Below are 57671 nucleotides of genomic sequence, written 5' to 3' on the forward strand. Positions count from 1 at the left end.
AGTCCACATCGACGGGGAGGTTTGGCACCTCGATGTCGGCTCATCGCATCCTGGGGCTGTAGTCGGTCCCAAGGGTTGGGCTGTTCGCCCATTAAAGCGGTACGCGAGCTGGGTTCAGAACGTCGTGAGACAGTTCGGTCCCTATCCGTCGCGGGCGCAGGAAATTTGAGAGGAGCTGTCCTTAGTACGAGAGGACCGGGATGGACGCACCGCTGGTGTACCAGTTGTTCTGCCAAGGGCATCGCTGGGTAGCTATGTGCGGACGGGATAAGTGCTGAAAGCATCTAAGCATGAAGCCCCCCTCAAGATGAGATTTCCCATTCCGCAAGGAAGTAAGATCCCTGAAAGATGATCAGGTTGATAGGTCTGAGGTGGAAGTGTGGCGACACATGGAGCTGACAGATACTAATCGATCGAGGACTTAACCATTTTTGAATGTATGCTTACTGTTATCTAGTTTTGAGAGAACACTCTCAATGGTTTGGTGGCGATAGCGAAGAGGTCACACCCGTTCCCATGCCGAACACGGAAGTTAAGCTCTTCAGCGCCGATGGTAGTCGGGGGTTTCCCCCTGTGAGAGTAGGACGCCGCCAAGCAATCATACGGTAAAGGCAGCTCGTCATGAGCTGCCTTTTTTGTTTTGAATAAAAACAATACAAACACCGAAATACGGCAACGCCCATATACTAATTGCAAACTTCAAAAAGGTCCAAATTGTGTATACAATCAATGGCTTCAGGGAAGGCTATTCATACGGAGGTGGGCACAAATGAATGAAACGTCCAGCCATGAAGAAACATGTATTGTGTGTGAAACTAAAAAAAGCAGGGGTATTCATATTTATACGAAATTTATATGTTTAGAGTGTGAGAAGAAAGTAGTTTCAACTCCAACCTCTGATCCGAATTATGAATTTTTCGTTCGTAAACTGAAAAGCCTTCATACACCGACATTATATTCTTAACCCTGAAAAGGGTCTTTTTTTTGCTTAAAAATAAGGGAGTTTTTTCACTTTTTATAAAAGAACTGATACGATAAGAAGAGGAACTTGTTTAGAAATGGAATGTAATAGATAATACTGATAAAAGTGAATAAATAGGAGTCGATCCAAATATGAAACCGTTTATTCAATATATGAAATGGATGCTTTGCGGCAGCGCAGTTTTTGTATTAGCGGGGACAGCCGCTTTTACGATAGGGCATCAGCCTTTTCTGTATTCGCTTTTATACGGAGCAGCAGGCGGAACTGCCGTCAGTATGGCCGGACTGTGGAATGCGAAGCGCCTCTTTTTAAAAAAACACCGGCTGACAAGAAAAGAATATACTTATATCAAGGAAAATCTTGAGGAAGCAAGAAATAAAATCGTTCGATTGCGCAAGGCGCTTTTTCGCTCTAAAAGTATACAAATGCTGAAGCAGAATGCAGAGATACTGCGGATAACGCGGCGGATATATCTGCTCACCAAGCAGGAGCCGAAGCGTTTTTATCAGGCAGAGCGTTTCTATTATCAAACGCTTGATTCTGTTGTGGAGCTGACCGAAAAGTATGCTCTGCTCTCATCACAGCCGCGAAAAAATAAAGATTTATCAATGTCCTTGAGTCAGACAAGGATGACTCTTGCGGAGCTTGCCAGGCGGCTGGAAGAGGATCTTCATGAACTGATGAAGGAAGACATCGACGATCTGCATTTTGAATTAGATATGGCAAAGCAGTCACTGAGAAAGTAAGAAAGGGGGAAGGAAATGGCCAAAGACCGTTCCGATGATATCACGGGCGCTCAAAATGATCAGGCTAATCTAAAGCTTGCAGATACGCTGCCGGAAGAAAAAAGAGAAGCGGCACTTCAGCTCGCTGAAAAACTGGATCCCGGGAACATGCAAAGCATTGTTCTGTTTGGTTCACAGGCCCAGGCGAATCTTCTTGAGTTTTCCCACACGATGATAGAGCATGTGCAAAGAAAAGATGCAGGAGAGATGGGACAGATACTGTCTGATTTGATGAGAAAGCTTGACCAGGTAAATCCTGATGATCTGCAGATGAAGAACAAAGGATTCTTTGCCCGTTTGTTCAAAAGGGTATCCGGCTCTGTACAGGAAGTACTTTCGAAATATCAAAAGACCAGTGTACAGATTGACCGTATCAGCAGAAGGCTCGAACTTTCTAAAAATGGGCTGTTGAGTGATAATAAATGGTTAGATCAGCTGTATGCCCAAAATAAACGATACTTTTCTGACTTAAATATGTATATAGCGGCGGGTGAATTAAAGTTAGATGAGCTGAAAACAAAGCTGATTCCTGAAGCGGTAAGAAAAGCTGAATTAGGGGAACACAATCAAATGGCCGCTCAGGAAGTGAATGACCTTCGCCAGTTTGCCGACCGTCTGGATAAGAGAGTGCATGATCTGCTGCTGAGCAGGCAGATTACGCTTCAGAGTGCGCCGCAAATCCGTCTGATTCAAAACACGAATCAGGCACTGGCAGAGAAAATTCAGTCCTCCATTGTTACGGCTATTCCTTTATGGAAGAATCAAGTCGCCATCGCCCTGACACTAATGAAGCAGCGGAGTGCGGCAGATGCGCAGCAGAAGGCGGCGGATACGACGAATCAATTGCTCCTGAAAAATGCTGAGCTTTTGAAAACAAGTACAGTCGAGACCGCCAAAGCCAATGAGCGCGGACTTGTTGAGGCAGATACCTTAAAAAAAGTGCAGGAAAGCTTAGTCACCACACTGGAAGAAATCATGTCTATTCAAGAAGAAGGCAGGATGAAGCGCAGGCGGGCCGAGGAGGAGCTCATGATTATGGAAGGCGATTTGAAAAAGAAACTGCTTGATCTGAAGTCCGGCCGGGATAATGGCTAGTTGGCAAAAAGTCTTAGCTTTAAGTTGGCTCACAGGCACGATATAATAAGAAAGACAGGCAAAGGATTTGTTTAAAATATGGACACACCTTTATATACAGCGCTGCTGAAGCATGCGCACCGAAATACGTATTCTTTTCATGTTCCGGGACATCACAATGGAGATGTCTTTTTTGATGAAGCCAGATCTGTATATCAATCTCTTTTATCTATTGATATGACTGAGATCACAGGGCTTGATGACTTACATCACCCGACGGGAGTCATCAAAGAAGCACAGGATTTGCTGAGCAGGCTATACGGTTCTCAGGAAAGCTTCTTTCTCGTCAATGGAACGACTGCCGGTAATCTGGCGATGATTTTAGCTGTTTGTGAACCGGGCGAACCCATTCTGATCCAGCGTAATTGTCACAAGTCTGTTTTCCATGCGGTGGCAATGGCCGGAGCCAAGCCGGTGTATTTAGCGCCGGAAATTGATAAAAACATGCATGTGCCGGCCCATGTATCCCTTCCGGTCATTGAAAAAGCGTTAGCGTCATATCCGAATGCGAAAGGCCTTGTTCTGACTAATCCGACTTACTACGGGCATGCTGCCGACTTGACCGCGGCAGTTAACAAAGCCCATTCATACGGCGTTCCTGTACTGGTGGATGAGGCTCATGGCGCTCACTTTGTGTTAGGTGAACCGTTCCCGCCATCATCATTGGATATGGGGGCGGATGCCGTTGTTCAATCGGCTCACAAAACGCTTCCGGCTATGACGATGGGATCTTACTTTCATTTAAACAGCACCCGTATTGACAGAGATCGATTAACCTATTATTTAAGCAGTTTGCAAAGCAGCAGCCCGTCATATCCGATAATGGCCTCTTTAGATACGGCGCGCGCTTATGTTCAGGATATCGCTGAAAAAGGGACACTCCCCGGTCATATGGCGCATATTGAACAAATCAAACGAAAGTTCGCGTCAATTTCTTCTATTGAAATGATCGAACCTTCCGGATTTGGGCTCAGGGCGGACCCGTTAAAATTCATTCTTCGTTCAAAGCTCGGACATTCCGGCTATTCATTACAAAGTATGTTGGAGAGCGAAGGCATTGTTGCCGAGCTGGCTGACGAGTACCAAGTATTGCTCGTCCTGCCGATAGGCGGCCGGCGGATGATAGAACATGAAACCGTAAGAAACATCCAGCAGAAACTGGAGAATACACCGCCCGATAAATTGCCGGATACCGTGAATTGGACCTTTCCGTCCATTTCGACACTTGAATATCCGCAAAATGAGATGCGGAAGTTTCCAACAGAGCTTACGGATATAAATAAGGCGGCCGGGCGCTTGCACGCGGGGAACATTATTCCTTATCCCCCGGGAATTCCGCTGATCATGGACGGAGAACGGATAACAGAAGAGATCGTACAAAAGCTTTCCCGTTTAATCGGCATGGACGCGCATATTCAAGGCTTGTTAAACGGGGAACAACTACTTGTTTATACAGAAGAGGAGAAATCATGAGCGGTTTATTTATTACATTTGAAGGTCCTGAAGGTGCAGGGAAAACGACTGTGCTTCAGGAAGTGAAAGAGATTCTGTCGGCAAAGGGGCTTCCGGTGACCGCAACAAGAGAACCGGGCGGCATCGACATTGCGGAACAGATCAGAGAAGTGATCTTAAATAAAAACAATACACTGATGGATGCAAAAACGGAGGCGCTGCTCTACGCCGCTGCGAGAAGACAGCATTTAGCCGAAAAGGTGCAGCCTGCATTGGAAGAAGGACGCATTGTGCTGTGCGATCGTTTTATCGACAGTTCGCTGGCTTATCAAGGCTATGCGAGAGGGCTCGGCATTGATGAAGTGCTTTCTATTAACCAGTTTGCAATCGGCGATACGATGCCTGATGTCACTATCTATTTTTCTATCGATCCGGAAGAAGGGCTGAAACGGATTACGTCGAATGATTCAAGAGAAAAGAATCGTCTTGATCTTGAGGCCCTGCACTTTCACACGAAAGTTCGGGAAGGATATCAAAAGGTGATGCAGCGTTTCCCTGAAAGATTTCATACAATCGACGCATCGAAAAAGAAGGAACTCGTCATTCAGGACGTACTTCAGGTGATAAATGAAACATTGAAAAAAATTCAGTTGTGACCTGTTTCTCATAAGTTGATATAATGAATGTAACGACCATGTTCTTTCCAACCTAAAGGGGGCCTATAGAATGAAATTAATAGTGGCAGTGGTGCAGGATCAAGACAGCAACAGACTTTTGAAAGTATTAACCGACCACAACTTCAGGGTGACGAAGCTTGCGACAACAGGCGGATTTCTTAAATCAGGCAATACGACGTTTATGATCGGGGTGGAGGATATCCGTGTCGATAAAGCGCTCAGCCTCATTAAAGAAAATGGCTGTAAACGTGATCAAATGATTGCCCCGGTATCCCCGATGGGCGGGAATGCGGATTCTTACGTTCCTTATCCTGTCGAAGTGGAAGTCGGCGGAGCGACGGTCTTTGTCCTTCCGGTCGATGAATTTCATCAATTTTAAGGATTTGACGACGTGAAAATAAATTCTGACTTACGCACATTTATTGAGAAAAAGCAGCAGCCTGCTTATAAAGCGGCAGAGCTTTCCGGGACGTTTAAAAGTTCAATGGACAGCCAAAGCAGCAAGCTGAAATTTGACCAGCTGAGCAGGTTCTTAACGGATATAGAAACGTTCGGGAAAAGACTGACGAAGTCGAGGAACTTCAAAGACTTAGCGAAATTCAAAGGATTGGTAAAACGTTTTGTGAAAGAGGCCGTTGACAGCGGATTATCGCATGAAACGACGAAAAGCTTTGACCTGTACGGCAGCAGCCGGACCCTGGGGCTTGTGAAAGAAATAGATGAAAAGCTGCTCCAGCTGACGGAAGAGATGTTAGATCAGGAAAAACCGGCAATTGATTTGCTGGATCGAATCGGAGAAATAAAAGGTTTATTGATTAACCTTTACACATAGAGAGTGATACAATGGCAATATCATGGAAGGAAATGACCGGGCAGCAGCCCAGAGTGATGCGTCTTTTGCATAATAGCATTGAAAAGAAAAGGCTTTCTCACGCATATCTGTTTGAAGGCAAAAAAGGTACTGGCAAATTGGATGCCGCACTGCTTCTCGCAAAAAGCTTTTTTTGCCTTGAAGACGGGACTGAGCCTTGCGGGGAGTGCCGGAACTGCAAGCGTATTGATTCCGGAAACCACCCCGACCTGCATGTGGTTCAGCCCGACGGATTATCCATTAAAAAAGCTCAGATCCAATCGCTTCAGGAGGAGTTTTCTAAAACAGGACTGGAATCGCATAAAAAGCTGTACATTATATCCCATGCGGATCAAATGACGACAAATGCGGCAAACAGTCTGCTGAAATTTTTAGAGGAGCCGAGTCAAGACACTATCGCTATTCTGATTACTGAGCAGCTCCACAGAATATTGGATACCATCGTTTCGCGATGCCAGGTTCTTCCGTTTCAGCCGCTTCAGCCGAAAGCAATAGAAGAAAGGCTGGTTGAACAGGAAGTAAGCCCTCACATGGCCAGACTCTTAGCAAATATGACAAATAATATTGCGGAAGCAGTCGAATTAAGTCGAAATGATGAGTTTGCAGAGTCCAGAGCGAAAGTGATAAAATTGTATGAAGTCTTACATCAGCGGAAAGGACATGCCTTTTTCTTCATTCAGGATCAGTGGGTGCCCTTTTTCAAAGAAAAAACCCATCAAGAAATGGGTCTTGATATGCTCTTATTGATATACCGTGATGTATTATCCATCCAAATTGGAAATGAAGATAAACTGATTTATCAAGACTTATTCCAATCAATAAAACAGCATGCGCTGCAATTTACACAAGAAAGCGTTACGAACCAAATTCTCGCTGTTTTAGAAGCAAAAAAACGGCTTCATTCCAATGTGAATACACAGGGATTAATGGAGCACTTGGTGTTAACGTTGCAGGAGGGATAAGCTTGTACAACGTAATAGGCGTCCGCTTTAAAAAAGCGGGGAAAATTTATTATTTTGATCCGAACGGATTTGATATAGAACAGGACAGCTGCGTCATTGTTGAAACTGTAAGAGGTGTCGAATACGGGCAGGTTGTCATCGCAAATAAACAAGTGGACGAGCATGATGTTGTGCTTCCGCTTCGAAAGGTCATTCGCGTTGCTGATGAACGCGATCTTCTCATTGTAGAAGAAAATAAACAAGAGGCCCTGTCCGCCTTTGAAGTCTGTCAGAAAAAAGTGGCTGACCACGGCTTAGATATGAAACTCGTTGATGTTGAGTTTACGTTTGACCGCAATAAAGTCATTTTTTACTTCACGGCTGACGGACGGGTTGATTTCAGGGAATTGGTCAAAGACTTGGCTTCTATCTTTAAAACAAGAATCGAGTTGCGCCAAATCGGTGTGAGGGACGAGGCGAAAATGCTCGGCGGTATCGGCCCGTGCGGGAGAATGCTTTGCTGCTCCACGTTCCTCGGTGATTTTGAACCGGTATCCATCAAAATGGCAAAGGATCAAAATTTATCGTTGAACCCGACGAAAATTTCCGGTCTGTGCGGCCGTTTGATGTGCTGTTTAAAGTACGAAAATGATGAGTATGAGACGGCAAAAGAACAGCTGCCGGATTTAGGCGAAATGATTACGACGGCAAACGGCCCCGCAAAGGTTGTCGGTCTTAATATTCTGGAACGGGTGCTTCAGGTGGAACTGAAGAATCGTGAAAAAGTGATAGAATATACTTGGGAAGAGCTCTTGGAAGAGGGCGTCGTATCCGCACAAACCACAGATTAACGAGGTGTGGAACCTTGGATAAAAAAGAGTTATTTGATACTGTCATAAACCTGGAGGAACAAATCGGTTCGCTGTACCGTCAGCTGGGTGACTTAAAGCAGCATATCGGCGAAATGATTGAAGAGAATCACCATCTTCAGCTTGAAAACAAGCATTTGCGTAAGCGGCTTGATGACACGACAGAGCAAATTGAGCAATTCAAAGCCGATCAGAAAGAAACAAAAACACAGAAGGCAGAGCAAAGTGATATAGGAGAAGGCTACGACAATCTGGCCCGGCTGTATCAAGAAGGCTTTCATATTTGCAACGTCCATTATGGGAGCGTCCGCAAGGGAGATTGCCTTTTTTGTCTGTCCTTCTTAAATAAAAAATGAGGAAAAGGCTTCCGCTGATGTCGGAAGCCTTTTTCAAAGAGTGCCGAAAGGAATAAGATTATGGTTTCATTACGTGATGATGAAAGATTGGATTACTTATTAGCAGAGGATATGAAAATTGTACAGAGCCCGACGGTTTTCGCTTTTTCATTAGATGCCGTGCTGCTGTCAAAGTTTGCATACGTTCCGATTCAAAAGGGAAACATCGTTGATTTATGTACGGGGAATGGAATTGTGCCGCTTCTGCTTAGTACAAGGTCAAAGGCGGATATCACCGGGGTTGAAATTCAGGAGCGTTTGTATGATATGGCGCTCCGAAGCGTGGAATACAACGGGCTGGACGATCAGATCAGACTCATTCATGATGATCTGAAAAATATGCCGGAAAGACTCGGACATAATAAATATGATGTTGTCACCTGCAATCCGCCTTATTTTAAAACACCGAAAGAGGCTGAGCAGAACCTGAACGAACATCTCAGAATCGCAAGGCACGAAATTCTTTGCACGCTTGAAGATGTAATTTCCGTCAGCAGCAAACTGTTGAAGCAAGGCGGAAAAGCCGCGCTCGTTCATCGGCCGGGACGGCTTTTGGAAATCTTTGAATTAATGAAAGCGTACCGAATAGAACCGAAACGGGTTCAGTTTATCTATCCGAAACAAGGAAAAGAAGCAAACACTATTTTGGTTGAAGGAATTAAAGGCGGCCGCCCTGATCTCAAAATTCTTCCTCCGCTGTTTGTATATGATGAACAAAATGAATATACGAAAGAGATCCGCACGATTTTATATGGAGACAAATAGTCATTTCTTTTATGTACTGCTGTGCAATGACAACAGTCTTTACGCCGGTTATACAAATGATCTGCAAAAACGGCTGGAAACCCATAATGAGGGAAAGGGCGCGAAGTACACAAGGGCGCGGAGGCCGGTTTCGTTATGCCATGCGGAATCATTTGACACAAAACGGGAAGCCATGCAGGCGGAATACCGTTTTAAGCAGCTGACCCGAAAGAAAAAAGAACAATATATAGAAGAAAAACGAAGCAACAAGGAGGCTGTATATGTTAAGTCGCCAGATGAGTTTTAACGGAAGATCTGAAATGGGAATCCTTTATCTTGTTCCTACACCGATCGGCAACTTGGAGGACATGACCTTTCGTGCAGTGGAGACGCTGAAATCGGTCGATGTCATAGCTGCCGAAGATACGAGACAGACGAAAAAGCTGTGCCACGTCTATGACATAGAAACATCTCTTACCAGTTATCATGAACACAACAAAGAAAGCAGCGGCCATAAAATTATTGAATGGCTGAAAAACGGAAAGAATGTGGCTTTGGTCAGTGACGCCGGTATGCCGACAATTTCCGACCCGGGGGCTGAGATTGTAAGAGATTTTACCCAAATCGGCGGTTATGTCGTACCGCTTCCCGGTGCAAATGCGGCGTTAACCGCGCTGACCGCATCAGGCATCACCCCGCAGCCGTTTTTCTTCTACGGATTCTTAAACAGACAGAAGAAAGAAAAGAAGAAAGAACTCGAAATCCTGAAAAAACGCCAGGAAACGATGATTTTTTACGAAGCGCCGCACCGATTAAAAGAAACATTAACCGCCATGCATAACGTTTTGGGAAATCGAAACATCGCCGTCACGAGAGAATTAACGAAAAAGTACGAGGAATTCATCAGAGGAACCATCGCCGAGGTGCTTGAATGGGCAAATGAAGATCAAATCCGCGGTGAGTTCTGTCTCGTTGTCGAAGGCAATCAAGCCACTGAACCGGATGAAGATGACAAGCCTTGGTGGACGGAGCTTTCTGAGAAAGAGCATGTGGAGCATTACATAAACGAAGGAGCATCTTCCAAACAGGCCATAAAACAAACAGCGGTAGATCGGAACGTTCCGAAACGCGAGATTTATGACGCTTATCACATTCAATCATAAAAAAAACCGTTCTTGTATCGTAACAAGAACGGTTTTTGTATGAAATAACTTATTTTTGGTTTTGAAGCTGATTTTGAATTTCAGAGATGATTTGCTCAGCGCCTTCTTTGCTGAGTACCAATTTGCCGCCGGCAAGTTTAAGGTTATCATCAGAAACTTCACCAGTAACTTGGCAAGTCATGTTTGGTTTATATTTTTTCAGGATGATTTTTTCATCATCAACATAAATTTCAAGAGCGTCTTTTTCTGCGATGCCCAGTGTACGGCGAAGTTCGATAGGGATAACTACGCGTCCAAGTTCATCAACTTTACGTACGATACCAGTAGATTTCATTAACAGTCTCCTCCCGAGAGATAATTATTTTGTAGTTTATATTTTTCTTCGTCATTATTCGACAAAATTCCTTACATTCCTAGCATAACAAGGTTTCCAATAATCGTCAATCTTTTTGTTTACTATTGATTGTAAGAATTAGTTCTTATAGTAAGTAAAGCCTTGGAAATCCTGAAATAACAGGCTTTTTGACTGCTTTTTCGAACCTATTATCCTACTGAAAATCCTTTTAAATCAAGACTTTCGAACCAAGATGTTTTATATTAGTAGATTATATACGACAAATTTCGACATGTTAAGACTTTTTTTAATTTCAATAAAAATTTTTAATTTTATTTACTCTTTTACGCGCAGTACGTATATATCCTTGATCTTAAAGGCTAAGATGGTATCATAGATAGAGGACAAATATCAATATTGTATATCAAATAAAACCGCTCTCGTCCTTTGGGCGTGAGCTTTTCGACATTCTGAATGGGAGGTTGCAACATGCCGCAAGACAATAATACTTTTTATATTACGACCCCGATATATTATCCGAGCGGAAAATTACATATCGGCCATGCTTATACTACCGTGGCCGGCGATGCGATGGCGCGTTACAAAAGATTAAAGGGATTTGACGTACGCTACCTGACAGGAACGGATGAACACGGACAAAAAATCCAGCAGAAAGCGGAGGAAGAGAATATCACACCTCAGGCTTATGTGGATCGTGCCGTGGCTGAGATCCAAAAAACTATGGAAGCAGCTCGACATTTCTCACGATGATTTCATCCGGACGACGGAAAGCCGGCACAAAGAAATTATTGAGAAAGTGTTCCAAAAGCTTCTTGATAATGGTGATATCTATCTGGATGAGTATGAGGGCTGGTACAGCATCCCTGATGAAACATTCTATACTGAAACACAGCTGGTGGATGTGGAACGAAATGAAAAGGGTGAGGTTGTCGGCGGAAAAAGCCCGGACAGCGGCCATCCAGTCGAATTAATCAAAGAGGAGTCATACTTCTTCCGCATGAGCAAATATGCAGACCGCCTGCTGAAGTTTTATGAGGACAATCCTTCCTTCATCCAGCCTGAATCACGCAAAAATGAAATGATTAACAATTTCATTAAACCGGGGCTTGAAGATTTGGCCGTTTCCAGAACGACGTTTGACTGGGGCGTAAAAGTGCCGGGAAACCCGAAGCATGTCGTGTATGTATGGATTGACGCATTATTCAACTACATTACGGCGCTCGGTTACGATACGGAAAATGATGAGCTTTACAAAAAGTACTGGCCTGCTGACGTCCACCTTGTCGGTAAAGAAATTGTCCGTTTTCATACCATTTACTGGCCGATTATGCTAATGGCGCTTGATCTCCCGCTCCCTAAGCAAGTATTCGCGCATGGCTGGTTATTGATGAAAGACGGAAAAATGTCGAAGTCAAAAGGAAATGTCGTTGATCCGGTAACATTGATTGAACGCTACGGCTTGGATGAGCTTCGCTATTACCTGCTTCGCGAAGTGCCGTTTGGTTCAGACGGTGTCTTTACGCCGGAAGGTTTTGTAGAACGGATTAATTATGACTTGGCAAACGACTTAGGAAACCTTCTGAATCGTACAGTCGCTATGATCCAAAAGTATTTTGACGGTGAGATTGGTTCATATGAAGGAAATGTGACTGATTTTGATCAAGAGCTTTCTTCTGTAGCCGGTGAAACGGTTAAAGCATATGAAAAAGCAATGGAAAACATGGAGTTCTCAGTGGCTTTATCAACGCTATGGCAATTAATCAGCCGTACGAACAAATATATTGATGAAACTGCTCCGTGGGTGCTGGCAAAAGATCCGGAAAAACAAAAAGAATTACGCTCTGTCATGTATCATTTAGCTGAATCATTGCGTATTTCGGCCGTACTGCTTCAGCCTTTCTTAACGCAGACGCCTGAAAAAATGTTTGCTCAGCTCGGGATTGAGGATCAGTCTCTTAAAGCTTGGGACAGCATCCAGACATTCGGCCAATTAAAGAACGCGAAAGTGAAAAAAGGGGAGCCGCTTTTCCCACGTCTTGAAGCTGAAGAGGAAGTAGCTTACATCAAGCAAAAAATGCAAGGGCCTGCTCCTGTGAAAGAAGAAAAAACAGAAGAGCCGCAAGAAGCAGAGCATCTTCCGGAAATTACGTTTGATCAATTTATGGATACAGAACTTCGCGTCGCAGAAGTCTTGTCCGCAGAACCGGTAAAAAAAGCGGACCGTCTGCTGAAGCTGCAAATTGATCTGGGCTTTGAACAGCGCCAAGTCGTATCAGGTATCGCGAAGCATTACACACCGGATCAGCTTGTGGGAATGAAGATCATTTGTGTAACGAATCTAAAACCGGTAAAACTGAGAGGCGAGCTTTCTCAAGGGATGATACTGGCAGGAGAATCTGACGGCGTCCTTAAGGTTGTAGCTGTCGACCAGTCATTACCGAAAGGCACCAGAATTAAATAATAGATGCAAAAGGTGTTTCACGTGTAACATTTCGTCGAACACCTTTTGTTTTTCAACAAGAAAGGAGTTTTTATGATGCTTTTTGATACACATGCACACTTAAACGCCGAGCAATTCGACACAGACTTAGAAGAAGTCATTGCGCGTGCAAAGGCTGAAAAAGTTGAACGAATCGTCGTTGTCGGATTCGACAAACCTACCATCACGCGTGCAATGGAGCTGATTGAGGAATATGACTTTATATACGCTGCGATCGGCTGGCATCCGGTAGACGCAATTGACATGACAGAGGAAGATTTATTATGGATTAAGGAACTGTCTGCTCATGAAAAAGTCGTGGCAATCGGAGAAATGGGCCTTGACTATCACTGGGACAAATCACCGAAGGATATCCAAAAAGAGGTATTCCGGAAACAAATCGCGCTTGCCAAAGAAGTGAACCTTCCAATTATCATCCACAACCGTGATGCGACTGAGGATGTTGTCACGATTTTGAAAGAAGAGGGAGCGGAAGAAGTCGGCGGCATTATGCACTGCTTTACGGGCAGCGCGGAGGTTGCACGGCAGTGTATGGATATGAATTTCTATATCTCATTCGGAGGACCGGTTACCTTCAAAAATGCGAAGAAACCAAAAGAAGTGGCAAAGGAAATTCCGAATGACCGTTTGCTGATCGAAACTGACTGTCCTTTCCTGACACCCCATCCTTTCCGCGGCAAACGAAATGAGCCAAGCTACGTGAAATATGTTGCTGAACAGCTCGCGGAATTAAAAGGACTGACGTATGAAGAAATTGCTTCGATAACAACTGAAAACGCAAAAAGACTTTTCCGCATGAACTGACAAAATGCGCTGTCGTAACGTGTAAAGGCTTGTCCGATTCAGTGGATATGTAAAACGGTTCTACAAGCTTCCTTCTTCTCATAAGATAGGTTGTCGATATGTCTCTCTTCCTTTTTTTGCTTTGTTTTTGCATAATGAGGGATACGCTGAAGGTTTTTTATCTTCGAGATGGGAGGGTTGACAGCATTTTAGATACTCTATATAATCTCTCCGAGGAGAAGGAGGCGTTTTTCATCACACAAAAAATGAAAAAACTGTTTTCCGTAAAGCTTGGTAAAAGCAAGGTTATTCTTATTGCAGCTATTATTCTGCTGGGCGGAACCGGGACTGCATACGGGGCACATGAGCTCTCAAAACAATCAGTCTCTGTTTCTATCAACGGCAAGAAAAAGCAAATACGCACTCATGCAAAAACGGTTGGGGAACTTCTGGAAGATTTACATATAGAGACAAGAAATGAAGACCGGATTACCCCGTCTAAGCAGACAGCATTGGCTGAGAACATGAATGTCGTATATGATGCTGCAAAGCAGATCCGTGTGACAAGAGGCGGAGAAGAAAAGACTTTATGGTCAACGGCAAAAACAGTCGGCGCATTTCTGAACGAACAGCATACACCTGTGAATCAGCACGATAAAATAGATCCAGCAGCAGATACGAAAGTGACAAACGGCATGAAAGTCACGGTCGACCCGGCTTTTCAGGTCACTGTAAATGATGCGGGAAAGAAAAAGAAAATATGGACGACTTCGACTACGGTCGCTGACTTTTTAACGCAGCATAAGATGGACATGAAAGACGAAGATCAAGTAAAACCGGCATTACACGAAAAGCTCACAAAAGATCAGGCCGGCATACAAATCACTCGTATCGAAAAAGTCACCGATGTAGTTGAGGAAAAAATAGCGTATCGAGTGAAAGAAAAAGAGGATGCGTCTCTCGACAACGGGAAAGAAAAGATCGTTCAAAAAGGAAAAGAAGGCAAGCTTAAAAAGCATTTTCATGTTGTCAAAGAAAATGGAAAAGAAGTATCAAGAAAGCTTGTCAAAGAAGAAACATCTGAAAAAAGCAAAGATCAGATCATTGCGGTCGGCACAAAGCGGCACAGTCCCAAGATTGAGCAGCTCAGTGCACCGGTGAAGGCTTCTTCGGGTGAAACCGGATCTTCCGGTAAAGTGATTACCGTGTCTTCCACGGCATATACCGCAAGCTGCAGCGGCTGTTCCGGCCATACGGCTACAGGCGTTAACCTGACAAGCAATCCGAATGCCAAGGTCATTGCGGTAGACCCAAGCGTCATTCCGCTCGGCACAAGAGTCCACGTAGACGGATACGGGGATGCTGTGGCCGCAGATACGGGCTCAGCCATTAAAGGAAGACGGATTGATGTCTTTTTCCCTGAAAAATCTTCGGCATACCGCTGGGGAAAGAAACAGGTCAAAATAAAAATTTTAAATTAATTCCGATTCATTCAGAGGGTTTTGCGCCCTCTGTTTTTTTCGTTATAATAGGTAAAGTGTATTTTCAGTATATTAGACGTGACATGTAAACAAAGGTTTCGTTTTGGATATAAAAAGTTTTTTTGGAGGAAGTAATGAAAATTAAAGAAATTATTGTAGTCGAGGGACGCGATGACACTGCGCGCATAAAACTTGCCGTTGATGCGGATACGATTGAGACGAACGGTTCGGCAATCGGAGATGAAGTCATCAGGCAGATTCGGCTGGCGCAGGAAACGAGAGGAGTCATCGTGCTGACGGACCCGGATTTTCCGGGGGAAAAGATCCGGAAAACCATTTCCGAAGCAGTACCCGGCTGTAAACACGCATTTCTGCCCAAACATCTTGCCAAACCGAAGAACAAGCGCGGCATCGGCGTTGAGCACGCATCCATTGAAAGCATCAGAGCATGTCTGGAAAATGTGCATGAAGAGATGGAGGCAAAGCCGAGTGAGATTTCGGCTGAAGATTTAATACAAGCCGGTCTGATCGGCGGGCCGGCTGCCAAAAGACGCCGCGAACGATTGGGCGACCTGCTGAAGATCGGCTATACAAACGGCAAACAGCTTCAAAAACGGCTGCAGATGTTTCAAATCAAAAGAAGTGATTTTATTGATGCGCTCGATGCTATGATGCAGGAGGAACAGGATGAACAATAAAGATATCGCGACACCTATCAGAACGAAAGAAATTCTGAAAAAATACGGTTTCTCTTTTAAAAAGAGTCTGGGACAGAATTTCTTAATTGATACAAACATATTGGACAGAATTGTGGACCATGCGGAAATAACGGATCGGACCGGAGTCATTGAAATCGGACCCGGAATCGGCGCGCTGACAGAGCAGCTTGCCAAACGGGCGAAAAAGGTCGTCGCGTTTGAAATTGATCAGCGCCTCCTGCCCATTCTCAATGATACGCTGTCTCCGTATGACAATGTAACGATCATTCATCAGGATGTGCTGAAAGCAGACGTCAAATCCGTCATTGAAGAGCAGTTTCAGGATTGTGATGAAATTATGGTGACGGCGAATCTTCCGTATTATGTAACGACCCCGATCATCATGAAGCTTTTGGAAGAGCATCTTCCCTTAAAAGGAATTGTCGTCATGCTGCAAAAAGAGGTCGCTGAGCGGATGGCGGCTGATCCTTCCTCTAAGGAGTACGGATCGCTTTCCATCGCAGTTCAGTTCTACACGGAGGCCAAAACGGTCATGACCGTACCGAAAACGGTGTTTGTGCCTCAGCCTAATGTCGATTCCGCGGTCATCCGTCTCTTGCTTCGAGACGGCCCGGCGGTTGCCGTCGATAATGAACCGTTTTTCTTCCAGCTGATTAAATCAAGCTTCGCTCAGCGCCGGAAAACCTTGCTGAACAACCTTGTGAACAATCTTCCGGGCGGAAAAGAGAAGAAAGCTCAAATCGAAGAAATTCTCCAAGAAACGAATATTGACGGAAAGCGGCGCGGTGAATCCCTGTCTATAGAAGAATTCGCGCTCCTGTCCAACGGATTGTATAAAGCCCTTTTCTAAGAAGGGCTTTTTGTTTTGCGTCACCACTTGGACTGCCGCTACATAGGCTAGAGAAGAACCTTATTCATTCAACTGCAAGAAAAGCTTGAAACATCAAGCGCCGCAGCGGAAAGAGGTGCATTTGATAAGGCTTCTTTCATGATGAGGCTTAGTCTATTTGTGGAGTGGGTAACGTGCAATTTCAAATAGGAGATATGGTAGCCAGAAAATCCTATCAAATGGATGTTTTATTTCGCATTATCGGCATAGAGCAAACAAGCAAAGGAAATTCAATTGCCATCCTGCATGGTGACGAAGTCAGATTGATTGCGGATGCTGATTTTTCTGATTTGGCGCCTGTAAGAAAAGACGAACAGGCCGTGAGAAAGCAGAAAGATGAAAGCAGGATGAATGAATCTCTCGAGCTGCTCCGCCAGGATTATAAGCTGCTTCGGGAAAAACAGGAATATTATGCGACGAATCAATATCAGCATCAGGAGCACTACTTTCATATGCCCGGCAAGGTATTGCATCTGGACGGCGATGAGGCTTATTTGAAAAAGTGCCTGAACTTTTACGAAAAAATCGGTGTGCCGGTGTACGGGATTCACTGCCATGAGAAAAAAATGCCGGCATCCATTGAGGAGCTGCTCGACAAATACCGGCCGGATATTTTAGTCATCACCGGCCATGATGCATATTCCAAGCATAAGGGAGACGTGAACGATTTAAGCGCCTACAGGCATTCTAAACACTTTGTCGAAACGGTTCAAAGAGCGAGACGAAAAGTCCCCCACTTGGACCAGCTTGTCATATTCGCGGGTGCCTGCCAATCCCATTTCGAGTCTTTAATTAAAGCGGGCGCGAATTTTGCAAGTTCACCGTCACGCGTCAACATTCATGCGCTTGACCCGGTATATATTGTCGCGAAAATCAGCTTCACTCCGTTTATGGAGCGGATTAATGTGTGGGATGTCCTGAGAAATACGCTGACGAGAGAGAAAGGGCTGGGAGGAATTGAAACGAAGGGTGTGCTGCGTGTCGGTATGCCGTATAAATCAAATGGATGAGTGAAAAACCCGCATAAAATTCGCTATGCGGGTTAATTATTTTACATATTGATACATAAATTTCCGGAACTTGTGAAAAATAATGCAGAAATCAATAGAATTTTGTCAAAATAATTTTGTTGACAATGACTTATTAACGTTGATATAATTTAAATTTTGTTTGACAAAATTGGGCTCTTGTTGTACAATAAATGTAGTGAGGTGGATGCAATGGCGAAGACGTTGTCCGATATAAAAAGATCGCTTGATGGGAATTTAGGTAAACGGCTTACGTTAAAAGCAAACGGCGGCCGCCGAAAAACGATTGAGCGTTCGGGCATTTTAGCTGAGACGTACCCTTCTGTTTTTGTGATACAACTAGATCAAGACGAGAATTCGTTTGAAAGAGTTTCATACAGTTATGCTGATATTCTGACTGAGACTGTTGAATTGACATTCAATGATGATGCGGCAAGCTCAGTAGCATTTTAATGGGCAGTGAACCTTTTGTTTACTGCTTTTTGTTTTGCCTTCTAAAGCTCTTCTAATTATTCCCTCGAAAGTTTCAGCTGATTAAACGGAAGCTATAAGTGTCACATGTTTTATCGTGGCGTGCACGAATGGTGATCAATTCTATAAAAGGGGTTGTTTCGTTTGGGCAGACGTCGTGGAGTTATGTCAGATGAGTTCAAGTATGAGCTGGCAAAGGACCTTGGTTTTTACGATACGGTGAAAAACGAGGGCTGGGGCGGCATTCGGGCGCGCGATGCCGGGAATATGGTAAAGCGTGCGATTGAGATTGCCGAACAGCAGATGGCGGCTCAGAACCAAAATAACCGATAATGCAGTGGCCCGGGGGACAATCCGTTCCCCGGTTTTTTCTATCGGCTGTCAAAATCGGCGTCAATTTCGGATAAGTACCTCCGGGTCTCCAAATGTGATACAATGTTCATACTTATGTTTAGATGGAGAAGTAGGTGAAAGCTATGCGTATTTTAGAAAAAGCGCCGGCCAAAATCAATCTGTCCCTCGATGTGAGGAGTAAACGCCCGGATGGTTATCATGAAGTGGAGATGATCATGACGACAATTGATTTGGCAGATCGGATTGAACTGACAGAACTGCCCGAAAACGTGATCAGAGTGGCGTCGCATAATCGCTTTGTTCCGGATGATCAAAGAAATCTGGCTTATCAGGCAGCCAAACTGCTCAAAGAACGGTTTCAAGTCAAAAAAGGCGTTTCCATTATGATTACAAAGGTGATCCCTGTAGCGGCAGGGCTTGCCGGCGGAAGCAGCGATGCGGCTGCCACGCTAAGAGGGCTGAACAGGCTTTGGGATTTAAAGCTTTCTGTCGAAGAGCTCGCGGAGCTTGGCGCTGAAATCGGTTCAGACGTGTCCTTCTGTGTTTACGGAGGCACTGCCCTGGCAACCGGACGCGGTGAGAAGATCAGGCATATCAGTGCTCCGCCTCATTGCTGGGTCGTGCTCGCCAAACCGACGATCGGGGTATCGACCGCCGAAGTGTACCGCCGGCTGAATTTGCAGCAGGTTCGGCATCCGGATGTACAGGCGATGATTGACGCAATTGAAGAAAAAAGTTTCCAAAAGGTGTGCAGCCAACTAGGAAACGTATTAGAATCGGTTACGCTCAACCTTCATCCCGAGGTGGCGATGATTAAAAATCAAATGAAACGCTTCGGTGCCGATGCGGTGTTAATGAGCGGAAGCGGACCGACTGTATTCGGTTTGGTTCAATACGAATCAAAGGTGCAGCGGATTTATAACGGGTTAAGAGGCTTCTGTGATCAGGTGTACGCGGTGCGGATGATCGGCGAACAGAATGCTCTTGATTAAATCCGTATGTTAAGTTATATTGTTTTTAAATTATTCGGATTTTGGGGGTAAGTTCATGAAGTTTCGTCGCAGCGGCAGATTGGTGGACTTAACAAATTATTTGTTAACCCATCCGCATGAATTAATACCGTTAACGTTTTTCTCTGAACGGTATCAATCAGCAAAGTCATCAATCAGTGAAGATTTAACGATTATTAAACAGACCTTCGAACAGCAAGGCATTGGGACGCTGCTTACAGTGCCGGGAGCTGCCGGAGGCGTCAAATACATTCCGAAAGTGAAACAGGCTGAAGCAGAAGCGTTTATACAGGAGCTGGGACAGTCTTTAGTAAATCCTGAGCGTATCCTTCCGGGCGGTTATGTATATTTAACGGATATCTTAGGCAAACCATCTGTCCTCTCTCATGTAGGCAGGCTTTTTGCTTCCGTTTTTGCGGAGCGGGAGATTGATGTGGTGATGACCGTTGCGACAAAGGGAATCCCTCTCGCTTACGCAGCGGCCAGTTATCTGAACGTTCCGGTTGTCATCGTACGAAAAGACAATAAAGTGACAGAAGGCTCCACGGTGAGCATCAATTATGTATCAGGATCGTCTAACCGCATTCAAACGATGTCACTTGCGAAAAGAAGTTTGGCCACGGGGTCGAACGTTTTGATTATTGACGACTTCATGAAAGCGGGCGGCACCATAAACGGCATGATCAGCCTGCTTGATGAGTTTAATGCGAACGTCGCGGGAATAGGCGTCTTGGTTGAAGCTGAGGGAGTGAATGAACGGCTTGTCGATGAATACATGTCGCTGCTCACACTTTCAACCATCAATATGAAAGACAAAACGATTGAGATTCAAAACGGCAATTTTCTGCGATTTTTTAAAGAACAGCATTTAAAGAATGGGGAGACAGAAAAATGACAAAAGCAATCCATACAAAACACGCGCCGGCAGCAATCGGGCCATATTCACAAGGAATCATCGTAAATAACATGTTTTACAGCTCAGGCCAGATTCCTCTTACTGCTGAAGGAGAAATGGTAAACGGTGATATCACAGAACAAACGCATCAGGTGTTCAGCAATTTAAAGGCTGTGCTGAAAGAAGCGGGCGCTTCTCTCGAGACGGTTGTCAAAGCAACGGTATTTATTGCTGATATGGAGCAGTTTGCGGAAGTGAATGAAGTGTACGGACAATACTTTGATGTACATAAGCCGGCAAGGTCTTGTGTGGAAGTGGCGAGACTGCCGAAAGACGCTCTCGTGGAAATTGAAGTCATTGCGCTGGTGAAATCTTAAATCTCAGAAAAGTGGTTCCGGTCTCCGGAATCACTTTTTTTATGCAGTATATGATCCCCCGATATGGTTTATCACCTAATTGTGTATGTATATCCTATATTTTCAAAAAAACTTTTTGAAATGTGCAGGAATTTAAAAAGAATCGTGGAATTGTTAGACTAATGCTTTTATATAGGGAAAAGGTGGTGAACTACTGTGGAAGTTACTGACGTAAGATTACGCCGCGTGAATACCGATGGTCGCATGAGAGCGATTGCATCCATCACGCTGGATCACGAATTTGTCGTACATGATATTCGTGTGATTGATGGAAACAATGGTCTTTTCGTTGCGATGCCGAGTAAACGCACCCCTGATGGAGAATTCCGCGATATTGCTCATCCTATTAATTCCAGCACGCGGGGCAAGATCCAGGATGCTGTTTTAAATGAGTATCATCGTTTGGGTGATTCTGAAGCATTAGAATATGAAGAAGCTGGGGCTTCTTAAACATAACAAAATGTAAGGACTGCTGATAAAGGCTGACACAAGGCCTTTTCCGGCAGTCCTTTTTTAAATCTGATTTTTCAGTAATAAAGCGATTACATAGAAAATTCTTGCACTTTTTGATGTCTTCTTGAAATCAACAGCTATTTAGGATATATTTTTCTATGGATAAAAGGGATATTGGAGGCCATTAAATGGATAAGCGGTTTGCAGTGATTTTAGCTGCCGGAAAAGGAACGAGAATGAAATCTAAGCTTTATAAGGTCCTTCATCCGGTATGCGGAAAGCCTATGGTAGAGCACGTCGCAGACGAGGCTCTGAAATTATCTTTAGCGAAGCTTGTCACCATCGTAGGACATGGCGCCGAAGATGTGAAAAAGCAGCTCGGACAGAAAAGCGATTACGCTCTCCAAGCAGAACAGCTCGGTACGGCTCATGCAGTCAAGCAGGCAAAACCATTTCTTCACGGAGAGAAAGGTGTCACGATCGTTATTTGCGGCGATACACCGCTTCTGACGGCGGAGACGATGGAAGCCATGCTGAATGAACATACAAACAAAGGCGCAAAAGCCACGGTGTTAACGGCCGTTGCCGACGATCCCGCCGGATACGGAAGAATCATCCGGGGAGAAGACGGCGCCGTTCAAAAAATCGTGGAGCATAAGGATGCTTCGGAGCAAGAACGTCTTGTGAAAGAAATCAACACGGGAACGTACTGTTTTGATAACGAGGCTCTTTTTCGTGTCATCGAACAGGTTTCGAATGAAAATGCCCAAGGCGAGTATTACCTGCCGGATGTAATCGAAATCCTCAAAGACGAAGGCGAAACTGTTGCCGCTTACCAGACTGGTAACTTCCAAGAGACGCTCGGAGTGAATGATAGAGTCGCTCTTTCTCAGGCTGAAATGTATATGAAAGAGCGTATTAACAAACGGCATATGCAAAACGGAGTCACTTTAATCGATCCGATGAATACGTACATCTCACCTGACGCACGTATCGGACAAGATACAGTTATTTATCCCGGAACTGTGTTAAAGGGACAAGCTGAAATCGGCGATGAATGTGTCATCGGCCCTCACACTGAGATAGAGGACAGCTCGATCGGCAGCCGCACTGTGATTAAACAATCCGTTGTCAATCGGAGCAAAGTTGGGAATGATGTAAATATCGGTCCTTTTGCTCACATCAGACCTGATTCCGCAATCGGCAATGAAGTGAAGATCGGAAACTTTGTGGAAATCAAGAAAACACAATTCGGCGACCGCAGCAAAGCATCTCATTTAAGCTATATCGGTGATGCCGAAGTGGGCACGGACGTCAATCTCGGATGCGGCTCCATCACGGTCAATTATGATGGGAAGAACAAATATTTAACCAAAATTGAAGACGGCGCGTTTATTGGCTGCAACTCCAATCTGGTCGCTCCTGTCACAGTGGGAGAAGGCGCGTACGTCGCTGCGGGCTCAACCGTAACTGAAGATGTGCCGGGCGAAGCGCTTGCCATTGCCAGAGCAAGACAAGTAAATAAAGAAGATTATGTGAAAAATATTCATAAAAAATAATCCTAAAATCGGAGGTTTACCATGTCTAACGAATACGGAGATAAGAATTTAAAGATTTTTTCTTTGAATTCAAATCCAGAACTTGCAAAAGAAATCGCGGATAATGTAGGAGTTCAATTAGGAAAGTGCTCTGTTACAAGATTCAGTGACGGAGAGGTCCAGATCAACATAGAAGAAAGTATTCGCGGCTGTGATTGCTATATCATTCAGTCTACAAGTGCGCCGGTCAACGAGCACATCATGGAATTGCTGATCATGGTGGACGCTTTAAAGCGCGCTTCCGCGAAAACAATCAACATTGTGATTCCGTACTACGGTTATGCGCGCCAGGACAGAAAAGCAAGATCACGTGAACCGATCACGGCAAAACTTTTTGCAAACCTGCTTGAAACAGCGGGTGCGACACGCGTGATCGCGCTTGATTTACACGCGCCGCAAATTCAAGGTTTCTTTGATATTCCGATTGACCACTTAATGGGTGTTCCGATTTTAGGCCATTACTTTGAAGGTAAAGACTTGAAAGATATCGTCATTGTTTCTCCTGACCACGGCGGTGTGACGCGCGCCCGCAAACTTGCGGACCGTCTGAAAGCGCCGATCGCGATTATCGACAAACGCCGTCCTAGACCGAATGAGGTGGAAGTGATGAACATCGTCGGTAACGTGGAAGGAAAAACCGCGATTCTGATCGATGATATTATTGATACCGCCGGCACAATCACACTTGCAGCAAACGCGCTGGTTGAAAACGGAGCCGCGGAAGTGTATGCATGCTGTACGCACCCTGTATTGTCAGGCCCTGCGGTTGAGCGGATCAACAACTCTAAAATCAAGGAGCTTGTCGTAACGAACAGCATTAAGCTTCCTGAAGAGAAAAAAATCGAACGCTTTAAGCAGCTTTCTGTCGGACCGCTTCTGGCTGAAGCGATTATCCGTGTTCACGAGAAACAATCTGTCAGCTATTTATTCAGCTAAACCGAAACTTTAAGGTTTAAATCCCAGTTATTGTGGGTATTGTTCTAATAGGACGATAAAACGATAATTAGGATGGTGCTGAATATGGCAACTTTAAAAGCAAATGAAAGAACAGATTTTAAACGTTCGACGCTTCGGAAAATCCGTCATTCAGGACATGTTCCAGGGATTATATACGGGAAAGAAACAACGAACACGGCTGTCTCTTTAGACAGTGTCGAATTGCTTAAAACATTGCGGGACGAAGGAAAAAACACGATTATCACAATTGATGTCAACGGAAATCAGCAATCGGTTATGGTGACAGATCTTCAGACAGACCCGCTCAAAAACGAATTGACGCACGCCGATTTTCAAGTCGTGAATATGAGTGAGGAGCTGGAGGCGGAAGTGCCGATTCAGCTGACGGGAGAGGCGAAAGGAGTCAAAGACGGAGGCGTCATCCAGCAGCCGCTGCATGAGCTTTCGATCAAGGCTAAGCCGAAGGACATCCCTCAGACAATCAATGTGGATATTTCCGGGCTTGAAATGAATGATGTGCTGACCATCGCAGATCTGACTGCCGACGGCAATTATACATTTACAAACGATCCGGAAGAAGTCGTGGCTTCCATCCTTCCTCCTAAGCAGGAAGCATTCGAAGAAGATGCAGAACCATCTCCTGAGGAAGAGCCCGAAGGAGAAAATCAATAAGCGCTTTAAGACGTAACCCGCCCGAGGTTACGTCTTTTGTGCTAGAATGAGAAGAATTACAGCGATGTTGAGGGAGGATTTACGATGCTTGTGATTGCCGGTCTGGGTAACCCGGGAAAAACCTACGAGAACACGAGACATAATGTCGGCTTTATGGCCATTGACGAGCTTTCTAAAGAATGGAATATTGAATTGAATAAAACGAAATTCAACGGACTTTACGGAATCGGTTTTGTTTCCGGAAAAAAAGTTCTACTTGTTAAACCGCTTACATATATGAATTTATCAGGGGAATGTTTGCGGCCGCTATTGGATTATTATGAAGCCGATCATGAAGATTTGAAAGTCATATACGATGACCTGGACCTTCCGACGGGGAAAATCAGGCTCCGGACGAAGGGGAGCGCAGGCGGACACAACGGAATTAAATCGCTTATTCAGCACCTCGGAACCCCTGAATTTGACCGGGTCAGAATCGGAATCGGCCGTCCCGTCAACGGGATGAAAGTCGTTGATTATGTGCTGGGCGCTTTTACGAAAGATGAAGCGCCGCATATCAATGATGCCGTCTCAAAAACCGTAAAAGCCTGCGAAGCTTCCTTGACGAAACCATTTTTAGAAGTGATGAACGAATTTAATGCAAATGTATAAGATAAATAATGGGAGACCATACTAGGGAAAAATGATTTTTTCACATCAGGAGGTCCAATGTATGGCTTTGCATTATTTCTGCCGCCACTGCGGTTTTAAGGTAGGGAGCCTGGAGTATTCGTCGGTGCCGACACAGTCACTTGGATTTCAGCACTTAACAAATGAGGAAAGAAACGATATGATTTCATATAAAGACAATGGAGATGTCCATGTTCTTACAATTTGTGAAGACTGCCAAGAAGCGCTGGAACGCAATCCGCACTACCATGAACACAACACATTTATTCAATAATGAGCTTTGGTGTAGATTCTAGACCAAAGCGTTTTTCTGTTCTTGCAGAAAATAGAGAGGAGGGGCCCATATGGACAATATTCAAACCTTTATTAAAGAAAGCGATGATTTTAAATCCATTGTTAACGGTTTACATGAGGGGCTGAAGGAACAGCTGCTTGCGGGTCTGTCAGGTTCCGCGCGTTCTGTTTTTACCTCCGCCCTTGCACAGGAAACGAAAAAGCCGATTTTCTTTATCACTCATAATTTATATCAGGCCCAAAAAGTGACGGAAGATCTGACGGCGCTTCTCGGGGATCAATCTGTTTTTTTATACCCCGTAAATGAATTGATTTCTTCAGAAATTGCGGTGGCGAGTCCTGAACTGCGCGCTCAGCGGCTTGATGTCATTAATAGATTAACAAACGGAGAAGCGCCGGTCGTAGTGGCACCCGTTGCAGCACTGAGAAGAATGCTTCCGCCGAAAGAACTGTGGAAAAGCAGCCAAATCGCCATATCACTCGGAGACGATATAGAACAGGATCAGCTGTCTGCACGCCTTGTAGAGGTGGGGTATGAGCGTTCCGATATGGTTTCTGCACCCGGTGAATTCAGTATTCGCGGCGGAATAATCGACATTTATCCGCTGACGTCAGAACATCCGGTGCGAATTGAACTGTTTGATACGGAGGTCGACTCCATCAGAAGCTTCAACTCTGATGACCAGAGATCAATTGAGACGCTAAAAACGGTGGCCATCGGTCCGGCGAAAGAACTGATCATCCGGGCGGAAGAAAAAGCCCGCGCGATGGAAAGGCTCGATAAAGGGCTTGCCGACAGTCTGAAGAAGCTGAAGCAGGACAAACAAAAGGAAATGCTTCATATCAATATCTCACATGATAAAGAACGGTTATCAACGGGACAGACTGATCAGGAACTTGTGAAGTATCTCTCGTACTTTTACGAAAAGCCTGCTAGTTTGCTAGATTATACACCGTCAGACACCTTGTTATTGTTAGACGAGGTCAGCCGGATTCATGAAATGGAGGATCAGCTCCAAAAAGAAGAAGCCGAATTCATGACAAGTCTGCTGGAAGAAGGAAAAATTCTGCATGACATCAATTTATCCTTCAGCTTTCAGGAGATTATGGCCGAGAAGCGGCGTCCTGCCATTTACTTTTCATTATTTTTGCGTCATGTTCAGCATACAAGCCCTCAAAATATCGTGAATGTCACAAGCCGGCAGATGCAGAGTTTTCACGGGCAGATGAATGTGCTCGCCGGTGAAATGGAGCGCTTTAAGAAATCAAACTTCACCGTCGTCTTTTTAGGCGCAAATAAGGACAGAACCGACAGATTGGCGTCCGTGCTGGCAGATTACGAAATTGAAGCCGCCAAAACGGACAGCTCCAAAGCGCTTGTACAAGGACAGGTCTATGTCATGGAAGGCGAGCTGCAATCCGGTTTTGAATTGCCGCTGATGAAGCTGGCCGTGATTACGGAGGAAGAGCTGTTCAAAAACCGAATCAAGAAGAAGCCGAGAAAGCAGAAGCTGACAAATGCCGAACGGATCAAAAGCTACTCTGAGCTTCAAGTCGGTGACTATGTCGTCCACGTCAACCACGGGATCGGTAAGTATTTGGGGATCGAAACACTTGAAATCAAGGGCATTCATAAAGATTACCTCAACATTCATTACCAGGGCAGTGATAAGCTGTACGTCCCGGTAGAACAAATCGATCAGGTGCAGAAGTACGTCGGCTCTGAAGGAAAAGAACCGAAGCTTTATAAACTGGGCGGCAGTGAATGGAAACGGGTGAAGAAAAAAGTTGAAAACTCCGTTCAGGATATTGCCGATGATCTGATTAAGCTTTATGCGGAACGCGAAGCAAGCAAAGGCTATGCGTTCTCGCCGGATCATGAAATGCAGCGTCAGTTCGAGTCTGCTTTCCCTTATCAGGAAACAGATGATCAGCTCCGATCCATTCAGGAAATTAAAAAGGATATGGAAAGAGAACGCCCGATGGACCGTTTGCTTTGCGGTGATGTCGGTTACGGGAAGACGGAGGTAGCCATCCGTGCGGCCTTTAAAGCGATCGCCGACGGAAAACAGGTCGCGCTCCTTGTGCCGACGACCATACTCGCACAGCAGCATTATGAAACCATTACGGAGCGTTTCCAAGACTATCCGATTAACATCGGTCTTCTCAGCCGATTCAGAACGAGAAAAGAATCTAATGAAACGCTCAAAGGTCTGAAAAACGGAACAGTAGATATCGTGATCGGAACCCACAGGCTCTTATCTAAAGATGTCATCTATAAAGATCTCGGCTTGCTCATCATCGACGAAGAGCAGCGCTTCGGTGTTACGCATAAGGAAAAAATCAAACAGATCAAAGCCAATGTCGATGTGCTGACTCTGACGGCGACGCCGATTCCGCGTACGCTTCATATGTCCATGCTCGGTGTGCGGGACTTATCTGTTATTGAAACGCCGCCGGAAAACCGTTTCCCTGTCCAGACATATGTCGTGGAATACAACGGCGCGCTTGTACGAGAAGCCATCGAAAGGGAACTGGCGCGCGGAGGACAGGTATATTTCTTGTACAACCGCGTGGATGATATCGAGCGGAAGGCTGACGAAATTTCTATGCTTGTTCCCGATGCGAAAGTGGCATACGCCCACGGGAAAATGACCGAAAATGAATTGGAAAGCGTCATGCTTAATTTTCTGGAAGGGGAATCAGATGTCCTCGTCAGCACGACCATTATTGAGACAGGAGTAGATATACCGAACGTCAATACCTTGATTGTGTTTGACGGAGACAAAATGGGACTGTCTCAGCTGTATCAGCTGAGAGGACGGGTCGGCCGCTCCAATCGTGTCGCATACGCGTATTTTACGTACCGCAGAGACAAAGTGCTAACTGAGGTGGCGGAAAAACGGCTGCAGGCGATTAAAGAATTTACCGAGCTGGGATCAGGGTTTAAAATTGCCATGCGTGACTTGACGATCAGGGGAGCGGGGAACCTTCTCGGCGCCCAGCAGCACGGTTTCATCGACTCGGTCGGTTTTGACCTGTACTCGCAAATGCTCAAAGAAGCCATTGAAGAGCGTAAAGGCGATACGCCGAAAAGCGAACAGTTTGAGACAGAAATCGATATCGAGCTTGATGCATATATTCCTGAAAACTATATACAAGACGGCAAGCAAAAAATCGACATGTATAAACGTTTCAGATCAATCGCTACAATTGAGGAGAAAAATGAGCTTCAAGATGAAATCATCGACAGGTTCGGCAGCTATCCTAAAGAGGTTGAATGGCTGTTTACAGTTGCTGAGATGAAGGTGTACGGCAAATATGAACGCGTCGAACTCATCAAGCAGGATAAGGATGCGGTCAGATTCACTATTTCGGAAGAGGCCAGCGCCCAGATTGACGGCCAGAAATTGTTTGAACTCGGCAATAAATACGGCCGGCAGATCGGACTGGGAATGGAAGGGAAAAAACTGAAAATCTCAGTGCAGACGAAAGGCCGCAAAACCGAAGAGTGGCTGGAGACCGTACTCGGCATGCTGAAAGGCCTTCAAGATGTGAAGAAAGAAACAATCGCGTCCTCATAAAAATTGTTACTCTCTGGTGTATATTACATTTGATGTGACGGATACTAATTTCAAGCGAGTGGCGGAAGCTACATAAAGTAAAGAGCTTTAGTACTTTCCCTTAAATATCATCACATGAAAGAGAGGCACCAGAGAGATGAAAGCTACAGGTATTGTACGTCGTATTGATGATCTAGGACGGGTCGTCATCCCTAAGGAAATTCGGAGAACACTGCGAATCAGGGAAGGAGACCCGCTTGAAATATTCGTTGACCGCGACGGAGAAGTTATATTAAAAAAATATTCTCCTATCAGTGAGCTTGGCGATTTTGCGAAAGAATATGCGGATGCATTGTATGACAGTCTCGGTCATTCCGTTTTGATTTGCGACCGTGACGTGTATATTGCCGTTTCGGGCAGCTCCAAAAAAGAATTTCTGAATAAATCCATCAGCGATTTGCTTGAAAAAACGATGGACCAGCGCAGCTCAGTGCTGGAAAATGACGTAAAATCCGCACAGCTTGTTAATGACATTGATGAAGACATGAGCTCCTATACAATCGCTCCTATCGTGGCGAATGGCGATCCTATCGGTGCCGTGGTCATTTTTTCTAAAGAACAGGCACTTGGAGAGGTAGAACACAAAGCGGTAGAAACGGCAGCCAGCTTTTTGGCGAGACAAATGGAACAGTAGGTCTTATTACCATTATTGAAATAAGAAACGGGGAAAGAACAGCTCTTAAACAAGTGCTGTTCTTTTTCATATGTGCTCACTATCGGTTCGGCCGTTAGGATTGTGATATAATAAGCTCGTTTTATAGACGTAATTTTCTAGCGGCTGGAAGGAGCTTTTGGATGAACGATTCAGTTGGCGTCAAACGGCAATCGGCATGGAAAGGTGCTTTTGTGCTTGTTGTTGCGGGCATCGTGACAAAGATATTAAGCGCCGTGTACAGAGTTCCTTTTCAGAATATTGTCGGTGACGTCGGATTTTACATTTATCAGCAGGTGTATCCGTTTTTAGGCATCGCGGTCATGCTTTCAACATCCGGATTTCCGGTGATCATCTCAAAATTAATGAACGATTATAGCAATCATAAACAAAAAATAATGAAAATTTCCGCCCTATATGTCACGGCGGCCGGACTTATACTGTTTGTGCTCATGTATGCCGGCGCGGCGCCGTTAGCCGGCTTTATGGGTGACGCCCGCCTTGAACTGCTGATACGGGTAGCGGCGTTCGCTTTTATACTGTTTCCGTTTACGGCGGTTTTTCGGGGGTATTTCCAGGGCGTGCATGATATGATGCCGTCCGCCTTATCCCAGATCACCGAACAGCTTCTCCGTGTGGCGGTGCTTCTCGGTTTATCTTTCTGGCTTTTGAAAAGCGGCCGTTCATTATATGCGGCAGGTGCGGGGGCAGCCTCGGGATCAATTGCCGGAAGCTTGGCGGCTCTTTGCGTATTGGCCTTATTCTGGTACAAGCAGGAAGACAAGAAGACAGACATCGGACATATCGAAACAGGTATCATTGTAAAAAAGCTGCTGCTTTATTCAGTCACCATCTGTATCAGCAGTGTACTCATGCTTTTGATTCAGCTCGTAGACGCCTTAAACTTATATTCACTGCTGTCAGACGGGACAAAGAGCCATGCTGCGAAACAGCTGAAAGGCATATATGACCGCGGACAGCCGCTCCTTCAGCTGGGAACCGTGTTTGCCGTCAGTATCGCCGCATCTCTTGTTCCTTCCATTTCAAAAGCGGTGCATGGGAACAAGCCGTTTATTATAAAAGAGAAAGCGACCTCTGCCATTAAGCTCTGCCTTGCGGTAGGAATCGGCGCATCGGCCGGACTTTTTTGCATTTTAGAACCGGTGAACATCATGCTTTTCCAAAACAGTGAAGGGACGCAGCCCTTACAAATATTCAGTTTATCTATCTTTTTTGCTTCGATTGCGCTTACGGCAGCCGCGATCCTGCAAGGCGCGGGACATACCGTCTTCCCCGCCATGTCCGTCTTGGCGGGAGGGGGGCTGAAATGGGTGCTGAATGTTTGGCTGGTCCCGGGCTGGGGTATTACAGGAGCGGCGCTGGCGACCGTTTTGGCATTTGCCGCAGTTGCGTGCCTGAATCTGCAGAGAATTTGGTCGAAGGGCTGGCTGACGAATATCGGCGGCAAAATTGCCCGTTTGTGCTGGTGCACTCTGCTGATGGCTTCTTTTCTGCTCGTGTATACGAAGCTTTGGCAGTTATTCGTTCCTGTCAGCAGAACCGGAGCAGTATGTGAGAGTCTGTCTGCGTCAGTCATAGGGGGGCTTTTGTTTATTTATTGTATGATGAGAATGAAGATATTTACGGACGAAGAGCTGAGCAGCCTTCCTTTCGGCAATGCTTTAAGCAAATTGAAAAAGAGGAGAGAAAAACATGGCAGGTAACATTACGGTCGTCGGCCTCGGCGCCGGTGACATGGATCAGTTGACAGTGGGTGTACATAAGCTGCTGACTCAGGCGAAGCATCTATATATAAGAACGAAAGATCACCCTTTGATTCCGGAATTAGAGCAAGAGGCTGCAGCGGATATCCGGTATTTTGATGATGTTTATGAAAAGCACGATCAGTTTGAAGCGGTCTATGAAGAGATCACGGACATTCTGTTTGAAAAAGCGAAGCAAGAGGATGTCGTCTACGCTGTACCCGGCCATCCGTTTGTCGCTGAGAAAACCGTTCAGCTGTTATTTGAACGCCGGGAAGAACAGCAGGTGACGGTTCATACCGCCGGAGGACAAAGTTTTCTGGATGCCACCTTTAATGCATTGCGGATTGATCCGATTGAAGGGTTTCAATTTACAGATGCGCAAACAATGACGCCGGATGAGCTTGAGCTCCGCCATCACCTGATCATTTGCCAGGTTTATGACCAAATGACGGCCTCTGAGGTGAAGCTGACGCTTATGGAGAAATTGCCTGACGATCATGAAGTGGTCATCGTAACGGCAGCCGGAAGCAAGGGAGAAAAGATCACCAAAGTGCCTTTGTTTGAACTTGACCGCAATGTAGAGATAAATAACTTAACAAGTGTATATGTTCCGCCGATTAAAAAAGAAGAACTCCTTTACCAGGAATTTTCCGCATTCCGAAGAATTATTCGTGAGCTTCGCGGGCCGAACGGCTGTCCGTGGGATCAAAAGCAGACACACCAGTCATTAAAGAAATATATGATTGAGGAATGCTACGAATTGCTCGAGGCCATTGACGAAGAGGACACGGATCACATGATAGAAGAGCTCGGGGATGTCATGCTTCAGGTTATGCTTCATGCCCAGATCGGAGAAGACGAAGGGTATTTCTCAATTGATGATGTCATCAGAGACATCAGCGCCAAGATGGTCAGACGGCACCCGCACGTGTTTAAGGATGTTAAGGTTCAGGATGAACATGATGTCGTCGCCAACTGGGAAGAAATCAAAAAGGCGGAAAAGCAAACAACATCCTCTTCATTGCTGGATGACGTACCGAAAACACTGCCTTCTCTTGCAAAAGCGGCCAAACTTCAGAAAAAAGCCGCAAAAACCGGCTTTGACTGGGATGACGTTCAGGATATATGGGATAAAGTAAATGAAGAGCTGAAGGAATTTTCTGCAGAGGCTTCCGCCGAATCAGCAGATGAAATCAGCTTAAAAGCTGAATTCGGCGATGTTTTATTTGCATTGGTCAATATCGGCCGATACTATAAAATTGAGCCTGAGGAAGCGCTCGCCATGACAAATGACAAATTCCGCAGACGCTTTGCTTATATTGAGAAAGAAGCGGCGGCAAAGGGACTTGAATTGACCGCAATGTCACTTGAGGAAATGGACAAATTGTGGGATGAAGCAAAAGAAATGGAGAGGAGATTCTAAATATGAGACTTGATAAGTTTTTAAAAGTATCCAGATTAATTAAGCGCCGCACTTTGGCGAAAGAGGTCGCCGACCAGGGGAGAATCACCGTTAACGGGAATCAGGCGAAAGCCAGCTCAGACGTAAAAGCCGGCGATGAACTGACGGTTCGCTTCGGCCAAAAGCTTGTCACGGTAAAGGTAAACGAATTGAAAGAAACAACCAAAAAAGAAGAAGCCGCGGGCATGTATACAATCGTCAAAGAAGAAAAACTCGGCGAATAGGCTTGTTCTAAACAAAGCTCCCGCCTCATACAATGCAGTAATAATGCTAAAAGTATCGAGGATATGGGGGCTGAATAGATGAATTCATATTATGAGCAAAAAGGTTCTTCTTCTGTTCCGGAACAGCATGATGTGACGATGAAAGGGAGAAAGCATTTAGACATTTCGGGCGTCAAGCATGTAGAAAGTTTTGACAACGAAGAGTTTTTGCTGGAAACGGTTATGGGAATGCTTTCCGTCAGAGGCGAGAACCTGCAGATGAAAAACCTTGATGTGGAAAAAGGGATTGTATCTATAAAGGGCAGGGTGTTTGACCTTGTATATTTAGACGAGCAGCAAGGGGATAAAGCTAAAGGGTTTTTTAGCAAGTTGTTTAAATGACGCTGACGACCCAATTTTATACGATGCTGGCAATGACCGGTATGGGCGCCTGGCTCGGAGCGTCGCTTGATACATACAGGCTGTTTGTCAGCCGCGCCAAAACGGCCAGATGGCTGTTATTCATTCATGACCTTCTTTTTTGGATTGTACAAGGTCTGCTGTTTTTCTATGTGCTGCTCAACGTGAATGAAGGTGAACTCAGGATATACATTTTCTTGGCTGTCTTACTGGGAATTGCGACGTACCAAAGCCTGTTTAAACGAATGTATATAAAAATACTGAAATTCGCCATCCATCTTGCGGTATCTCTTTATCAATTCGCAAAAAAGCTCATTCAGCATGTGCTGTTCCGTCCGGTGGTTCTGCTTTTTAAGCTGCTCATCGGGCTGATCACGTTTATTTCTTTATACTCCTATCGGGTGAGCGCCTTTTTTGTGAAGTGTCTTTTTAAGATCGTAACGTTTTTGCTGCATCCGCTGTTCTTCCTGTTGAAACAATTATTGAAACTTCTTCCTGAAAAGTGGCGTCTTACTTTCAAACGATATTTTCAAAAAAGTGCAGGATTTTTACAAAAGAGCAAGAAACTAATCATAACAATCAGATCGACCATGATACGTATTTTGAAAAGATGAAAGGAGGACCGTCTGGTTTGAATCTATCTAGAGAACGTACAATAACTGAAATTCAAAACGACTATAAAGAGCAGGTTGAGCGGCAATCCCAGCTTATGAAAAGAAGGCGGAAAGGGCTTTTCAGACGGTTGATCGTATTCGGCGCCCTTGTGTTGTTGACGGCTATTGTCTTAGCGGGTTCTCTGTGGTCACAGACCTCTTCCCTTAGCGCAAACGAAGAAAAGAAAGCTCAGCTGGAAAAACAAGTGAAAGAATTGGACGCGAAACAGGCTGATTTAAAAGATGAAATTTCCAAATTAAAGGATGAGGATTACGTCACAGAGCTTGCCAGAAGAGACTTGTTTATGTCAGGAAATGGTGAGATTCTCTTTAATGTAGAAAAGAAGAGCAAGTAGCCTTGTTGACACTTAAAATTTTATTTAGGTATAATTAAACAAACGATCTTTTTATAAGCCTAAGGAGGAGCACTTTTTTTATGTCGATTGAAGTTGGCAGCAAGTTGCAAGGGAAAATAACAGGTATTACAAATTTCGGAGCATTTGTTGAATTGCCTGGAGGCTCAACCGGTCTCGTTCATATCAGTGAGGTAGCCGATAATTATGTGAAAGACATTAACGAGCATTTAAAAGTCGGCGATCAAGTTGAAGTGAAAGTCATCAACGTTGAAAAAGACGGGAAAATTGGTTTATCAATTAAAAAAGCTAAAGACCGTCCGCAAGCCAGACCTAGAAATGATTTCCGTCCGAAAGAATCTTTTGAACAGAAAATGAACAAGTTTCTTAAAGATAGCGAAGACCGCTTATCATCTTTAAAACGAAACACGGAATCAAAACGTGGAGGGCGCGGAGCAAGAAGAGGATAACTTGCTGCTTTCTATAAATACATTGGAGCATCCGTCTATCCCGCGGGTGCTTTTTTTTGTAAACATCCATGTAGTCAGAAAATTAAAACTTCAAAGTTTCTGTTGACGGAATGAAGAAACCTTTGTATTATATAACTTGTGCTTATAAGCACTTATATGGCGGTGTAGCTCAGCTGGCTAGAGCGTACGGTTCATACCCGTGAGGTCGGGGGTTCGATCCCCTCCGCCGCTACCATATATTTTTGGCCCGTTGGTCAAGCGGTTAAGACACCGCCCTTTCACGGCGGTAACACGGGTTCGAATCCCGTACGGGTCATCAAGCGAATCGGCTTCTGTTGCAGAAGCCGATTTTTTCATATTTAGACAACTTTTTGAGAAATGTCGGAGGAAATAAGAAAGGAAAGGGGAACAAGGGAGAAAGCGTCGAAGAGTTCTTTGGAATCGTTACCTTCTTTTGACAAAATCCTATCTGTGCTTTCATTTATAATGACAAGCAACGAATAAAACAGGTGGGGGATGAGAGCAATGGAAAAAGCGGAAAGAAGAGTGAACGGGCCGATGGCGGGACAAGCTCTGGAAAAACTGCAATCGTTTTTTGAAAAGGCTGCAAAGCTTGCGGTTCATCAGGCGCATTCACTTTTTTTCTATAAGGGTTTCATTTATGTCGTGATCGGTTTTCTGCTTGGACGGGCTTTTATATTATCTGAGGTTCTTCCGTTTGCGCTGCCGTTTTTCGGGGCGATGCTTTTGATCAGAAGAGATAAAGCCTTCTATGCTTGTCTGTCATTACTTGCAGGCGCGTTAACCATTTCGCCGAAACACTCTTTGCTGATTCTCACAGCTTTAGCCGTCTTTACTCTATTTTCAAAAATCGGTACATATATCATGCAGGACCGGGTGAAGATGCTGCCGATCGTGGTGTTTTTCTCTATGGCTGCCGCGAGAATCGGTTTTGTTTATTTTGATAGCGGCGCTTTTACCACTTATGACTATGTGATGGCTGTTGTCGAGGCTGGCTTGGCCTTTATTTTGACGCTGATCTTTTTGCAAAGTCTGCCGATCTTCACGATCAAAAAAGTGAAACAATCATTAAAAATAGAAGAAATCATCTGTTTTATGATCTTGATCGCATCCGTTTTAACCGGTCTTGCAGGCGTTTCGTTTCAGGGAATGCAGGCCGAGCATATACTGGCCCGTTATGTCGTTTTGAGTTTTTCCTTTGTCGGCGGAGCAAGCATCGGCTGTACTGTCGGTGTTGTGACCGGGCTGATTCTCGGGCTTGCGAATATCGGCAATCTCTATCAAATGAGTCTGCTTGCGTTTTCCGGGCTTCTTGGCGGACTGCTGAAGGAAGGCAAGAAAGCCGGCGCCGCAGTCGGATTGGTGATCGGCTCACTGCTGATTTCATTATATGGAGAAGGGTCTGCCGGGTTAATGACCACCCTTTACGAATCTTTGATTGCCGTTGCCTTGTTTTTAATTACGCCCCAGTCGATTACGAAAAAGGTGGCGCGATACATACCGGGCACTGCTGAGCACAGTCAGGAACAGCAGCAGTACGCGAGAAAAATCAGAGATGTCACTGCCCAGAAAGTAGATCAGTTCTCCAATGTGTTTCATGCCTTGTCGGAGAGCTTCGCCACCTTTCATCAGACGTCTTCCGATGAGCAGGCTGAAGAAGGGGAAGTGGATCTCTTTTTAAGCAAAATCACCGAGCATTCCTGCCAATCCTGCTATAAGAAAAGCAAATGCTGGGTTCAAAACTTTGATAAAACATATGATTTGATGAAACAAGTTATGCATGAAATAGAGGAAAAACAGTATGCCTCAAACCGCAGATTAAAAAAGGAGTTTCAGCAGCACTGTTCCAAATCCAGACAGGTGGAAGAGCTGATTGAAGACGAACTTGCCCATCATCACGCCCATCTGACCCTGAAGAGAAAAGTTCAGGACAGCAGAAGGCTTGTTGCCGAGCAGCTGTTGGGGGTTTCTGAGGTCATGGCGGACTTTTCTCGGGAAATAAAACGGGAGAGGGAGCAGCATTTTATTCAGGAAGAACAAATGATAGAGGCGCTTCAGCATTTCGGAATCGAGATTCAGCATGTCGAGATATACAGCTTGGAGCAGGGCAATATTGATATTGAAATGACAATCCCGTTCAGCGGAGGGCACGGCGAGAGTGAGAAAATTATCGCTCCGATGCTGTCTGACATTCTTGAGGAGCAGATACTTGTCAAAAGCGAACAGCACTCGGCTCATCCGAATGGCTACAGCCATGTTGCGTTCGGTTCGACCAAGTCTTACCGGGTATCGACAGGCGCGGCTCACGCGGCAAAAGGAGGGGGCCTTGTCTCCGGCGACAGCTACAGCATGATGGAACTGGGGGCGAGAAAGTATGCGGCCGCGATCAGCGACGGCATGGGCAATGGGGCGAGGGCCCATTATGAGAGCAATGAAACGATTAAACTTCTCGAAAAAATTCTCGAATCCGGTATTGATGAAAAAATCGCGATCAAAACGATCAACAGCATTCTGTCTTTACGGACGACAGATGAAATCTACTCAACTCTCGATCTTTCTATCATTGATCTTCAGGATGCAAGCTGTAAATTCTTGAAGGTCGGTTCAACGCCGAGTTTTATCAAGCGGGGAGATCAAGTCATGAAAGTTCAGGCCAGCAATCTGCCGATCGGCATCATCAATGAATTTGATGTGGAGGTCGTAAGTGAACAGCTGAAAGCGGGAGATCTGCTCGTCATGATGAGTGACGGTATTTTTGAAGGGCCGAAGCACGTAGAGAACCACGACCTGTGGATGAAACGGAAAATGAAAGGGCTGAAAACCGAAGACCCGCAGGAAATCGCTGATATATTAATGGAAGAGGTCATCAGAACACGTGCAGGCCAAATCGAAGACGATATGACGGTCGTTGTTGTCCGGATTGACCACAATACACCGAAATGGGCATCCATACCGGTGCCGGCGGTTTTCCAAAATAATAAGGAGATTTCTTAATCCTTTCGTATAAATCACATTCCTTCTGGCGAAGATGGGACTAATCGTATCACCGGGAGGAATGAATGTGAATAAGGGACATTTAAATCAAGTTCTGCTGATTACAGATGGCTGCTCCAATCATGGTGAAGACCCGATCGCAATGGCGGCTTTCGCCAAGGAGCAGGGGATTACGGTGAATGTTATAGGAATTATGGAAGAAAACGCGATTGACCAAGAGGCAATGAAGGAAGTTGAAGGGATCGCCATGGCCGGAGGCGGCGTCCATCAAGTTGTGTATGCCTCTCAATTGTCTCAAACGGTTCAAATGGTGACAAAAAAAGCAATGACCCAGACACTTCAAGGTGTCGTCAATCAAGAGCTTAAACAAATTTTAGGGAAAAACGTTGAAATGGAAGAACTTTCTCCGGAAAAACGCGGCGAAGTGATGGAAGTGGTTGATGAACTCGGCGAAACAGTTCATCTGCAAGTGCTTGTGCTGGTTGATACGAGTGCGAGTATGGCGCCGAAGCTGCCGACGGTGAAAGAAGCGCTGATTGATCTTTCCATCAGTTTAAATTCCCGGGCCGGTCACAATGAATTTGCTATGTGTATATTTCCCGGGAAAACCCAGGAAGTTGAGCTTGTGCTGAATTGGACGCCGAAGCTTGAATCGCTTTCCGCTCTCTTTGCGAAGCTGTCAACCGGCGGTATCACCCCTACGGGTCCTGCTATCCGGGAAGCGGCGCAGCAGTTTGAAAGAATCCGCTCAAGAAGGAGCATGTTGGCAGATGATGAACGACGCTTTAACGAGTTTGGCATGTAGTCTGGCACCGGGAACGGAAATCCAAGGCAAGTGGAACGGCAAATCCTACAGATTGCTCAAACAGCTTGGCAAAGGGGCTAACGGTATTGTATATCTGGCAGAAGCATCAGGCGGACATGTCGCTTTGAAAATAAGCAGCGACAGCATGTCTGTTACCTCTGAAGTGAATGTCTTAAAATCCTTTTCAAAGGCCCGGTCGCAAACGATGGGGCCTTCTTTTTTTGATGCGGATGATGCCTTTATACCGCAGCTGAATAAAAATGTCTCTTTTTACGTGATGGAGTACATAGAAGGGCCGCTTCTTCCGCAATATATCAGCAGTAAGGGAGCGGAGTGGATTCCGGTGCTGATGGTGCAGCTTCTTTCCAGTCTGTCTGTCCTTCATCAGCAAGGGTGGGTCTTTGGCGACCTCAAGCCGGAAAACCTCATTGTAACCGGACCTCCGGCTGCCATTCGCTGCATTGATGTAGGGGGAACGACAAAACAGGGGCGCGCGATTAAAGAGTATACGGAGTTTTACGACAGGGGCTATTGGGGGTATGGAACAAGAAAAGCGGAACCATCCTATGACCTGTTTGCTGCAGCCATGATCATGATCCACTGTGTTCAGAAGAAAGAGTGCAAAAAGACAGGACAGCCGAAAGAACAGCTTCGTTCTATTATTGAAGGCCACCCGTTTTTGAATAAGTATAAGAAGGTTCTGTTTTCTGCTTTAAACGGGCAATATCCGTCTGCTGAAGCGATGAAACATGACATCCTGACGGCGGGGCAGAGCGCGGGCGTCAAAAGGGGAACCGCCGCCAAGCCTAAGGCGCAGCAGGCGAAACCGCGGCAGGGCACTGTTTCTCAGACGCGGTATAAACCAAAACAAAAGCCCGCGAAACACAATGGTTTGTTTGAAACAACACTTATTCTAATCAGCGTTCTCGCCCTTTATTTCGCTTACATCGTCTTTTTTCTCATCTAATGCCGGCCGGACGCCGATGTTCATGCTTCTTCTTTGCTTGGAGGGAATGAAAGTGATAGGATATGTATATCTTTAAAAAACCTGCTCATCGTGAGGGGGACATTGTGAAAAGCGTGGAAGATTTTTTCAAAACATATCATCTTCAGGCGGAGGGAGAAACGATTATTGCCGGAGTCTCCGGGGGCCCTGATTCAATGGCGCTTCTCAGCATGCTGAATAAGCACTTCGGGCATTCCTCCGTTATCATTGCGGCGCATGTCGACCATCAGTTCAGAGGATCTGAATCTGAAGAAGATATGAAGTTTGTGCAGTCATATTGTGAGGCGGAACACATCCTTTGCGAAGCGGTACAGATTGATGTTTCCGCATATGCAAGGAAGAATAAGCTGAACAAGCAGGCTGCCGCGCGTGATTGCAGATATCAGTTTTTTAAAGAGCTGATGGCAAAACACCAAGCAAAGTTTTTAGCGCTGGCTCATCATGGCGACGACCAAGTTGAGACAATGCTCATGAGGCTTGCGAAAGGTACGCTCGGGGCGGGGCTTGCGGGAATGCAGCCTGTCCGCGAATTCGCATCCGGCCTGCTGATCAGACCTTTCCTCTATACGGCAAAAGATGAAATTCTTGAATACTGCCGTCAAGAAGGGCTGTCCTACAGAACGGATGAGAGCAACACAAAAGACGATTATACAAGAAACAGATTCAGAAAGACCGTGCTTCCTTTTTTAAAACAAGAATCACCTGACGTTCATAAAATGTTTCAAAAGGTGAGTGAAGCACTGACAGAAGACGAACAATACTTGCAGTCATTAACGAAAGAACGAATGAATAAGGTTATTACAAGCAAGTCTGACACATCAGTTGAAGTCAATTCCTCTCAATTGCTTGCCCTTCCGATACCTTTACAAAGAAGAGGAGTTCAACTAATATTAAACTATCTTTATGAAAACGTTCCATCGTCGTTTTCCGCCCGCCATATCCAGCAGTTTCTTGAATGGGCAGAAAACGGAAGCGCCTCAGGAGTGCTTGATTTTCCGAAAGGGCTGAAGGTGGTCAAATCATATCAGACATGTTTGTTTACATTTGAACAATGGCAATGTGAAAAGATTCCCTTTGAGCTGCAGCTGCAAGGAGCAGAAGGTGAGACTGCTGTTCTGCCCAACGGCTTTATGATAGAGGTGGCCGATCAAGCCGACCCTCATATCAAAAATGGGAATGCTGTTTTTATAACAAGCAGAAATAAGGTGCAATTTCCTTTAACAATCCGGACGAGAAAAATCGGCGACCGGATCAAACTTAAAGGGATGAATGGCTCGAAAAAGGTAAAAGATATATTTATTGATCATAAACTGCCTCTGCGTGATCGGGACGAATGGCCGATTGTAACGGATGCAAGCGGTGAAATTATCTGGCTGCCTGGCTTGAAAAAATCCATCTTTGACAATCTTGTGATTTCAAACAGTGACCGCATTGTATTACAATATAGACAGCATGAAAAGTGTAGGGGGCAAGCATTAACATGAAACAAGATATCGAAAAAGTGCTGATTTCAGAAGATGAGATCCAGCAGAAAGTAAAACAGCTTGGAGAACAATTAACAAGCGAGTACAGCGACACGTTTCCGTTGGCAATCGGTGTGTTAAAGGGAGCGCTCCCTTTTATGGCTGATCTTATAAAGCATATTGATACATATTTGGAAATGGACTTCATGGATGTATCAAGCTACGGAAATTCCACGGTTTCTTCCGGAGAAGTCAAAATCATCAAAGATTTGGATACATCTGTAGAAGGCCGGGACATCTTAATCATTGAAGATATTATCGACAGTGGGTTAACCTTGAGCTATCTCGTAGAACTCTTCCGATATCGTAAAGCGAAATCAATTAAGATTGTTACCCTGTTGGATAAACCAAGCGGAAGAAAAGCGGACATTAAAGCAGACTTCGTAGGCTTTGAAGTTCCTGACGCGTTTGTTGTGGGTTACGGACTTGATTATGCCGAACGCTATCGCAATCTGCCTTACATCGGAGTGTTGAAACCGGCGATTTATGAAAGCTGATCGGCTGCCTGCTTCCGAGATGGTTATCGGTTGTATTGGAATGATTTTCTATGGTACTATTGAACATAGTTGTGCTTACTGTGGGAGGAGGTAAGGAATGAATCGGGTCTTCCGTAATACCATTTTTTATTTACTTATTTTATTAGTAGTAATCGGGGTTGTGAGTTACTTCCAGACTTCAAACCCGAAAACAGAAAATATGTCGTACAGTACGTTTATCAAGAACCTCGATGAAGGGAAAGTTGATAGCGTATCGGTTCAGCCTGTCAGAGGTGTTTATGAGGTAAAAGGACAGCTGAAAAAATACGACAAAGACCAGTACTTTTTAACACATGTTCCTGAAGGAAAAGGAGCAGACCAGATATTTGACGCAATTAAAAAGACGGACGTAAAAGTTGATCCCGCACAGGAAACAAGCGGGTGGGTGACGTTCTTAACGACGATCATTCCGTTTGTCATCATCTTTATTCTGTTTTTCTTCCTGCTCAATCAGGCTCAGGGCGGCGGAAGCCGTGTCATGAACTTCGGAAAGAGCAAAGCGAAGCTGTATACGGAAGAAAAGAAACGTGTGAAGTTTAAAGATGTAGCCGGCGCGGATGAGGAGAAGCAGGAGCTTGTTGAGGTTGTTGAGTTTCTGAAAGATCCCCGCAAATTCGCCGAGCTTGGCGCCAGAATTCCTAAAGGCGTGCTGCTGGTCGGACCTCCGGGAACCGGTAAGACATTGCTTGCGAGAGCATCAGCTGGTGAAGCTGGCGTTCCTTTCTTCAGCATCAGCGGATCTGACTTCGTTGAAATGTTTGTCGGTGTCGGTGCTTCCCGTGTGCGTGATTTATTCGAAAATGCGAAAAAGAATGCGCCTTGCCTGATCTTCATTGATGAGATCGACGCGGTAGGACGTCAGCGCGGCGCCGGTCTTGGCGGCGGACATGATGAACGCGAACAGACGCTGAACCAGCTGCTTGTTGAGATGGACGGTTTCAGTGCGAATGAAGGAATCATTATTATCGCTGCGACAAACCGTGCGGACATTCTTGACCCTGCATTGCTCCGTCCGGGACGTTTTGACCGTCAGATTACGGTAGACCGTCCGGATGTCATCGGCCGTGAAGCCGTATTGCAGGTTCATGCGAGAAACAAACCGCTTGATGAGACGGTGAACTTAAAAGCAATCGCTTCAAGAACACCTGGTTTCTCAGGCGCAGATTTAGAAAACCTTCTTAACGAAGCGGCACTCGTTGCTGCCCGTCAAAACAAGAAGAAAATTGATATGCGCGATATTGATGAAGCAACGGACCGTGTCATTGCAGGTCCTGCGAAGAAGAGCCGCGTCATCTCGAAAAAAGAACGCAATATCGTGGCATACCACGAGGGCGGTCACACCGTTATCGGACTTGTGCTGGATGAAGCCGATATGGTTCATAAAGTAACGATTGTTCCGAGGGGGCAGGCAGGCGGATACGCGGTCATGCTTCCGAGAGAAGACCGCTACTTCCAGACAAAACCTGAGCTTCTCGACAAAATTGTCGGTCTTCTGGGCGGACGCGTTGCCGAAGAAATTATTTTCGGCGAAGTCAGCACCGGGGCTCACAATGACTTCCAGCGGGCAACGAACATTGCCAGAAGAATGGTGACGGAGTTCGGTATGTCAGAAAAACTCGGACCGCTCCAGTTCGGTCAATCTCAAGGCGGTCAAGTATTCCTGGGCCGGGATTTCAACAACGAGCAAAACTACAGTGATCAGATCGCTTACGAAATCGATCAGGAAATTCAGCGCATCATTAAAGAATGTTATGAGCGTGCGAAAACCATCCTGACTGAAAATCGCGATAAGCTTGAATTGATTGCTCAGACATTGCTAGATGTGGAAACATTAGATGCGGAACAAATCAAGCATCTCGTGGATCATGGAAAACTCCCAGAGCGCAATTTCTCAGATGACCATCTTCAAAAAGACGATGTGAAAGTAAACATTCTGTCTAAAACAGAAGACGAAAAGAAAGACGAACCGAAAGAATAGTTCGCTTTCCGATATGAAAACCGCCGGCTTATACCGGCGGTTTTTTTACTGGTTCCGTTTTGTTTACAAAAGAGCTGCAGATCGTGTATGGTATTGTAGAATGTTGAAAAAGTTATGATTAGAAACTATTCAAAAGTGGTGATAGAGGTTGTTACTGGTTATAGATGTGGGGAACACCAACACCGTGATTGGTGTATATCATGATGGTGAATTAGAATATCATTGGCGTGTAGAAACGAGCAGACACAAAACAGAAGACGAATTCGGCATGCTGCTCCGCTCCTTATTTGAACATTCCGGACTCATGTTTGAACAGATCGAAGGAATTATCATCTCATCCGTGGTGCCGCCGATTATGTTCTCTTTAGAAAGAATGTGCACAAAATACTTTCACATCGAGCCGCAAGTTGTCGGCCCGGGGATGAAAACAGGTTTAAATATAAAATATGACAATCCGAAAGAAGTGGGAGCAGACAGGATTGTCAATGCCGTTGCGGCGATTCATCAGTATGGCGGCCCCTTAATTGTCGTCGACTTCGGAACGGCGACGACGTATTGCTACATTGATGAAAACAAACAATATATGGGCGGCGCGATAGCTCCCGGCATTACGATTTCAACGGAAGCGCTGTACTCGCGCGCGGCCAAGCTTCCGAGAATTGAAATCGCCCGACCGGACAATATCATCGGCAAAAACACGGTAAGCGCCATGCAGTCCGGCATCCTTTTCGGCTATGTCGGACAAGTTGAAGGCATTGTCAAGCGGATGAAATGGCAGGCCAAACAAGAACCGAAAGTCATTGCGACAGGCGGTCTTGCCTCATTAATCGCAAATGAATCAGACTGTATTGATGTTGTTGACCCGTTTCTTACTTTAAAAGGGCTGGAAATCATTTATGAGCGAAATCGCGTGGGTCACGTATAGGAGGTAAACGATGGATTATTTAATTAAAGCAATTGCATATGACGGTAAAGTTCGGGCTTATGCAGCCAGAACGACTGATATGGTAAATGAAGCGCAAAGAAGGCATGACACATGGCCGACGGCATCAGCCGCAATCGGCCGGACGATGACAGCGTCTCTGATGCTCGGAGCGATGATGAAGGGTGAAGATAAGCTGACCGTCAAAATAGAAGGCGGCGGGCCGATCGGCGCCATCATCGCAGATGCGAATGCAAAGGGCGAAGTCAGAGCATACGTAACAAATCCGCACGTTCACTTTGACCTCAATGAACAGGGGAAACTGGATGTGAGACGGGCGGTAGGAACGGATGGAACACTTAGTGTCGTAAAAGATTTAGGCTTGCGTGATTATTTTACGGGACAAGTAGAAATTGTCTCAGGTGAACTCGGTGACGACTTCACATACTACCTTGTTTCTTCTGAACAAGTCCCTTCATCTGTCGGTGTAGGAGTGCTTGTGAATCCTGATAACACGATTCTCGCTGCCGGCGGGTTCATTATTCAGCTTCTTCCGGGGACTGATGAAGAAACCATTTCAACAATTGAAAAGCAATTATCTCAAATCGAACCGATTTCAAAATTGATTCAAAAAGGCCTGACACCGGAAGAAATTTTAGAAGAAGTACTGGGCCAGAAACCGGACGTACTTGAGAATATGCCGGTCAAATTTCACTGTTCTTGTTCTAAAGATCGTTTCGAAGCAGCCATTTTAGGACTAGGCAAAAAAGAAATACAAGATATGATAGAAGAAGACGGAAAAGCCGAAGCGGTTTGCCATTTTTGTAATGAGAAATATTTATTTACAAAAGAAGAACTGGAAGAGCTTCGTGACGAAACAACCCGCTAGCTCTTTAGCGGGTTGTTCTATTTTAAAAAAGGGATGGGGTAGATTTTGAAACCGAGAACACTTTTGACGATTATTGTAGCGGCGCTGTTAGTATGCAGCGTGGCAGTCGCGTATAAGTTAACAAAATCCCAAGCCGCAGGGTCATCTGAAGAATCTATCGCGACAATCGGTGATAAACATATCACGCGGCAGGACTGGATGAAAAAGATGGAAGACCAGTACGGAAAATCAACCTTGGAAGACATGATTAATACACAAGTAGTGGAAGAGCTTGCGAAAAAGAATAAACTCACAGTTTCAAACAGCGAATTGGAACGTGAATTTCTTTTAATCAAAGCGGTGAATAATTCATTTTATGAAGACGATCATATTACGGAAAACGAATGGAAAGACCAGATCCGCTACAACATTCTTCTTGAGGAACTGCTGACGAAGGACATCGATATATCGGATAAGGAAATGCAATCATTTTATAATAAAAATAAAGAACTGTATCAATTCGATGATTCTTACAGAATCCGGCACATCGTCGTCAAAAGCAAAGAAGAGGCGGACAGGGTGCTTGCTGATTTGAAAGGCGGTTCCAGCTTTGAAGCCGTCGCCGCAGAGCGTTCCACTGACAGATACACGTCTCAGTATGGCGGAGACCTCGGCTTTGTTACGGAAAACCAGGAGAATATCCCGCAGGCATATATCACAGAAGCCAAAAATCTCAAAGAAAATGAATGGTCCGCTGAACCGATTAAAGTTTCTTCAGGATACGCCGTCATTCAGCTGAAAGAAAAGCTTAAGGCGAGAACTTTCTCATATAATGAAGTGAAGAGCCAAATCAGACGCCAGATCGCGATGGATCAATTAGGTGATAAGGCGACAGTCAAAACTCTGTGGAAAGAGGCGGATGTCTCTTGGTTCTACGGGGAAAAAAGAACTAAATGATTGACAAAAAATTTTGAAATTGATAACTTATATTTATAATACCAATAAATTTAGTCGGAAATTGAGGTGTCCAACATGGTGCGTATTGCAAATTCTATTACTGAACTAATCGGAAATACTCCTATTGTGAAATTGAATCGCCTGACGGATGAAAACAGCGCAGATGTATATCTGAAGCTTGAATACATGAATCCGGGCAGCAGCGTAAAAGACCGTATCGGAGCAGCGATGATTGAAGCGGCTGAAAAAGAAGGCAAATTAAAAGCCGGCGACACAATCATTGAACCGACAAGCGGAAATACAGGAATCGGTCTTGCGATGGTGGCAGCGGCAAAAGGTCTCAGAGCCATTCTCGTTATGCCTGATACGATGAGCATGGAGCGACGCAATCTGCTGCGCGCATACGGAGCAGAGCTTGTGCTGACTCCCGGCGCAGAAGGAATGAAGGGCGCCATTAAAAAGGCGGAGGAGCTTGCAGAGGAACACGGCTATTTTGTGCCTCAGCAATTCAACAATGCGGCAAACCCGGAAATTCACCGCCAAACGACTGGGAAAGAAATTGTAGAACAGTTTGGAGACGACCAGCTTGATGCGTTCGTGGCCGGTATCGGGACGGGCGGAACCATCACGGGAGCGGGTGAAGTGCTGAAAGAAGCATATCCATCCATCAAAATCTATGCGGTAGAGCCGGCGGATTCTCCAGTTCTTTCTGGCGGAAAACCGGGTCCGCATAAAATCCAGGGTATCGGAGCGGGTTTTGTCCCTGAAACATTGAATACGGACATTTATGATCAGATCATTCCCGTCAAAAATGAGGATGCATTTGAATATGCCCGTAAAACGGCAAAAGAAGAAGGGATTCTCGGCGGTATTTCTTCCGGAGCGGCCATTTACGCGGCGCTGGAAATCGCGAAAAAACTGGGTAAAGGCAAGAAAGTGCTTGCGATCATCCCTAGTAATGGAGAACGTTACTTAAGCACCCCGCTTTATCAGTTTGAATAGAGACATACACACGGCTCCCGGCTGTATCCGGGAGTTTTTTTTGTGCCTGAAGCATCGAAAATCCAAAAAACGTTTCGAATTTTATGGTTGGAAGAGAAATTCACTTTTTTCACCAGTATGATTGCTTTAAAATAAAACTACAGAAAAACGAAGCAGAGGATTGATACGATGGCACAACGCAGACCGGCAGGAAGAAAGATACCTTTTACGAAGCAAGCATTTTTACAGCAATATGAAAACCTTTCGAAATCGAGAAAACGGCATGTTCTGCTCGAAAGCGCGAGAGGGGGAAGATTCAGTATAGCCGGTCTAGATCCGATTGCGTCCGTCAGAGGGAAAGACGGAATCACAACGATCAAGCATGAAGGGGAAACGCTGTTTAAAGAAGGTGACCCGCTGCGGGCTTTTCATGATTGGTTTGAGATGCTTGGGACGGAAACAAACGATGAGTTCCCGGATTTTCAAGGCGGTGCGATTGGATTTATCAGTTACGACTATGCCCGATACATTGAGAATTTTAAAATGCTGTCTTTAGATGATTTGGAAACACCTGATATATACTTTCTCGTTTTTGATGATGTGGCCGTTTTCGACCATGAGGCTGAGGCGTTATGGCTCATTACCCATACCGAAGCGGAAGAAGCGGAGCTTGCGGAAGCAAAGCTGTCCGGATTAGAGGATATGTGGCGCGCCCGTCAAACGCGGGACGAGCCTTTTTCTCCGCTGAGCCGGGAAGGAGACGGATCGTATGCCGCTCCGTTCACTGAAGAAGGATTTTCACAGGCCGTAGAACAAATTAAGCAATATATCGCGAGCGGCGATGTGTTTCAGGTTAATCTGTCCATCAGGCAATCCCAATCCTTATCCGTTCACCCGTATGAGGTGTATAAACATTTGAGAAACGTCAACCCGTCTCCTTACATGGCTTATCTTGAGACACCGGGTTTTCAAGTGATATGCGGGTCGCCGGAGCTATTGGTGACGAAAAAGGGGAAGAAGCTTGAAACAAGACCGATCGCGGGTACGCGTTCAAGAGGAAAAGACGATGCAGAAGACAAGGCGCTGGCTGATGAATTAATTCACAACGAGAAAGAACGTGCGGAACACGTCATGCTTGTTGATCTGGAGCGCAATGATCTCGGTCGCGTATCGCGCTACGGCTCCGTGCGGGTTAACGAGTTTATGGCGATCGAAAAATATTCGCACGTCATGCATATCGTGTCAAATGTACAGGGGGAGCTGCAGGACGGATATGACGCGACAGACATTATTCATGCGGTTTTCCCGGGTGGCACCATCACCGGAGCACCCAAAGTGAGAACGATGGAAATTATAGAAGAGCTTGAGCCGACAAGACGGGGGCTTTATACTGGATCTATAGGCTGGTTCGGATTCAACGGAGATTTGCAATTTAACATTGTGATCCGGACGATCTATGCAGCCGGCGGACATGCTTTTATGCAGTCCGGAGCAGGAGTGGTCATTGACTCGGTTCCGAAGCACGAATACAAGGAATCGTTCAAAAAAGCTTTTGCCATGAAAAAGGCGTTAGAGCTGAGCGAAGAAGAGACAAAAAATTAGATGAGGTGAGCAGAGATGATTTTAATGATTGACAATTATGATTCATTTACGTACAACTTGGTTCAATATTTGGGTGAGCTGGGGGAGGAACTGATCGTCAGACGGAATGACGGGATTACGATTGAAGAGATAGAAGAGCTGGCGCCGGATTTCTTGATGATTTCACCTGGGCCGTGCAGTCCGGATGAAGCGGGAATCAGCCTCGAGGCCATCAAACACTTTGCCGGCAGCATTCCTATTTTCGGCGTATGTCTCGGACATCAGTCGATCGCACAAGTGTTCGGAGGAGATGTCGTCAGAGCGGAGCGGCTCATGCACGGCAAAACGTCAGACATTATGCATGACGGACAGACGATTTTTAAAGGCCTGCAAAATCCGCTGGTCGCCACCCGGTACCACTCGCTTATTGTTAAAGCGGACACATTGCCGGACTGCTTTACGGTATCCGCTCAAACCAAAGAAGGAGAAATTATGGCAATCCGCCATAATGAGCTGCCTGTTGAAGGTGTTCAGTTCCATCCGGAATCCATCATGACCTCCTTCGGCAAAGAGATGCTCAGAAACTTTATTGAGACACACCGCAAGAAGGAAGTGACGGTGTGATTATATATTTGAATGGTCAATATATAGAGGAGAAAGAAGCGGCGCTTTCTCCTTTTGACCATGGTTATCTGTACGGGATCGGCGCGTTTGAGACGTTCAGGCTTTATAACGGCCGGCCGTTTTTGCCGGATGCGCATGTCGCCAGGCTCAACAGGGCGCTTCGGGATTTGCAGATTGCGTACGAGGTGAATAAACAGGAGCTGCTTGATATGCTTGCAAGCCTGTTGCTCCTCAATGACATCAAGGACGGCAGCGCGCGTGTCCGGCTTAACGTCTCGGCAGGCGTCAGCGATAAAGGATTTACTGCCCAGACTTATGACAAGCCGACCGTCCTTTGTTTCGTCAGCCGGCTTAATCCGGAAGCTTTGCCTCTTGAAAAAGAAGGCAAACTTCTCTCTGTCCGGAGAAATACGCCTGAAGGATCTTTTCGGTTAAAATCCCATCACTATTTAAACAATATGTATGCTAAACAAGAAATCGGCAATGATCCGAATCTTGAAGGGATTTTCCTGACCCGAGAAGGAGATGTCGCGGAAGGCATTGTCTCCAATGTGTTTTGGCGAAAAGGAGACAAGGTCTTTACGCCATCCTTGGATACAGGCATTCTCGACGGGGTAACGAGGCAGTTTGTCATTGATGAATTGAAACGGCAGGGGACAGAGGTTGCCGAAGGCCGATTCCGTTTTCAATCAATGCTTGAAGCGGATGAAGCGTGGATGACAAACTCCGTGCTTGAAATTATCCCGTTTTCTAAAATAGAGGAAGTGCCGCTGCCCGGAGTGAGCGGAAAAACGGTGCAATTGCTCCGTAAGCAGTATCAGCAGGAAATAAACAAAATGAATGTAAAGGAGGAGGAACAAAATGGCGCAGCAAACGATTGAACAGCCTAAACTGATTCATACAAAAAAAGGCGCTTTGTCCTATAAAGAGAAGACACTCGTTATGGGAATTTTAAATGTAACGCCAGACTCCTTCTCTGACGGCGGAAAATACGACAGTACGGAAAGAGCGCTTCTGCATGCGGCGAAGATGGCTGAAGAAGGGGCGCATATCATAGATATCGGCGGCGAATCGACAAGGCCCGGCGCATCACTCGTGTCGGCTGATGAAGAACTGTCGCGTGTAATCCCCGCCATAGAACGGATCACAAGCGAACTGGACGTTCCGATTTCAATTGATACGTACAAAGCGTCCGTGGCAGACGAAGCGGTGAAAGCGGGCGCCTCTATCATCAATGATATCTGGGGGGCGAAAGGTGACCCTGACATGGCGCCGGTAGCAGCCAAACACGGAGTTCCGATTATCTTAATGCATAATCGAAAAGAAAGAAATTATAACGATCTTATTCCTGATATGCTTGCAGACTTAATGGAAAGCGTAAAAATTGCCGCGGATGCCGGCGTTTCAGATGAAAATATGATTCTGGATCCGGGGATCGGCTTTGCGAAAAACTATGAGGACAATCTGGCTGTCATGAACAAGCTGGAAGTGTTCAGCGGGTTAGGTTATCCGCTGCTTCTGGCGACATCAAGAAAAAGATTCATCGGCCATGTGCTTGACCTCCCTCCTGAGGAACGTGCCGAGGGGACAGGGGCGACAGTATGCCTTGGCGTTCAGAAAGGCTGCGACATTGTGAGGGTGCATGATGTCAAAGAGATCGCAAGAATGACTAAGATGATGGATGCTATGTTGAACAAAGGAGGCGCGCATTATGGATAAAGTATATGTAGAAGGTATGGAGTTTTACGGATATCACGGTGTGTTCGAAGAAGAAAACAAACTCGGCCAGCGTTTCAAAGTAGACCTGACTGCCGAACTGGACTTGAGCAAAGCGGGACAAACGGATGACCTTTCTTACACGATTAACTATGCGGAGCTGTACAGTGTCTGCCGCGGCATCGTTGAGGGCGAACCCGTCAATTTGGTCGAGACGCTTGCGGAGCGGATCGCAGACACCGTTCTTAAGAAATTTGAGCCGGTGCGGCAATGTACGGTAAAGGTTGTTAAGCCTGATCCGCCGATTCCCGGCCATTATAAATCAGTAGCCATAGAAATGACGAGAACGAAATCATGAACAACACGGCATATATCGGTCTCGGCTCCAACATGGGCGACCGTGAACGTTACTTGCGGCGGGCAGTGGCCATGCTCAGCCGGCATGATGGCGTGACGGTGTCGAAGGTGTCCTCCATATATGAAACAGATCCCGTGGGTTATGAAGATCAAGATCAGTTTCTCAATATGGCCGTTGAAGTGAAGACGTCATTGACTCCTTTCGAACTTCTTGACGTGACGCAGAGCATTGAAGCTGAATTAGGCAGAACGAGAGAAATCCGCTGGGGGCCGCGAACGGCAGACCTTGACATTTTGCTGTATAATCGTGAAAATATTGAAACAGAGCGGCTGGTTGTTCCGCATCCGAGAATGTACGAGCGCTTATTTGTCCTTGCGCCGTTAAAAGAAATTTGTCCGCATGCGGATCATATCACGATCAGCGATGAAACAAACCAAGAAGGTGTAAGCGTATGGAAGCAGAAATCTGGGGTAGACGAATTCGTGCATTCAGAAAGCTGAAGGGGTATACTCAAGAAGGGTTTGCAAAAGCGATAGGTATTTCAGTTTCCATTCTCGGCGAGATTGAACGCGGAAACCGTTTGCCGTCAGCTTCGATCATTCGTGACGCTGCTGATGCTTTAAATATAAGCGCGGAGGAATTGGCTCCGCCTGAAAATGCAGGAAAGGAGGACGAATAGTGTTTAAAATCGGTGATATTGAATTAAAAAACAGAGTGGTTCTTGCTCCAATGGCCGGAGTCTGCAACGCCGCATTCCGTCTTACCGTTAAAGAATTCGGAGCGGGACTCGTATGTGCGGAAATGGTCAGTGACAAAGCCATTCTGTACAACAACGCGAAAACAATGGGAATGCTCTACATCGAGGAGAGAGAAAAACCTCTCAGCCTGCAGATTTTCGGAGGGAAGAAAGAAACCCTTGTAGAAGCGGCTAAGTTTGTCGATCAAAATACGACGGCTGATATTATTGATATTAACATGGGATGCCCTGTGCCGAAGATTACAAAATGCGACGCGGGAGCAAAATGGCTTCTCGATCCGAATAAAATTTATGAAATGGTATCCGCAGTAGTAGATGCTGTTGATAAGCCCGTCACAGTGAAGATGAGAATGGGCTGGGATGAAGATCACATTTATGCCGTGAAAAACGCCCAGGCTGTTGAACGCGCCGGCGGAAAAGCTGTTGCGATGCACGGACGCACAAGAGTGCAAATGTATGAAGGCACTGCGAACTGGGATATCATTAAAGAAGTAAAGCAATCCGTCTCTATTCCTGTCATCGGAAACGGCGATGTCAAAACGCCTCAGGACGCGAAACGCATGCTCGAGGAAACCGGTGTTGACGGAGTCATGATCGGCCGTGCCGCACTCGGCAACCCGTGGATGATTTACCGTACAGTTCAGTACCTTGAAACCGGTGAGTTAAAAGACGAACCGAAAGTCCGTGAAAAAATGTCAGTATGCAAACTGCACCTTGACCGCCTGATTAACTTAAAAGGTGAAAAGGTAGCGGTAAGAGAAATGAGAAAGCACGCTGCATGGTATTTGAAAGGCGTAAAAGGCAATGCGAATGTTCGCAATGAAATCAATCAATGTGAGACAAGAGAAGAGTTTGTACAGCTTTTAGATGCATTTACGGTTGAAGTTGAGACGAAAGAGCTTCAAAACGCAAAAGTAGGATAATACTCACCTCTATTTGCTGCTCACTGCTAGTTTTGTGCTGGCAGTTTTTCTGCTTTTTTCATGAAACAATATCTGTAATGGAGTGATAACAATGAGTCAAGAAGAGCAAAATCATGAGGAATTGAACGACCAGCTGCAAGTCAGACGCGATAAAATGAACCAGCTGAGAGAAAACGGCATTGATCCTTTCGGCGAACGCTTCGAGAGAACACATCAATCTCAGCAGATCATTGACGCCTACCAAGAGCTTTCTAAAGAAGAACTGGAAGAAAAAGCGATTGAAGTTACCATTGCAGGCCGTATGATGACAAAGCGCGGAAAAGGAAAAGCCGGCTTTGCCCATCTGCAGGACTTAGAGGGTCAAATTCAAATTTACGTAAGAAAAGACAGTGTCGGCGAAGAACAATATGAAATCTTTAAATCTTCAGACCTCGGAGACGTTATCGGCATCACCGGGAAAGTTTTCAAAACAAACGTAGGTGAGTTGTCTGTCAAAGCGACATCTTTTGAATTGCTGACAAAAGCACTGCGTCCGCTTCCTGATAAATATCATGGATTAAAAGATGTTGAACAGCGTTACCGTCAGCGCTATCTTGACCTGATCGTAAACCCTGACAGCAAACAAACGTTTATCACACGCAGCAAAATCATCCAAGCGATGAGAAGATACTTAGATGACCATGGATACTTAGAAGTCGAAACACCTACAATGCACAGCATACCGGGAGGAGCGTCAGCGCGCCCGTTCATCACGCATCATAATGCGCTGGATATGCCTCTTTATATGCGTATTGCGATTGAGCTTCATCTGAAACGCCTGATTGTCGGCGGGCTGGAAAAAGTCTACGAAATCGGACGCGTGTTCCGTAATGAAGGTGTTTCTACACGCCACAATCCTGAATTCACGATGATCGAACTGTATGAAGCGTACGCCGATTATAAGGACATTATGAGCCTGACGGAAAACCTCGTTGCACATATTGCGCAGGAAGTGCTGGGAAGCACCACGATCCAGTACGGTGAAGAGCAGATTGATCTGAAACCTAAATGGAAACGACTCCATATGGTAGATGCGGTCAAAGAAGCTACAGGCGTAGATTTCTGGAATGAGATGACTGTTGAAGAAGCACGCGGCCATGCAAAAGAACATGGTATCGAGATCACAAACTCAATGACGGTGGGCCATATCATCAATGAATTCTTCGAACAAAAAATTGAAGAAACACTCATTCAGCCTACATTTATTTACGGCCACCCTGTAGAGATTTCGCCTCTTGCTAAGAAAAATCCTGAGGATCCGCGCTTTACAGACCGTTTTGAGCTGTTTATCGTCGGCCGTGAGCACGCTAACGCATTTACGGAGCTGAATGACCCTATCGACCAAAGAGAACGTTTTGAAGCGCAATTAAAAGAAAGAGAAGAAGGAAACGATGAAGCGCATATGATGGATGAAGACTTCGTTGAAGCTCTTGAGTACGGCATGCCGCCGACCGGAGGATTAGGTATCGGCATCGACCGCCTTGTCATGCTGTTAACAAATGCTCCGTCTATCAGAGACGTTTTATTATTCCCTCAAATGAGACATCGCTAATAAAAGGGAAGGCGCCGTTTCTGCATATCGCAGCACGGCGCTTTTTTAGAAACAATCCGTTCATAAAGCTTTTTTGATTTTCTTTTAAAAAACTATTGCACTATTATTTGTGAGGTGGTATATTATTATTCGTTGCCGCTAAACAAGGCGCTGACGAAAAAAGAAATTTAAAAAGTTATTGACTTCAAGAGATTGATAAGATATAATAATAAAGTCGCTTGAACGAAAGACAAAATGATCTTTGAAAACTAAACAAGACAAAACGTACCTGTTAATTCAAAGTTTTAAATAAATCGCACAGCGATGTGCGTAGTCAGTCAAACTACTTATCGGAGAGTTTGATCCTGGCTCAGGACGAACGCTGGCGGCGTGCCTAATACATGCAAGTCGAGCGGACAGATGGGAGCTTGCTCCCTGATGTTAGCGGCGGACGGGTGAGTAACACGTGGGTAACCTGCCTGTAAGACTGGGATAACTCCGGGAAACCGGGGCTAATACCGGATGGTTGTTTGAACCGCATGGTTCAGACATAAAAGGTGGCTTCGGCTACCACTTACAGATGGACCCGCGGCGCATTAGCTAGTTGGTGAGGTAACGGCTCACCAAGGCGACGATGCGTAGCCGACCTGAGAGGGTGATCGGCCACACTGGGACTGAGACACGGCCCAGACTCCTACGGGAGGCAGCAGTAGGGAATCTTCCGCAATGGACGAAAGTCTGACGGAGCAACGCCGCGTGAGTGATGAAGGTTTTCGGATCGTAAAGCTCTGTTGTTAGGGAAGAACAAGTGCCGTTCAAATAGGGCGGCACCTTGACGGTACCTAACCAGAAAGCCACGGCTAACTACGTGCCAGCAGCCGCGGTAATACGTAGGTGGCAAGCGTTGTCCGGAATTATTGGGCGTAAAGGGCTCGCAGGCGGTTTCTTAAGTCTGATGTGAAAGCCCCCGGCTCAACCGGGGAGGGTCATTGGAAACTGGGGAACTTGAGTGCAGAAGAGGAGAGTGGAATTCCACGTGTAGCGGTGAAATGCGTAGAGATGTGGAGGAACACCAGTGGCGAAGGCGACTCTCTGGTCTGTAACTGACGCTGAGGAGCGAAAGCGTGGGGAGCGAACAGGATTAGATACCCTGGTAGTCCACGCCGTAAACGATGAGTGCTAAGTGTTAGGGGGTTTCCGCCCCTTAGTGCTGCAGCTAACGCATTAAGCACTCCGCCTGGGGAGTACGGTCGCAAGACTGAAACTCAAAGGAATTGACGGGGGCCCGCACAAGCGGTGGAGCATGTGGTTTAATTCGAAGCAACGCGAAGAACCTTACCAGGTCTTGACATCCTCTGACAATCCTAGAGATAGGACGTCCCCTTCGGGGGCAGAGTGACAGGTGGTGCATGGTTGTCGTCAGCTCGTGTCGTGAGATGTTGGGTTAAGTCCCGCAACGAGCGCAACCCTTGATCTTAGTTGCCAGCATTCAGTTGGGCACTCTAAGGTGACTGCCGGTGACAAACCGGAGGAAGGTGGGGATGACGTCAAATCATCATGCCCCTTATGACCTGGGCTACACACGTGCTACAATGGGCAGAACAAAGGGCAGCGAAACCGCGAGGTTAAGCCAATCCCACAAATCTGTTCTCAGTTCGGATCGCAGTCTGCAACTCGACTGCGTGAAGCTGGAATCGCTAGTAATCGCGGATCAGCATGCCGCGGTGAATACGTTCCCGGGCCTTGTACACACCGCCCGTCACACCACGAGAGTTTGTAACACCCGAAGTCGGTGAGGTAACCTTTATGGAGCCAGCCGCCGAAGGTGGGACAGATGATTGGGGTGAAGTCGTAACAAGGTAGCCGTATCGGAAGGTGCGGCTGGATCACCTCCTTTCTAAGGATTTTAACGGAATATAAGACCTTGGGTCTTATAAACAGAACGTTCCCTGTCTTGTTTAGTTTTGAAGGATCATTCGATTCTTCGAGATAATGTTCTTTGAAAACTAGATAACAGAAGTAATTCACATTCAATTGTAATGCAAGATATCACGTAGTGATTCTTTTTAACGGTTAAGTTAGAAAGGGCGCACGGTGGATGCCTTGGCACTAGGAGCCGATGAAGGACGGGACGAACACCGATATGCTTCGGGGAGCTGTAAGCAAGCTTTGATCCGGAGATTTCCGAATGGGGAAACCCACCACTCGTAATGGAGTGGTATCCATATCTGAATACATAGGATATGAGAAGGCAGACCCGGGGAACTGAAACATCTAAGTACCCGGAGGAAGAGAAAGCAAATGCGATTCCCTGAGTAGCGGCGAGCGAAACGGGATCAGCCCAAACCAAGAGGCTTGCCTCTTGGGGTTGTAGGACACTCTGTACGGAGTT

Annotated in this window: 58 protein-coding genes, 2 tRNA genes, 4 rRNA genes and 1 pseudogene (2 of these 65 cut by a window edge); 64 read left to right on the forward strand and 1 reads right to left on the reverse strand. The window is 45.7% G+C overall.

What is annotated here, in order from left to right; genetic code table 11:
- From AADZ70_RS15125 to rsmI, 15 genes are all read left to right on the forward strand, one after another.
- Positions 1-429 (forward strand): 23S ribosomal RNA (locus tag AADZ70_RS15125); it begins 2500 nt to the left of the window's first position.
- A gap of 51 nt (positions 430-480) precedes the next feature.
- Positions 481-596 (forward strand): 5S ribosomal RNA (gene rrf / locus AADZ70_RS15130).
- 173 nt (positions 597-769) lie between these two features.
- Positions 770-964 (forward strand): sigma factor G inhibitor Gin, encoded by a 195-nt coding sequence (locus AADZ70_RS15135; RefSeq protein ID WP_007409914.1) that lies wholly within the window; start codon positions 770-772, stop codon positions 962-964.
- 149 nt (positions 965-1113) lie between these two features.
- Positions 1114-1728: a 5-bromo-4-chloroindolyl phosphate hydrolysis family protein gene (locus AADZ70_RS15140; protein WP_269775324.1), complete on the forward strand. Its 615-nt coding sequence runs from the start codon at positions 1114-1116 to the stop codon at positions 1726-1728.
- 15 nt (positions 1729-1743) lie between these two features.
- The gene (locus AADZ70_RS15145) at positions 1744-2862 is read left to right on the forward strand and encodes a toxic anion resistance protein (RefSeq protein ID WP_342007287.1); all 1119 of its coding nucleotides are present in this window, start codon (positions 1744-1746) and stop codon (positions 2860-2862) included.
- Between the two features lie 78 nt (positions 2863-2940).
- A complete protein-coding gene (locus tag AADZ70_RS15150) occupies positions 2941-4374 on the forward strand; it encodes an aminotransferase class I/II-fold pyridoxal phosphate-dependent enzyme (protein ID WP_342007288.1) in 1434 nt (477 codons plus the stop codon).
- The gene (gene tmk, locus AADZ70_RS15155) at positions 4371-5009 is read left to right on the forward strand and encodes a dTMP kinase (RefSeq protein WP_016936511.1); all 639 of its coding nucleotides are present in this window, start codon (positions 4371-4373) and stop codon (positions 5007-5009) included. Before AADZ70_RS15150 ends, tmk begins: the two co-directional genes overlap by 4 nt.
- 70 nt (positions 5010-5079) lie before the next feature.
- Positions 5080-5409 carry a cyclic di-AMP receptor DarA gene (gene darA / locus AADZ70_RS15160; protein WP_004264734.1) on the forward strand — a complete coding sequence of 110 codons (330 nt, stop codon included), beginning with the start codon at positions 5080-5082 and terminating at the stop codon, positions 5407-5409.
- A 12-nt stretch (positions 5410-5421) separates the two neighbouring features.
- Positions 5422-5862 carry a DUF327 family protein gene (locus AADZ70_RS15165; RefSeq protein WP_016936512.1) on the forward strand — a complete coding sequence of 147 codons (441 nt, stop codon included), beginning with the start codon at positions 5422-5424 and terminating at the stop codon, positions 5860-5862.
- Between the two features lie 11 nt (positions 5863-5873).
- Positions 5874-6863, forward strand: a complete 990-nt coding sequence (gene holB / locus AADZ70_RS15170; RefSeq protein ID WP_016936513.1) for a DNA polymerase III subunit delta' — start codon at positions 5874-5876, stop codon at positions 6861-6863.
- A gap of 2 nt (positions 6864-6865) precedes the next feature.
- A complete protein-coding gene (ricT, locus tag AADZ70_RS15175; RefSeq protein WP_004264723.1) occupies positions 6866-7693 on the forward strand; it encodes a competence/sporulation regulator complex protein RicT in 828 nt (275 codons plus the stop codon).
- A gap of 14 nt (positions 7694-7707) precedes the next feature.
- Positions 7708-8067 (forward strand): replication initiation-control protein YabA, encoded by a 360-nt coding sequence (gene yabA, locus AADZ70_RS15180; RefSeq protein WP_016936514.1) that lies wholly within the window; start codon positions 7708-7710, stop codon positions 8065-8067.
- 60 nt (positions 8068-8127) lie between these two features.
- The gene (locus tag AADZ70_RS15185) at positions 8128-8871 is read left to right on the forward strand and encodes a tRNA1(Val) (adenine(37)-N6)-methyltransferase (protein ID WP_045926503.1); all 744 of its coding nucleotides are present in this window, start codon (positions 8128-8130) and stop codon (positions 8869-8871) included.
- Entirely contained in the window at positions 8858-9157 is a 300-nt protein-coding gene (locus AADZ70_RS15190) for a GIY-YIG nuclease family protein (RefSeq protein WP_045926504.1), read from the forward strand. The genes AADZ70_RS15185 and AADZ70_RS15190 overlap by 14 nt, the downstream gene beginning before the upstream one ends.
- Positions 9132-10013 carry a 16S rRNA (cytidine(1402)-2'-O)-methyltransferase gene (rsmI, locus tag AADZ70_RS15195; RefSeq protein WP_045926505.1) on the forward strand — a complete coding sequence of 294 codons (882 nt, stop codon included), beginning with the start codon at positions 9132-9134 and terminating at the stop codon, positions 10011-10013. The genes AADZ70_RS15190 and rsmI overlap by 26 nt, the downstream gene beginning before the upstream one ends.
- Positions 10014-10062: 49 nt before the next feature.
- Here rsmI and abrB read toward each other — a convergent pair whose 3' ends face one another.
- Positions 10063-10353 carry a transition state genes transcriptional regulator AbrB gene (abrB, locus tag AADZ70_RS15200; protein ID WP_169510469.1) on the reverse strand — a complete coding sequence of 97 codons (291 nt, stop codon included), beginning with the start codon at positions 10351-10353 and terminating at the stop codon, positions 10063-10065.
- 483 nt (positions 10354-10836) lie between these two features.
- Between abrB and metG the strand changes: the two are divergent.
- The 49 genes and pseudogenes from metG to AADZ70_RS15445 form a co-directional block, all read left to right on the forward strand.
- Positions 10837-12829: pseudogene (metG, locus tag AADZ70_RS15205) on the forward strand (methionine--tRNA ligase).
- A 75-nt stretch (positions 12830-12904) separates the two neighbouring features.
- Positions 12905-13672 carry a TatD family hydrolase gene (locus tag AADZ70_RS15210; RefSeq protein ID WP_342007289.1) on the forward strand — a complete coding sequence of 256 codons (768 nt, stop codon included), beginning with the start codon at positions 12905-12907 and terminating at the stop codon, positions 13670-13672.
- Between the two features lie 134 nt (positions 13673-13806).
- Positions 13807-15132, forward strand: coding sequence for a ubiquitin-like domain-containing protein (locus tag AADZ70_RS15215; RefSeq protein WP_342007290.1), 1326 nt, complete (start codon positions 13807-13809; stop codon positions 15130-15132).
- A gap of 134 nt (positions 15133-15266) precedes the next feature.
- Positions 15267-15830, forward strand: coding sequence for a ribonuclease M5 (gene rnmV, locus AADZ70_RS15220; protein WP_013350755.1), 564 nt, complete (start codon positions 15267-15269; stop codon positions 15828-15830).
- Positions 15820-16701 (forward strand): 16S rRNA (adenine(1518)-N(6)/adenine(1519)-N(6))-dimethyltransferase RsmA, encoded by an 882-nt coding sequence (gene rsmA, locus AADZ70_RS15225; RefSeq protein WP_342007291.1) that lies wholly within the window; start codon positions 15820-15822, stop codon positions 16699-16701. Before rnmV ends, rsmA begins: the two co-directional genes overlap by 11 nt.
- Positions 16702-16874: 173 nt before the next feature.
- Positions 16875-17750, forward strand: coding sequence for a sporulation peptidase YabG (gene yabG, locus AADZ70_RS15230; RefSeq protein ID WP_016936522.1), 876 nt, complete (start codon positions 16875-16877; stop codon positions 17748-17750).
- 210 nt (positions 17751-17960) lie between these two features.
- Positions 17961-18221 (forward strand): Veg family protein, encoded by a 261-nt coding sequence (locus AADZ70_RS15235; RefSeq protein ID WP_003218330.1) that lies wholly within the window; start codon positions 17961-17963, stop codon positions 18219-18221.
- A gap of 162 nt (positions 18222-18383) precedes the next feature.
- Complete coding sequence (locus tag AADZ70_RS15240) at positions 18384-18572, forward strand: small, acid-soluble spore protein, alpha/beta type (RefSeq protein ID WP_011996172.1); 189 nt, start codon at positions 18384-18386, stop codon at positions 18570-18572.
- Between the two features lie 143 nt (positions 18573-18715).
- Positions 18716-19585 (forward strand): 4-(cytidine 5'-diphospho)-2-C-methyl-D-erythritol kinase, encoded by an 870-nt coding sequence (ispE, locus tag AADZ70_RS15245; RefSeq protein ID WP_016936523.1) that lies wholly within the window; start codon positions 18716-18718, stop codon positions 19583-19585.
- Between the two features lie 55 nt (positions 19586-19640).
- Positions 19641-20498: a pur operon repressor gene (purR, locus tag AADZ70_RS15250; protein WP_004264666.1), complete on the forward strand. Its 858-nt coding sequence runs from the start codon at positions 19641-19643 to the stop codon at positions 20496-20498.
- Positions 20495-20875 carry a 2-iminobutanoate/2-iminopropanoate deaminase gene (gene ridA, locus AADZ70_RS15255; RefSeq protein ID WP_004264663.1) on the forward strand — a complete coding sequence of 127 codons (381 nt, stop codon included), beginning with the start codon at positions 20495-20497 and terminating at the stop codon, positions 20873-20875. The genes purR and ridA overlap by 4 nt, the downstream gene beginning before the upstream one ends.
- A gap of 195 nt (positions 20876-21070) precedes the next feature.
- Positions 21071-21364, forward strand: coding sequence for a septation regulator SpoVG (spoVG, locus tag AADZ70_RS15260; protein ID WP_004264660.1), 294 nt, complete (start codon positions 21071-21073; stop codon positions 21362-21364).
- Positions 21365-21555: 191 nt separating this feature from the next.
- On the forward strand, positions 21556-22926 hold the full coding sequence (glmU, locus tag AADZ70_RS15265; RefSeq protein WP_016936524.1) for a bifunctional UDP-N-acetylglucosamine diphosphorylase/glucosamine-1-phosphate N-acetyltransferase GlmU: 1371 nt from the start codon (positions 21556-21558) through the stop codon (positions 22924-22926).
- Between the two features lie 21 nt (positions 22927-22947).
- The gene (locus tag AADZ70_RS15270) at positions 22948-23901 is read left to right on the forward strand and encodes a ribose-phosphate diphosphokinase (protein ID WP_013350761.1); all 954 of its coding nucleotides are present in this window, start codon (positions 22948-22950) and stop codon (positions 23899-23901) included.
- 84 nt (positions 23902-23985) lie between these two features.
- Positions 23986-24594 carry a 50S ribosomal protein L25/general stress protein Ctc gene (locus AADZ70_RS15275; protein WP_016936525.1) on the forward strand — a complete coding sequence of 203 codons (609 nt, stop codon included), beginning with the start codon at positions 23986-23988 and terminating at the stop codon, positions 24592-24594.
- Between the two features lie 84 nt (positions 24595-24678).
- Complete coding sequence (pth, locus tag AADZ70_RS15280) at positions 24679-25245, forward strand: aminoacyl-tRNA hydrolase (protein WP_045926508.1); 567 nt, start codon at positions 24679-24681, stop codon at positions 25243-25245.
- Positions 25246-25306: 61 nt separating this feature from the next.
- Positions 25307-25537, forward strand: a complete 231-nt coding sequence (locus AADZ70_RS15285) for an anti-sigma-F factor Fin family protein (RefSeq protein WP_016936527.1) — start codon at positions 25307-25309, stop codon at positions 25535-25537.
- Between the two features lie 70 nt (positions 25538-25607).
- Entirely contained in the window at positions 25608-29141 is a 3534-nt protein-coding gene (mfd, locus tag AADZ70_RS15290; protein WP_342007292.1) for a transcription-repair coupling factor, read from the forward strand.
- 136 nt (positions 29142-29277) lie between these two features.
- Positions 29278-29814, forward strand: a complete 537-nt coding sequence (gene spoVT, locus AADZ70_RS15295; protein ID WP_016936529.1) for a stage V sporulation protein T — start codon at positions 29278-29280, stop codon at positions 29812-29814.
- Positions 29815-29975: 161 nt separating this feature from the next.
- Positions 29976-31556 carry a polysaccharide biosynthesis protein gene (locus AADZ70_RS15300; RefSeq protein ID WP_342007293.1) on the forward strand — a complete coding sequence of 527 codons (1581 nt, stop codon included), beginning with the start codon at positions 29976-29978 and terminating at the stop codon, positions 31554-31556.
- A complete protein-coding gene (gene mazG, locus AADZ70_RS15305; RefSeq protein WP_342007294.1) occupies positions 31546-33021 on the forward strand; it encodes a nucleoside triphosphate pyrophosphohydrolase in 1476 nt (491 codons plus the stop codon). Before AADZ70_RS15300 ends, mazG begins: the two co-directional genes overlap by 11 nt.
- 2 nt (positions 33022-33023) lie before the next feature.
- Complete coding sequence (locus AADZ70_RS15310; RefSeq protein ID WP_007409934.1) at positions 33024-33284, forward strand: RNA-binding S4 domain-containing protein; 261 nt, start codon at positions 33024-33026, stop codon at positions 33282-33284.
- A gap of 78 nt (positions 33285-33362) precedes the next feature.
- Positions 33363-33665 (forward strand): sporulation protein YabP, encoded by a 303-nt coding sequence (gene yabP / locus AADZ70_RS15315; protein ID WP_004264638.1) that lies wholly within the window; start codon positions 33363-33365, stop codon positions 33663-33665.
- Entirely contained in the window at positions 33662-34297 is a 636-nt protein-coding gene (yabQ, locus tag AADZ70_RS15320) for a spore cortex biosynthesis protein YabQ (protein ID WP_016936532.1), read from the forward strand. Before yabP ends, yabQ begins: the two co-directional genes overlap by 4 nt.
- A gap of 17 nt (positions 34298-34314) precedes the next feature.
- The gene (gene divIC / locus AADZ70_RS15325) at positions 34315-34692 is read left to right on the forward strand and encodes a cell division protein DivIC (protein ID WP_016936533.1); all 378 of its coding nucleotides are present in this window, start codon (positions 34315-34317) and stop codon (positions 34690-34692) included.
- An 80-nt stretch (positions 34693-34772) separates the two neighbouring features.
- Positions 34773-35159, forward strand: coding sequence for a S1 domain-containing RNA-binding protein (locus tag AADZ70_RS15330; protein WP_004264630.1), 387 nt, complete (start codon positions 34773-34775; stop codon positions 35157-35159).
- A 158-nt stretch (positions 35160-35317) separates the two neighbouring features.
- A tRNA-Met gene (locus tag AADZ70_RS15335) sits at positions 35318-35394 on the forward strand.
- A gap of 9 nt (positions 35395-35403) precedes the next feature.
- Positions 35404-35475, forward strand: a tRNA-Glu gene (locus AADZ70_RS15340).
- Positions 35476-35684: 209 nt separating this feature from the next.
- Positions 35685-38174, forward strand: a complete 2490-nt coding sequence (spoIIE, locus tag AADZ70_RS15345) for a stage II sporulation protein E (protein WP_342007295.1) — start codon at positions 35685-35687, stop codon at positions 38172-38174.
- A 67-nt stretch (positions 38175-38241) separates the two neighbouring features.
- Positions 38242-38979, forward strand: a complete 738-nt coding sequence (locus AADZ70_RS15350; protein WP_016936535.1) for a VWA domain-containing protein — start codon at positions 38242-38244, stop codon at positions 38977-38979.
- Entirely contained in the window at positions 38945-39946 is a 1002-nt protein-coding gene (locus AADZ70_RS15355; protein ID WP_045926513.1) for a serine/threonine-protein kinase, read from the forward strand. The genes AADZ70_RS15350 and AADZ70_RS15355 overlap by 35 nt, the downstream gene beginning before the upstream one ends.
- A gap of 104 nt (positions 39947-40050) precedes the next feature.
- Entirely contained in the window at positions 40051-41469 is a 1419-nt protein-coding gene (gene tilS, locus AADZ70_RS15360; protein ID WP_045926520.1) for a tRNA lysidine(34) synthetase TilS, read from the forward strand.
- A complete protein-coding gene (gene hpt, locus AADZ70_RS15365; RefSeq protein ID WP_004264611.1) occupies positions 41466-42005 on the forward strand; it encodes a hypoxanthine phosphoribosyltransferase in 540 nt (179 codons plus the stop codon). Before tilS ends, hpt begins: the two co-directional genes overlap by 4 nt.
- A gap of 97 nt (positions 42006-42102) precedes the next feature.
- Positions 42103-44022 (forward strand): ATP-dependent zinc metalloprotease FtsH, encoded by a 1920-nt coding sequence (gene ftsH, locus AADZ70_RS15370; protein ID WP_004264608.1) that lies wholly within the window; start codon positions 42103-42105, stop codon positions 44020-44022.
- A 148-nt stretch (positions 44023-44170) separates the two neighbouring features.
- Positions 44171-44947, forward strand: a complete 777-nt coding sequence (locus AADZ70_RS15375; RefSeq protein WP_016936538.1) for a type III pantothenate kinase — start codon at positions 44171-44173, stop codon at positions 44945-44947.
- A 10-nt stretch (positions 44948-44957) separates the two neighbouring features.
- Entirely contained in the window at positions 44958-45833 is an 876-nt protein-coding gene (gene hslO / locus AADZ70_RS15380; RefSeq protein WP_016936539.1) for an Hsp33 family molecular chaperone HslO, read from the forward strand.
- A 45-nt stretch (positions 45834-45878) separates the two neighbouring features.
- Entirely contained in the window at positions 45879-46769 is an 891-nt protein-coding gene (locus tag AADZ70_RS15385) for a peptidyl-prolyl cis-trans isomerase (RefSeq protein ID WP_342007296.1), read from the forward strand.
- 75 nt (positions 46770-46844) lie between these two features.
- Positions 46845-47771 carry a cysteine synthase A gene (cysK, locus tag AADZ70_RS15390; RefSeq protein ID WP_004264603.1) on the forward strand — a complete coding sequence of 309 codons (927 nt, stop codon included), beginning with the start codon at positions 46845-46847 and terminating at the stop codon, positions 47769-47771.
- A gap of 168 nt (positions 47772-47939) precedes the next feature.
- A complete protein-coding gene (pabB, locus tag AADZ70_RS15395; RefSeq protein ID WP_342007297.1) occupies positions 47940-49352 on the forward strand; it encodes an aminodeoxychorismate synthase, component I in 1413 nt (470 codons plus the stop codon).
- A gap of 15 nt (positions 49353-49367) precedes the next feature.
- The gene (gene pabA, locus AADZ70_RS15400) at positions 49368-49955 is read left to right on the forward strand and encodes an aminodeoxychorismate/anthranilate synthase component II (protein ID WP_016936542.1); all 588 of its coding nucleotides are present in this window, start codon (positions 49368-49370) and stop codon (positions 49953-49955) included.
- Positions 49952-50836, forward strand: a complete 885-nt coding sequence (pabC, locus tag AADZ70_RS15405; protein WP_342007298.1) for an aminodeoxychorismate lyase — start codon at positions 49952-49954, stop codon at positions 50834-50836. The genes pabA and pabC overlap by 4 nt, the downstream gene beginning before the upstream one ends.
- Entirely contained in the window at positions 50817-51674 is an 858-nt protein-coding gene (gene folP / locus AADZ70_RS15410) for a dihydropteroate synthase (protein ID WP_016936544.1), read from the forward strand. Before pabC ends, folP begins: the two co-directional genes overlap by 20 nt.
- Positions 51667-52029: a dihydroneopterin aldolase gene (gene folB / locus AADZ70_RS15415; RefSeq protein ID WP_045926517.1), complete on the forward strand. Its 363-nt coding sequence runs from the start codon at positions 51667-51669 to the stop codon at positions 52027-52029. The genes folP and folB overlap by 8 nt, the downstream gene beginning before the upstream one ends.
- Positions 52026-52529 (forward strand): 2-amino-4-hydroxy-6-hydroxymethyldihydropteridine diphosphokinase, encoded by a 504-nt coding sequence (gene folK, locus AADZ70_RS15420; protein WP_016936546.1) that lies wholly within the window; start codon positions 52026-52028, stop codon positions 52527-52529. The genes folB and folK overlap by 4 nt, the downstream gene beginning before the upstream one ends.
- The gene (locus tag AADZ70_RS15425; RefSeq protein ID WP_016936547.1) at positions 52481-52708 is read left to right on the forward strand and encodes a helix-turn-helix transcriptional regulator; all 228 of its coding nucleotides are present in this window, start codon (positions 52481-52483) and stop codon (positions 52706-52708) included. The genes folK and AADZ70_RS15425 overlap by 49 nt, the downstream gene beginning before the upstream one ends.
- Positions 52708-53709 carry a tRNA dihydrouridine synthase DusB gene (gene dusB / locus AADZ70_RS15430; protein WP_016936548.1) on the forward strand — a complete coding sequence of 334 codons (1002 nt, stop codon included), beginning with the start codon at positions 52708-52710 and terminating at the stop codon, positions 53707-53709. The genes AADZ70_RS15425 and dusB overlap by 1 nt, the downstream gene beginning before the upstream one ends.
- Before the next feature lie 91 nt (positions 53710-53800).
- A complete protein-coding gene (gene lysS, locus AADZ70_RS15435; RefSeq protein WP_045926518.1) occupies positions 53801-55300 on the forward strand; it encodes a lysine--tRNA ligase in 1500 nt (499 codons plus the stop codon).
- A gap of 326 nt (positions 55301-55626) precedes the next feature.
- A 16S ribosomal RNA gene (locus AADZ70_RS15440) occupies positions 55627-57176 on the forward strand.
- Between the two features lie 174 nt (positions 57177-57350).
- Positions 57351-57671: ribosomal RNA gene (locus AADZ70_RS15445) — 23S ribosomal RNA — on the forward strand; it runs 2608 nt beyond the window's last position.
- Together the 16S and 23S rRNA genes form the textbook arrangement of a ribosomal RNA operon.

It is taken from the genome of Bacillus sp. YBsi01, from assembly GCF_038406745.1.
GTDB lineage: Bacteria > Bacillota > Bacilli > Bacillales > Bacillaceae > Bacillus > Bacillus siamensis.

What these genes read in the sequence shown, in the direction of transcription:
- AADZ70_RS15135 (WP_007409914.1), top strand. Translation starts at nt 770, where the DNA reads ATGAATGAAACGTCCAGCCATGAAGAAACATGTATTGTGTGTGAAACT.
- AADZ70_RS15140 (WP_269775324.1), top strand. Translation starts at nt 1,114, where the DNA reads ATGAAACCGTTTATTCAATATATGAAATGGATGCTTTGCGGCAGCGCA.
- AADZ70_RS15145 (WP_342007287.1), top strand. Translation starts at nt 1,744, where the DNA reads ATGGCCAAAGACCGTTCCGATGATATCACGGGCGCTCAAAATGATCAG.
- AADZ70_RS15150 (WP_342007288.1), top strand. Translation starts at nt 2,941, where the DNA reads ATGGACACACCTTTATATACAGCGCTGCTGAAGCATGCGCACCGAAAT.
- tmk (WP_016936511.1), top strand. Translation starts at nt 4,371, where the DNA reads ATGAGCGGTTTATTTATTACATTTGAAGGTCCTGAAGGTGCAGGGAAA.
- darA (WP_004264734.1), top strand. Translation starts at nt 5,080, where the DNA reads ATGAAATTAATAGTGGCAGTGGTGCAGGATCAAGACAGCAACAGACTT.
- holB (WP_016936513.1), top strand. Translation starts at nt 5,874, where the DNA reads ATGGCAATATCATGGAAGGAAATGACCGGGCAGCAGCCCAGAGTGATG.
- AADZ70_RS15185 (WP_045926503.1), top strand. Translation starts at nt 8,128, where the DNA reads ATGGTTTCATTACGTGATGATGAAAGATTGGATTACTTATTAGCAGAG.
- AADZ70_RS15190 (WP_045926504.1), top strand. Translation starts at nt 8,858, where the DNA reads ATGGAGACAAATAGTCATTTCTTTTATGTACTGCTGTGCAATGACAAC.
- rsmI (WP_045926505.1), top strand. Translation starts at nt 9,132, where the DNA reads ATGTTAAGTCGCCAGATGAGTTTTAACGGAAGATCTGAAATGGGAATC.
- AADZ70_RS15210 (WP_342007289.1), top strand. Translation starts at nt 12,905, where the DNA reads ATGCTTTTTGATACACATGCACACTTAAACGCCGAGCAATTCGACACA.
- AADZ70_RS15215 (WP_342007290.1), top strand. Translation starts at nt 13,807, where the DNA reads ATGAGGGATACGCTGAAGGTTTTTTATCTTCGAGATGGGAGGGTTGAC.
- rnmV (WP_013350755.1), top strand. Translation starts at nt 15,267, where the DNA reads ATGAAAATTAAAGAAATTATTGTAGTCGAGGGACGCGATGACACTGCG.
- rsmA (WP_342007291.1), top strand. Translation starts at nt 15,820, where the DNA reads ATGAACAATAAAGATATCGCGACACCTATCAGAACGAAAGAAATTCTG.
- AADZ70_RS15235 (WP_003218330.1), top strand. Translation starts at nt 17,961, where the DNA reads ATGGCGAAGACGTTGTCCGATATAAAAAGATCGCTTGATGGGAATTTA.
- ispE (WP_016936523.1), top strand. Translation starts at nt 18,716, where the DNA reads ATGCGTATTTTAGAAAAAGCGCCGGCCAAAATCAATCTGTCCCTCGAT.
- purR (WP_004264666.1), top strand. Translation starts at nt 19,641, where the DNA reads ATGAAGTTTCGTCGCAGCGGCAGATTGGTGGACTTAACAAATTATTTG.
- ridA (WP_004264663.1), top strand. Translation starts at nt 20,495, where the DNA reads ATGACAAAAGCAATCCATACAAAACACGCGCCGGCAGCAATCGGGCCA.
- glmU (WP_016936524.1), top strand. Translation starts at nt 21,556, where the DNA reads ATGGATAAGCGGTTTGCAGTGATTTTAGCTGCCGGAAAAGGAACGAGA.
- AADZ70_RS15270 (WP_013350761.1), top strand. Translation starts at nt 22,948, where the DNA reads ATGTCTAACGAATACGGAGATAAGAATTTAAAGATTTTTTCTTTGAAT.
- AADZ70_RS15275 (WP_016936525.1), top strand. Translation starts at nt 23,986, where the DNA reads ATGGCAACTTTAAAAGCAAATGAAAGAACAGATTTTAAACGTTCGACG.
- pth (WP_045926508.1), top strand. Translation starts at nt 24,679, where the DNA reads ATGCTTGTGATTGCCGGTCTGGGTAACCCGGGAAAAACCTACGAGAAC.
- AADZ70_RS15285 (WP_016936527.1), top strand. Translation starts at nt 25,307, where the DNA reads ATGGCTTTGCATTATTTCTGCCGCCACTGCGGTTTTAAGGTAGGGAGC.
- mfd (WP_342007292.1), top strand. Translation starts at nt 25,608, where the DNA reads ATGGACAATATTCAAACCTTTATTAAAGAAAGCGATGATTTTAAATCC.
- spoVT (WP_016936529.1), top strand. Translation starts at nt 29,278, where the DNA reads ATGAAAGCTACAGGTATTGTACGTCGTATTGATGATCTAGGACGGGTC.
- AADZ70_RS15300 (WP_342007293.1), top strand. Translation starts at nt 29,976, where the DNA reads ATGAACGATTCAGTTGGCGTCAAACGGCAATCGGCATGGAAAGGTGCT.
- mazG (WP_342007294.1), top strand. Translation starts at nt 31,546, where the DNA reads ATGGCAGGTAACATTACGGTCGTCGGCCTCGGCGCCGGTGACATGGAT.
- AADZ70_RS15310 (WP_007409934.1), top strand. Translation starts at nt 33,024, where the DNA reads ATGAGACTTGATAAGTTTTTAAAAGTATCCAGATTAATTAAGCGCCGC.
- yabP (WP_004264638.1), top strand. Translation starts at nt 33,363, where the DNA reads ATGAATTCATATTATGAGCAAAAAGGTTCTTCTTCTGTTCCGGAACAG.
- yabQ (WP_016936532.1), top strand. Translation starts at nt 33,662, where the DNA reads ATGACGCTGACGACCCAATTTTATACGATGCTGGCAATGACCGGTATG.
- AADZ70_RS15330 (WP_004264630.1), top strand. Translation starts at nt 34,773, where the DNA reads ATGTCGATTGAAGTTGGCAGCAAGTTGCAAGGGAAAATAACAGGTATT.
- spoIIE (WP_342007295.1), top strand. Translation starts at nt 35,685, where the DNA reads ATGGAAAAAGCGGAAAGAAGAGTGAACGGGCCGATGGCGGGACAAGCT.
- AADZ70_RS15355 (WP_045926513.1), top strand. Translation starts at nt 38,945, where the DNA reads ATGATGAACGACGCTTTAACGAGTTTGGCATGTAGTCTGGCACCGGGA.
- hpt (WP_004264611.1), top strand. Translation starts at nt 41,466, where the DNA reads ATGAAACAAGATATCGAAAAAGTGCTGATTTCAGAAGATGAGATCCAG.
- ftsH (WP_004264608.1), top strand. Translation starts at nt 42,103, where the DNA reads ATGAATCGGGTCTTCCGTAATACCATTTTTTATTTACTTATTTTATTA.
- hslO (WP_016936539.1), top strand. Translation starts at nt 44,958, where the DNA reads ATGGATTATTTAATTAAAGCAATTGCATATGACGGTAAAGTTCGGGCT.
- cysK (WP_004264603.1), top strand. Translation starts at nt 46,845, where the DNA reads ATGGTGCGTATTGCAAATTCTATTACTGAACTAATCGGAAATACTCCT.
- pabB (WP_342007297.1), top strand. Translation starts at nt 47,940, where the DNA reads ATGGCACAACGCAGACCGGCAGGAAGAAAGATACCTTTTACGAAGCAA.
- pabA (WP_016936542.1), top strand. Translation starts at nt 49,368, where the DNA reads ATGATTTTAATGATTGACAATTATGATTCATTTACGTACAACTTGGTT.
- folP (WP_016936544.1), top strand. Translation starts at nt 50,817, where the DNA reads ATGGCGCAGCAAACGATTGAACAGCCTAAACTGATTCATACAAAAAAA.
- folB (WP_045926517.1), top strand. Translation starts at nt 51,667, where the DNA reads ATGGATAAAGTATATGTAGAAGGTATGGAGTTTTACGGATATCACGGT.
- folK (WP_016936546.1), top strand. Translation starts at nt 52,026, where the DNA reads ATGAACAACACGGCATATATCGGTCTCGGCTCCAACATGGGCGACCGT.
- AADZ70_RS15425 (WP_016936547.1), top strand. Translation starts at nt 52,481, where the DNA reads ATGGAAGCAGAAATCTGGGGTAGACGAATTCGTGCATTCAGAAAGCTG.
- lysS (WP_045926518.1), top strand. Translation starts at nt 53,801, where the DNA reads ATGAGTCAAGAAGAGCAAAATCATGAGGAATTGAACGACCAGCTGCAA.